Source organism: Ruegeria faecimaris (assembly GCF_900182615.1).
GTDB lineage: Bacteria > Pseudomonadota > Alphaproteobacteria > Rhodobacterales > Rhodobacteraceae > Ruegeria > Ruegeria faecimaris.
Window position 1 is genome coordinate 1 of sequence record NZ_FXTE01000007.1, and the last position, 57,671, is coordinate 57,671.

Here is a 57,671-nt window from a genome sequence, read left to right on the forward strand (position 1 = left end):
CGCATCCGTAAGCCAGAAGAGATCAGACATGTCCACCGCTCGTTTTTGAACCGTGAATCACGCCGCAAAACGGAAATCAATGGGTCCTGACCCTAGAACTCTTGGGATGGACGGCTAATACCTACTGTGATCCTATGCTGTCGCAGTTCATGGGCATTCAATGCGATCAGCTTCGTATATTGTAGGTATTTTGGTAGCCATTGCCGCCAGCATTGGCCTTTATTTGGTTTCTTACCAGTACTTCGTTTCGGAGGAGCTTTCGAAAGCTCAGGGCCGGCTCTCTCTCTACCAAAGCTCGGTAAACAGCGAACTCGAACGATTTTCCCACCTCACCTATGTGCTGTCACAGGATTCCTTTGTAATTGGAACAGCCGAAGGAGACGGCACCGGAGCTTTAAACCGACGCCTTGAGGATTTTGCGGAGCGGGCGGAGCTGGATGCTATCTACCTGATGGACGAAGACGGGATCACGATTTCCGCATCGAACTACCGCGACACAGGGAGCTTTGTTGGCCAGAACTACGCTTTCCGCCCATATTTCCAAAGTGCCATTTCTGGTAAACAGGGCCGCTTCTATGCCATCGGGGCGACGACTGGTCTGCCAGGATACTTCATCGCCAACGCAGTGCTTGACGACCAGGGAGATTCAACTGGTGTCATAGCGATTAAGATCGATTTCTCTAATCTTCAGGATAGTTGGAAAAACTCGGGCGAACAGGTTCTTTTGGCCAATGAAGACGGTGTCATTCTGCTTTCTTCGAACTCGGATTGGCAATATCGCGCGTTGACGCCATTGTCAGAACCACAGCGAGAGCGAATTCGAAACGCCCGGCAGTTTCCGGGGCAAGCCTTAGATGCGTTGGATTGGGTTGAGTTGCCGGGAGATCAGGCCAGAATTGCGGGGACGAAGCGCTTGCATCTTGCAGCAACGGATTTGCCTCATGGCTGGTCGCTTCACTATTTTGCAAGTGACGATCAGGCTGTAGCGCGCAGTTGGCTTGTAACTGCAGTTTTTGTCCTCTTGGCGGGGCTCACATTTATCTACTTCCAGATACAACGTGCGAGACGCGTCAGCGCTGCTTTGGCGCGGTCCGAAGAGGAAGAAGCAATGCTGCGCGAAGCAAATGAAAGGCTTGCCATCGAAATCGACGACCGCAAGACAGCCGAGCGGAGCCTCAGACGCACCCAGGGCGAGTTGGAGCGCGCAAGCCGACTGGCCGCTCTTGGGCAACTATCCGCGTCGGTCACGCATGAGCTGGGCCAGCCCATCGCGGCGATGCGCAATCATCTGGTGGCTGCAGAGATTTCATCTTCCGGGGAAACCAAGCTGCCACAAAAAATCGGCAGCCTGGTTGACAGGATGGAAGGGATCACACGCCAATTACGGTTTTTTGCACGGTCGGAGAGTGAGGCGTTCGACGACGTAGACTTACGCACTTCGGTTAATGCCGCGTTGGCTCTGGTTGCCCCAAACATCGAACAGGGCAAGGTGAAAATCTCAATTGATGCGTCGACTGGTCCGGCGTTTATCCGGGGCAGTGCCCTGCGGATCGAACAGGTCATCACAAATCTTTTGCGCAATGCCATAGATGCTACGGATGAAGCGGATGCGCCTGAAATCCATATCGCTGTCATGGCTTCTGATGATGAGGTCGTGTTGGAAATTCAGGACAACGGTCACGGGTTGGGCGAGGCAACGCTGGCAGAGTTGCAAGAGCCATTTGTAACCACAAGAGAGAGCGGGAGAGGCATGGGCTTGGGACTGGCCATTTCCACCAGCATTGTCAAAGATCACGATGGCACAATGACGGCCCGAAATCGAAATGGCGGCGGAACAATTTTTCGTGTCACCTTCCCGATAGCCTCAAATACTGAAGAAACGGACGAATGAACCTGCAGCAACCTTTCAAAGTTCTGGTCGTTGATGATGACAAATCGATGCGACAATCTCTTGTCGAGTTGCTTGAAGCCGCCGACTGGTCTGTCAACGCCTTGCCACGCGCGACCCAGGTGACGGAGCATCTGGCCAACGCCTCGCCCGATGTCATTTTATCCGATGTGCGTATGCCCGGCATGTCGGGACTTGAATTGCTGGCCAGCCTGGACAGGCATGTGGCGCCTCCGGTGGTATTGATTTCGGCACATGGTGATATCCCGATGGCGGTTCAGGCCATACAGGACGGGGCATATGGGTTCATCGAAAAGCCATATGAACCACGGCGATTGCTTACGGTGCTGAGGCACGCGGCCGAACAATACCGAATGCGAAGAAGTAATGCCCGCCTCAAAGACCGGCTGTTCAAACTGTCAGGTCTTGACCGCATCCTGCTGGGCCAAACGGACGCCATCACAGACTTGCGACAAGAAGTACTTGATCTTGCTGATACGTCGGTTGCGGTTTTGTTGCAGGGAGATACGGGCACCGGGAAAGAGCTGGTTGCTCATGCTTTACATGATTTGGGCCGCTCGCCGGAGGCACCGTTTCTGGCGCTGAATTGCGCCGCATTGTCGGCCGATACATTTGAAGCGGAAATGTTCGGCGTCGCGGGTGAATCCGACGGAAGGCTTGGGGCGGCATCGGGTGGGACCTTGTTTCTGGATGAAATCTGCTCGTGCCCACCAGCGGCGCAGGCCAAGCTGTTAAGGGTCATCGAAGATCAACAAGTGCTGCCGGTGGGGGCGGTGTCGCCGGTGCCGGTAAGCTTCAGGGTCGTGTCAGCAACCAACGAAGACGTTGTACTTGCGGCCGAGGAAGGCCGCCTGCGTCAGGACCTTTTGTTTCGATTGAATACTGTCGTCTTGTCCTTACCCCCGCTTAGACAAAGACGGGATGATCTGGTTCTGTTGGCAACGCATTTCTTAAACGAATACGCGCAGGTTTATGAGATAGACGTACCAGAACTTGATCAGGACGATTTGGCGGCTCTGCTTGCACATGACTGGCCCGGCAATGTGCGTGAATTGCGCCATGTCTGCGAACGGCGCATTTTGGCGGCCCGACGCGGAGGCGGTTCGGTGGCGCAGGCTATCCAAAGCGATCAGCACTTCGACGAAGTGCCGGATACCCTGCGCGATGCCGTTGCCGCATTTGAACGCGAGCTCATAGGCAAAGCCATCAAGGCGCATAAAGGCCGCATGGATGCCGCCGCCGAAGCGCTTGGGATTGGCCGCCGGACGCTCAACGAAAAGATCGTCAAACTTGGTCTCGATAAAGAGGCTCTGTTGTAGGCGAAAACAGCTCTGCGGAAATCCGCAGGGCGCCTGGGAAAACGCGCGCATTTTCCTTCATAGTCAGGACGCCGCGCATTCTGAATACTCCGCCCAAACGAATTGCATGATCTGGGAGGAGCCACTATGCGCAAACACCTTAACCGGGCGGCCATTGCCGCCTTGTCGCTGACCGTTGCATCCGAAGCACTGGCTGTCGAATGGAACGTATCCCTGTGGGGCAAGCGTCGTGCTTTCACAGAGCATGTCGAAAAGCTGGCTGAACTGGTGAACGAAAAGACCAACGGTGAGTTTACCCTGAACATCAGTTATGGTGGCCTGTCGAAGAACAAAGAAAACCTCGATGGGATTTCGATTGGCGCGTTTGAAATGGCCCAGTTCTGCGCTGGCTATCACCGCGACAAGAACCCCTCGATCACTGTCTTGGAACTGCCGTTTCTGGGCGTGACATCGTTGGAACAGGAAATTGACCTGTCGATGGCTGTTTATCAACATCCAGCCGTTGTCGAGGATCTGGCCCGCTGGGACGCGACTCTACTGATGCCGTCTCCGCTACCGCAGTACAACCTTGTCGGGGTAGGTGACGCGCCAAAATCTTTGACTGATTTTGAAGGTCTGAGCGTACGGGCGACTGGCGGCATCGGTAAAGCGATGGAGACGGTCGGCGCGGTTCCGACTTCGATGTCCGCATCCGAAGTACGTCAGGCAATGGACAGCGGCATCGTCAAAGCCGTCAGCTTTGCACCACACGCCCATATGTCCTTTGGCACTATTGAGAACGCTACATGGTGGACGACGAACCTGAACCCCGGAACCGTCAACTGCCCGGTCGTCGTGAATACTCTGGCACTGGAAGATCTGTCCGATGAACATCGTAAAGCTCTGCTGGGGTCGATAGACGAAGCGCTGGATCACTACGTTTCCCAATACCAGACCAAAACGATGGAAGCTTGGGGCCCCGAGCTGGATCAACGCGGCATCGAACGGGTCACGTTCAGCGATGAAGAAATCGCGGCATTCAAAGAGGCCGCCGCCGCACCCGCAGCAGAAGCCTGGATTGCGGAAAACACCGAACGCGGTCTTCCGGCGCAAGAGCTCTATGACCTCGTGACCGGCAAGATCGCCAACGGTAGCTAATCCACTCACCACCCGACGTCGGCCAAGCAGGCGTCGGGTGCCTATTCCCCTGATAGCGGAGCACAACGATGGCCGGGTCATCCCTGGTGCTGTCCGACGACAGCCGTCTCAGCATTCTCGATCAACATCTCTACAAACTGGAGAGCTTTCTGGCTTTGATCAGCGGTCTTGCGGTTTTCTCTCTGATGGTCATGGCCGTTGTCTCCGTCGGTGGTCGGAACATCGCCAATGCGCCGCTTCCCGGGTATGTCGACTGGATTGAACAGGCCATGCCGTTGATTGCCTTCATGGGGATATCTTATGCGCAGCGCGATGGCGGCCACATCCGAATGGACATGTTCGTTGGTGCACTTAAAGGCCGAACGCTCTATATCGTTGAATTCGTGACAACCGCCGTCATTCTGGCGCTGATCGTCTTGCTGATCTGGGGGAGCTGGGCGCACTTCGCGCGCAGTTTCGACTATGGTGCCCCACTGTGGAGCCGCGACAGTTCCATTGACATCAGTATCCCGCTGTGGCCCGCCAAGCTGTTGGCACCCGTCGCCTTCAGCGTGCTTTGCATAAGGCTCTTTCTGCAGCTCTGTGCCTACGGTCGTGCGATTCGCCATCCTGACCAGCCGCCTATCGCCGTCCCGTTGATTCCCGATGCCGCCACCCAGGCTGCAATGGAAGCCGAGCATGTCTCGGGCCACGACAACTGAGGTAAATTCTGATGGAACCCATTGAAATTGGTCTGATCGTCTCGGGCGGAATGCTTGTTCTTGTGGTGCTGGGTATGCGCGTGGCATTTGCTGCCGCAACGGCCGGAATGGTTGGCCTGATCTGGATCTTCTGGGCCAAGTTTGGGTACGACCCGGCGCGGTTCGGCAAGGCTGTGACTGTGGCCGTCAAAACAGCGGGGCAGGTGCCGCATTCCAAGATTTCGAGCCAGGCGCTGAGCCTTATCCCGACCTTCATCCTGATTGGCTACCTCGCCTACTACGCGGGCCTGACCAAAGCACTGTTCGAGGCCGCCAAGCGATGGCTGGCATGGGTTCCTGGCGGGCTGGCGGTGTCGACCGTCTTTGCCACCGCCGGGTTCGCTGCGGTTTCCGGAGCCTCGGTTGCCACATCCGCCGTTTTCGCCCGCATCGCCATCCCCGAGATGCTGAAGATCGGCTACGACAAGCGCTTTGCTGCAGGTGTCGTCGCTGCAGGCGGCACATTGGCGTCGCTCATCCCTCCTTCGGCCATTTTGGTCATATACGCGATTATCGTGGAACAGGACGTGGGCAAACTGCTGTTAGCCGGTTTCATTCCGGGCATGTTCTCAGCTTTGATCTATGGCTTGCTGATCATTGGCATGGCTGTTGTGATCAAAGACTTTGGTCCCGCAGTCTCAGGCTTTACATGGAAAGAGCGTTTCATGTCTCTTCCGCCCGCACTGCCTATCTTGTTTGTCGTCGTTACCATCATCTTCTTTGTCTACAACCCATTCGGAGGCGATGCTTGGGGCACGCCAACCGAGGGTGGCGCAATCGGTGCCTTCGTTGTCTTTCTGATGGCGCTATATCAGGGCATGCGTTGGTCCGAACTTAAAGACGCGTTGCTGGAGACGGCCAAGCTAAGCGTCATGATCTTTACCATCATCTGGGGCGTGCTGGTCTATGTTCGTTTTCTGGGTTTTGCCGAACTACCCAGCGCGTTCTCCGACTGGATCACCTCGCTTGAGATGTCACCAATGCTCATTCTGATCTGTATCCTGCTGGCTTATGCTGTACTGGGCATGTTCATGGATGCGATAGGTATGCTGCTGCTGACGTTGCCCGTAGTTTACCCAGCCGTCATGGCGTTGAACGGTGGTGAAGCGGTAAGTGCGGCCGATAGTACCTTTGGAATGTCCGGCCCGATGTGTGCCATCTGGTTTGGCATTCTGGTAGTCAAAATGGCCGAGTTTTGCCTGATCACCCCACCTATCGGGCTGAATTGCTTTGTAGTGGCTGGCGTGCGTGATGACCTAAGCGTTCAGGATGTTTTTAAAGGTGTAACGCCTTTCTTTCTGGCGGATGCAGCGACGATCGCAATGCTCGTTGCGTTCCCTGCTATCGTTCTGTGGCTTCCTGGACAGGTTTGAATTACATGGGGTGATTTTTGAGCGCGGTTTGCCGGTACGGCTTAGACAAAGATGCAAGATGCGTGCCATTCATGCATAAGCAACGGCGACCAAACGCATAGATAGCTGGCGTCATTATCTGTTAAGTCGTGTAAAGGCGTGTCGACTGATTTGGGCCGTCCGCATGATCAGTTATTGGGTGGGGCAGGGGATCTTTCTGCAACGGCACCGGAGCCTGTTGTGAGCCCAAAGCAGTATCTTGAGAGATAGTGGAAAGAGCACTCCGCCGTCACCACGGCGAAGTGCTGAATAGTGTGTGTCTAGCTGCCCTTCGTCGAGCGTGCGAAATCCTGTAGAACGGTAACTCACGGTCTGCGGGACGGAGCCGACTTTTGCTCACGCCGCTTTTGCTGACGCAGAAACCCCTCGCAGGCGCGACACGCCATTTGTTGCATCGCAGAGGATTCTTCGTTTGCGGTCATTCATCGGCGCAAAATTCAGCCAATTCCAAACCGCCTTTTCGCTGCAGCTGGGTCCGGCAATCGAGGAGCGGACAAATTGGACTTTCCCATTGAAAATTTGAATGTCCGCTCTGCACGGCTGAGATAATCGGGCAGTTCAAAGTTTCATAGACATCTCATGCCAAGTCATTCCTCCATGGTCAGAAGTCGATGGCTGTAAATAGCTGTATCCAAAATTCTCGTAGAGTGGGACGTGATGCTCTTTGCACATGAGATGGATTGTGGATTTACCCATCCTTTTCATGCGCCCCACGAATTCGACCATCAATGCCCGTGATAGACCCTTGCCCTGATGCGCGGGATCAACAACAACAGACATTATTACGACATTTGGGGCGTCGGGGTCATGGCCAACAAGCTCTTTGAACTCTTCATCAGACATTTCGACTTCATGAGCACATCCGCAATTTACAAAGCCAACTATCTCGCCTTCCACCAAAAGAACTAGGAAGCCATTGGGATAGACCTCAATCCTTTTAGAAATCTTTTCGAGCGTTGCTGCCTCGTCGCCTTCGTAGGCATCAATCTCTATTTCAAAGCAGCGAGTTGCGTCGGCAGGTTTGGCGTTTCGAAATTCTCTCATGTGCCTACACTATTCGGGATGGATAGAGTTGCAACGCCGCCGTTCGTACTCATCGCAGCATTGGTTACTGAGGGCTCGCTCCCTGGTTTCGCCGCCTGAAGCGCGAACTATGGCTCCTGATTTCCCAACGTCCGCGCATTGAACAATAAGACACAAGATCAAAGACTTGACCAGATCCTCCTGTGGCCGGTTTCGATCAGCCGATCACAACGGCATTGCCGCGCGAGCATCGGGCCGCGCTGAGCCCAATCTGTCTTATGCTGCAGAACAGTCGAATGTCCGCTATTCTCTCAGGCGATCATCACGGTACGCGCCATCGCAATGACCTTAAGCCAGCGTGGAATAAACCTCGGCAATTCGTTGAAAGGTCCAAAAGCAGGCCATAGCCGCACATCCACCGGCTAAGCCCACTCGTAGGGACATCCACAAACTGGAGCTCACGCGCCGACACATTATCAAGGCAGGCCAGAGCGCAAGAATTATGGCGACCTGGCCAAGCTCGACGCCTAAATTGAAAGCAAGCAGGCTCTACCAGATATTTGGGGATGTAACCTGCAAAATCTTGTGCAACACAAAGCTGAATCCAAGACCATGCAAGAGGTCAATCAGCGTTGTCAAAAGTACCATCGCGAATTCAGAACGCGCGCGGTCCTTGAAGCTCATAAACGCCGCTGCGGCTGCAAAAATGATAGAAAGCGCGATCCCGGTTTCGACGGCAGGAACAAACCACACGCCCGACGGCACAAACCCGAAAAACCCCAGCGACAGCGTTACGCTATGCCCCACGGTAAAACCGGTTGCACGCAGTAATAGCGCCCTGAGTGTTTGCGCCCCAATGACCAAACACACAACAAACAGAACATGATCCAAACCTTCGAGATTATGTCGTGTGCCTTCCCAGACAAAACTCAGGAATCCTCCGTACCCTTCTTGCTGAACCTCCACAGGGTCGGTAATCAGACCCCGAGACCGGAAAATCTGCGGTGTGTCAGACGCGTAATCGAGAATGAGGTTCGCCGTTTGGTCCTGATCCGGCAAACCGGGGTCCAGCACGTTGGCAATGCTGTACGATTGGACCGGGCCGTCAGTGTCATAATGCAGGACGAGATCGACAATCGTGTCACCAACAAAAAGCGGTGGCGTTAAGGCCGTTTCGGTGTCTACTGCCTGTTGAGCCTCGGCTAAAGTTGCAAATCCGGGCTCAATTCCAACGCGATGCAAGCGAACGGCCTCAACTGTTCCTCTTAAGCGGTGGTCGTCGATCAACAGGTGCAACCCACCTTCGGCGATTTGCCCCAGCCCGTTGGGATCGCTCATTACAGCTTGCAAGTCGACAAAATGGACCAACTGACTGTTACTCATGGCATTGGTCGTGAATGGTGCAGCATCTGGCAGAGCGTCATCGTCCTGCTCGCCGACCTTGTCCGCAACCAGATAGGGCATGGGTGTACGCATAAAGACGCGCAGATTATCCACGGAATGCTCAACATGCGTTACGCGGACATTGAGATTCAGCAAAAAATGCGCCGAGGCTGACAGCGTCAGTGACAAAATCAAGCTGACAAAAAAATACCGAAAGCAAAAACCTTTGGTCTTAAACACTTATGCATTTGGATCGCGAGCCTCGATTACAGTTAGCCCATCCAACTCCCATTGCCCGGCTTCTGGTATAACTTCAACCAGCGCCCTGAACGTAACGGCGCGTATGTGGGCGTGCCCCCAATGGCCGCCTTCGACTTTCACGGTCAATCTGACCAGAGTGCTAAATCCACCCGGTTTGAGGGTCGGATCAATGCGTTCTAATTTCAGGTCTCTAACATCGGTAACTGTAGCAAGACTGCCTCCTAGCGTTCGGTCGCGAGGCCACGTTCTGAGCAGCCTCATCTGATCGGTCCAAGTTGATTGTTAGTGCATCATTGGCCTGTGATCCATTGAGATGATGGTTTCGGGAGCTGGCGGGCGGTAGCCCAGTGCACTGTGGGGTCGACCTGCTGACTGAACGCGCCGGACCTCGCACTCAATGGCTGGTTGAGGTTTGGGGGATGATTGGTGTGATCCTGGTCGCTGCGGCTGTTCTCTACAGCCCGGTGATTATGGTGCAGTTCTCATACGATTTCGGGATCTATTCAGACGGGTATCTGAGCGTTCAAATGTGGATTCCGCAAGGCTTCCTACTCATCGGCATGATGATACTAATCCTTGCGGCTCTGGCTCGCATCTTTACGCTTCTGACGGTGCGCCGACCATGAGGACGTTTCATATTTTGGCCGGTCTGATTGTCCTCTTGCTCACGGGTATGCCAATCTTTGCCGGGCTCGGGCTTACATCGCTAATCAAAATGATGCTGACGGAGGGCAACGTGAACAGCGCGGCTGATACGGTGTTTGCCAAACTGAACAACGGACTTCTTACGGCTATACCGATGTTTGCTTTCTTGGCTCACGTGATGATCCGTGCCGGCGTGGTTAAGGACCTTTACGAAGCAGCAAATGCAATGGTCGGCCATTTGCGTGGTGGACTTGGGGTCGCCACGATCCTCTCCTGCACCATATTCGCAGCCATTTCCGGTTCGTCTGTAGCCACAGCACTTAGCTATTGGCTCGACGGCTATCTCGCAGATGAAGCGCTTCAACTACAGCCCCAGCAATTCCTACGGTGTGATTGCAGCGGGCGGTACGCTCGGGATTCTGATTCCTCCCTCTGGGCCTCTTATTCTCTATGCCATTGTAACCGAGGCCTCGATCGGAGCTCTTTTCCTAGCCGGGTTGGTGCCGAGTATCATGATGGCTGTCATATTCGCGGTTTGGGCGATGGTCAGCGCTGGGTTTGGGGGCACGGCTGTCTCTCAACCATTTGCAGGTATGGGCGTTATTTGGTCACGTATGAGGCAGTCGATCTGGGCCTTATTGATGCCACCGGTGGTTTTGGGCGGAATCTACCTCGGAGTATTTACGGCTACTGAAGCAGCTTCTATTGGCTGCCTTTACGCGCTGTTCATCAGTGTAGTTGTTTACCGCAATTTCGGTCTGAACGACCCTTGGGTGACTGCGTTTGAAACAGTGCGCACAACGGCGATGCTGTTCATGATCCTGGCTGCTGCGGCGCTGTTTGGTCACGCCGTAACCATTATTCGCCTGCCCATAAAGATCGTCGAACAAGTGACGGCAATGGGCCTCAGCCCCGCCATGTTTGTCGTAGCTGTTATGCTGCTCATTCTGGTGCTGGGCATGTTTTTGGAGACCATCTCGATCATCCTGGTTACGGCGCCAATCGTTTTTCCTGTCATGCTGGCACTGGGGATCGATCCAATTTGGTACGGCATCCTTCTAATGATCAACCTCGAACTTGCGCTGATCACACCTCTCGTGGGGATGAATCTCTTCGTCATCAAGGGCATTGCTAAAGCCCCTTTGTACGAGGTCATTCGCGGCGCCTTGCCATATGCAGCGCTAATGCTGCTGGGCCTGATCCTCGTCTTTGCATTCCCACCTTTGTCCACGTGGCTTCCCGAGGCGGCGGGGTTCGGCGGCTAAGCAACGCGTTCATGAAACTCCTTGAGTATTACCCTTTTCATCCTTAACGCCATGTCTCAGTAGGATTGGACCCAATGGCTAGGGCTCGTTTGAGACACTAACCGTATACTTTCTGGGTCAGAAATGTCCGACGTTTAGGTTAGAACTGAATGACGTGATCCTCCGACTCATTGAGGTTTTGGCTGTCAATTGAGTCAAAGGTCAGTGACGTTCCACCTTTCTTGGTCTGGTCGTCATTTTGTGGATCAGTGTCGGAAAAAGTGAACTCTCTCCCCGTATTTCCCAAGTAGCATAACATTGACAGCGAACGTTGTCAGTCACAGAAGCTGTCAAAAGGGGCCCGACCCGGAGCTGTTTTTAGACCGGTGTCATTACCGAAGGGAGTTGACCATGGCGAAACTACTTGATCCGTTTCAGCTCAAGCACCTGACGCTGCGCAACCGAATCGTCAGCACCTCTCACGCGCCCAATTACGTCGAAGATGGTCATCCGCGAGACCGTTACAGGCTGTATCACGAAGAAAAGGCCAAGGGTGGCGTCGCCCTGACAATGATCGGAGGATCGACGAATATCGCTGCCGACAGCCCCTCGGTATTCGGCCAGCTTTATGCCGGCGACGACAGTATCGTTCCCTGGTTTCGGAAGCTCACGGATGGCGTGCATCTGCATGGGGCCGCTATCATGTGTCAAATCACTCATATGGGACGCCGCACTGCTTGGGATGATGGGCATTGGTTACCGGTTATTGCCCCGTCCGGCGTTCGCGAACGCGCGCACCGCGCCTTTCCCAAAGCAATGGAACAAGAGGACATTGAACGAGTGATCGGCGATTATACCGCTGCGGCGCGACGTTGTCAGCAGGGCGGGTTCGATGGGATCGAGCTTCTGTCCCACTCGCATTTGCTGGGCCAGTTTCTGTCTCCGCTCACCAACCAACGCGACGATGCCTTTGGTGGAACGTTGAAGAACCGCATGCGCCTGACCCTGCAGGTATTGGATGCGGTGCGCGCAGAGGTCGGTCCGAAGTTCATACTGTCCATGCGCATCACCGGCGATGAGTTGATTGAGGGCGGGCTGAGCGCCGAGGACTGCATTGCCGCCGCCCGGATGCTCGAAGATAGTGGCCATGTCGACCTGCTCAACATCCTGGTCGGGGCGCCCTACGATGACCTTGGCCTTGCTGAATGGGTGCGCCCTATGGGTCTGCCAGCCGCTCCGCATATTACTGTGGCCGGACGCATCCGCGAAGCCGTCAACCTGCCGATCCTACATGCAGGCGGCATCGCAGACATTGCAACGGCTCGCCACGCGGTTACAGGCGGCCATGTCGATCTGGTCGGCATGACGCGCGCCCAAATGGCTGATCCTTATTTGGTGGCAAAACTGGCGCGTGGGGAAGAGAATCGTATCCGTACCTGTGTCGGCCTCGGGTATTGCGTGGACCGGGTCAATCAGGGCAAGCCCGCCGTGTGCGGACACAATGCCGCCACCGGGCGGGAGCAAACTTTACCCCATGTCATTCCTGCCAGCCGCACCCGAAGGAAGGTGGTTGTCGTCGGCGGTGGACCTGGCGGTCTGGAGGCAGCGCGGGTCAGTGCCTTGCGCGGTCACGATGTGGTTTTGTTCGAGGCGTCAGATCGGCTGGGGGGGCAGCTTGTTTTGGCAGCCAAGGGCGGGACACGCAGGCAGATATGGGGTGTCGCCGATTGGTTGATTTCCGAGGTTAACACCCTTGGTGTTGATCTCCGCATGAATACCTTTGTCGAGGCCAGTGACGTGTTTAGAGAAGCCCCGGATTTAGTCATAGTTGCTACCGGAGGATGGCCCGAGCCAGTATCCATTCCAGGCGGCGATCTGGCGCTCTCCAGTTGGGAGGTTCTGTCCGGAGAAGCGCGTGTCTCGGGCGAAGTTCTATTGTTCGACGAGATTGGAGACCATCCCGCGGCAGTCACGGCCGACATGTTGGCAGGCGCTGGCCACAGCGTCGAACTTGTGACCCCCGACCGGGCGATTCTGCATGACCTTGGCCCAACGACCTCTGCCGTTGCTTTGCGCGATCTGGCAGCCAACGGGGTGACCTTTACCTGCCTCCACGAACTTCGTGCTCTAAGCCAAGAGGGAAACCGGGTGTGCGCCAGCCTGCGTCATACCTTGACCGGTGATATCACCAAACGTCTTGTAGACCACGTGGTCGTCGAGCAAGGTCTGATTCCGATAGACGAGCTCTATCATGACCTAAAGCCAGGTTCGCGAAACCTTGGACAGGTCGATCACAAGGCGCTGGTCAATGGTGCGTTCCCGTTCAGGGAAGAAGAGCCGGATGGCCAGTTCTATCTGGCCCGAATTGGTGACGCGATCGCAGGCCGCAATATGCACGCCGCGATTCTCGACGCTATGCGTATTTGCTGTTCAGCCTGAGCTGCGCTCCGAGCATTTTTCATCAGTTGCGGCGAAGGCAAAGCTGTACCTCGGCCCGCATCGAAATACCTTCAGGAAAGCAGAAGTTCGCAGCACTCGCACAGAGACCTAGTTTGCAGGCGAAAAGCAGACCTTAAGTTCGAAATACGATGCTTGCTCTACGCTGGAGGAAGCGGCCGCCCCAGCAAAGGGCTACCTAATCAATGCGGCATCGAAATACGCTCCCGATACTCAAACTTGGTGCTGTAAACAGGCTTGGCGGTTCAAAACCCACCGGTGCAAAAAACCAATGCTCGTTGAATTTTCTTGCAGAACCAACAGTACAGTGTTGAGATTGCTTCTGTCATTGGGAGGCTGGTCGGATTTTGATCTGGCCAACGCAATTAGATCAACTAGCGACTTAGAGCGACCGCCCCTAACGACGAATTGACGAGTATCGCGCTGGGAATTTCGGCACGACACATAGGGGAGGAAAGAAATTGAAAAATCTGACGACAACGCTGGCGGGATCGCTGATAGCATTTGCGGCTTCGCTAACTGCGGCCCAAGCTGAGAAGCTGACGTTTTACTGCTCGGCACAGGAAGATTGGTGTCAACTCATGGCGCGCAGTTTCGAGGATGCCACCGGCATAGACGTCAATATGACCCGCAAGTCCTCGGGCGAGACGTTTGCACAAATTCGCGCGGAAAGTTCTAACCCTAAAGGCGATGTATGGTGGGGCGGTACCGGTGATCCCCATTTGCAAGCCGCCGAAGAAGGCTTGACGATGGAGTACGTGTCGCCGATGCGTGACCAGCTTCACGACTGGGCGATCTCGCAGGCTGAAAGTGCAGGAAACAAGACCATCGGAATTTATTCAGGCGCACTCGGCTACGGCTATAACTCCGACCTCTTGGCCGCGAACAGCTTGCCCGAGCCCGCATGTTGGAAAGACTTGCTGAAGCCCGAGTATAAAGGGCACGTGCAAATGGCGAACCCGAATTCCTCGGGCACCGCTTATACGACGCTTGCCTCGATGGTTCAGATATTTGGCGAAGACGACGGCTTTGAGTTCATGAAGGGCCTACATTCGAATATCAACCAATACACCAAGTCGGGTTCAGCCCCAATCAAGGCCGCCGGCCGGGGTGAGAACACCATCGGTATCGTCTTCATGCATGATGCGGTCAAGCAGGCCGTATCAGGTTTTCCGGTCAAGGTCGTGGCCCCATGCGAGGGCACAGGCTATGAAATCGGCTCGATGTCGATCATTGATGGCGCTCGAAATGAAGAAGAAGCCAAAAAGTTCTATGACTGGGCCCTCAGCCCCGAGGCCCAGAACCTTGCGCTTGAGGTTAACGCCTTCCAGGTTCCGTCCAACAAAAATTCGGAGACCTCTGAAAGCGCACCTGACATGAGCCAGATCAAGCTTATTGACTATGACTTCAAAAAGTACGGCTCGTCTGACGAACGCAAGCGTCTCTTGCAGAAATGGGACGAAGAGGTCTCAGTACTGCCACAGTAAGTGACTGACACCACACCAAAAACGAACCACCCGGTTCTGATCTTCTGGATTGTTGCCGGGTGGGTAGGTTTCTGCCTACTGCCATGGTTCATGGTGGAGGATGGCATTTGGTCATTCGTATGGCTGGTCGATGGATATCCGTTCGATGAAGATTATGCGCCCGCCGTTTTCCTGATCGGACAGGGCGAAAAGCTGTGGCTTACGCCGCTTTTGGTCCCGCTTACCTTGCCTTTGTTGATACTCGGCAAACCGAAGTCCGATCCACAATACGCACGTATCCTGATTTTGGCTGGTGCCTTGGGTTTTGGCTGGCTGATTGCGCAAGGGTTCTCAATTGGCATTCGCGGATTCAATTTCGACTGGATGAAGGCGCTGTTCGGAGAACCGAAGATCCGCCAGTTCGGCATGGGATACGGCGCGATGATCTGCGCCACAGCGTTCCTGTTCCTTTTAACTCAGGGTATTGCGGCCCGCGGCGCAATAAATGGCGACGTTTTCGTCGTCAGCGCTATTGGTGGCGTAATCACCATTGTTACAATTTTCGTTTTCTTTCCAATTGCGAAGATGTTGTTTGCCGCCTTCGTTACCGAAGATGGTGCCTATTCAGTTTCGGTATTTGCCTCGAAATTCTTTGATGACCGACTTTGGGGATTGGGCTGTTTTGCCGGTGCCAAATGCGGGGCCGCGTGGAACTCTCTGTTTCTTGCAGTTCTTGTGGGCTTCATCACAACCGCGCTTGGCCTTTGTTTCGCGCTTGTCGTCACACGGTCAGGTTTTCGTTTTAAACGCGGGATGCGCGCGTTGACAGTTTTGCCGATTATCACACCGCCCTTCGTGATTGGTCTTGCACTGATCCTGCTGTTTGGGCTTTCCGGTTCGGTCACCAAATTTGTTGCCGAGATCTTTGGTGTGCAGCCTACGCGCTGGCTTTATGGCATGCCCGGGGTGCTAATCGCTCAGACTCTGGCATTTACGCCGATCGCCTTTCTGGTTTTGATCGGGGTGGTCGAAGGGGTGTCACCTTCGATGGAAGAGGCTGCCCAAACTCTGCGGGCAAATCGTTGGCAAACCTTCAAAACCGTGTCCCTGCCTCTGATGCGTCCCGGCCTGGCCAATGCCTTCCTGCTTGGGTTCATCGAATCCATGGCCGACTTTGGCAACCCGCTTGTTTTGGGCGGGAATTTCGATGTGCTGTCGACCGAGATTTTCTTTGCCATCGTCGGAGCGCAGTACGATCAGGGCCGTGCTGCTGTTCTGGCCATGGTGCTCTTGTTCTTCACACTTTCCGCCTTCTATGCGCAGCGCGCGTGGCTGGGGAAAAAGAGTTATACCACCGTTTCCGGCAAGGGCGACGCGGGTGTGCACCCCTTGATGCCGCGCGGCCTTGCCATACCGGTTCTGGGCATTGCAATTGCCTGGGCGGTTTTCACTGCCGTGGTTTACGGGATGATCATCTATGGAAGTATCGTCGAACTGTGGGGCGTTGATAACTCGCTGACGTTCAAGCACTACGTCACAGCCTTTTCGGTTCGCTTCGAAGAAGAAGGTATTCGCTGGACCGGAGCCGCCTGGGACAGTTTCTGGACCACAATCACCATTGCTGCTATTGCCGCACCGTTGACGGCCGCCGTGGGGTTGGTCACTGCCTATCTGCTGACACGGCAAAGTTTTGCGGGAAAGAATGCGTTTGAGTTTGGTACGATGCTCTCTTTCGCTATTCCCGGCACGGTTATTGGCGTCAGCTATATCCTGGCATTCAACGTGCCCCCGATCGAGATCACCGGCACGGGCGTTATCCTTGTCGTCAGCTTTATCTTCCGCAATATGCCGGTTGGGGTTCGCGCGGGTATTGCGTCTATGTCACAATTAGACAAGTCGCTTGACGAGTCTTCGCTGACGCTCGGTGCAAATTCCTGGCAGACTTTCAGGCGGGTAATTCTTCCTCTTTTACGGCCCGCTATCCTAGCTGCGCTGGTTTACAGTTTTGTCCGGGCCATGACGGCGATTTCGGCGGTGATATTCCTTGTTTCAGCAGAGTATGACATGGCTACCAGCTACATTATCGGTCGGGTCGAAAACAACGATTACGGTCTTGCAATCGCATATTCCACAACGCTGATCTTCGTGATGTTGGCGGCAGTCGGGATGTTACAAATCCTCGTGGGCCGTGTTCAGATCGGGCGACGTACACAACTCGGGACAGAGAAAACGACATGACCGAAACGACTATAGCAACTAAAGCCGCGCCTGTTCGTTTCGAGGGGGTTTCGAAAGTGTTCGGCAGGGATGTGGTGGCTGTCGACAGCATCGATCTACACGTCCAGGCCGGCAAGTTGGTGACGCTTTTGGGCCCTTCTGGTTGCGGCAAAACGACGACGTTGCGCATGATCGCAGGTCTGGAAATGGCGACCTCGGGCCGAATTCTGATCGGCGACCGAGACGTGACCAAATTACCCGCTACCGACCGTGACGTGTCGATGGTATTCCAATCCTACGCGCTTTTTCCTCATATGAGCGTGCTGGAAAACGTCATGTATGGGTTGACCTTTTCCGGCTTCGACAAGCGCGAGTCCCGATCGCGCGCGCTGCATGGGTTAGACTTGGTTGGCCTGAAGGGCTTCGACAACCGTTTGCCAAGTGAACTCTCCGGCGGGCAGCAACAGCGCGTTGCCGTCGCTCGTGCGTTGGTTTTGGAACCGCAGGTTTTGCTCTTTGACGAACCTCTCTCAAACCTCGATGCAAAACTGCGCCGCCAGGTGCGCGAAGATATCCGCGCCATTCAGCAAGATCTCGGTTTGACCGTCGTCTATGTGACTCACGATCAGGAAGAAGCCCTTGCCGTTTCAGATGAGATTGTCGTCATGCGCAACGCTGCCATCGCACAGATCGGCACGCCGCGTAAACTCTATGATGCGCCGGTTGACCGGTTTGTGGCCGATTTCATTGGTGAGGCTAACCTGATCAGCTGCACTATTTTTTCCGTCAAAGGCGATCTAGCCACGATCGAAATCGAGGGCTATCAACACACACTCCCTTCTCGTGGCCTAACGCCTGGTCCCGCAACACTGGCCGTGCGCCCGTCACGGATATTGATTGGATCTGATATCGGCATCCCGGCCAAAGTTGCCAAGGCGACCTATGTTGGCGTGCGGATGGAGTACACTCTGGCCGGTGCCTTCGGGCAGGTATTTGCTGTGCAGGACGACGTGGACGAGCCACTGGAAATCGGCTCGGAAGTCAAAATGTCTTTTGCCGAACGTGGCCCCGTTCTGTTGCCGGAAGGGTGACGTGGGTAAACTTTTAGTCGTCTCTCACCCGGAGGTCGTCCTTGAGCCAGAGAAACCAGTCACCGAATAGGGTTTGAGTGAAATTGGCCGCGCCCGAGCCGACACATTTTCACAAAGTAAGACCATGTCTAGCGTGACAGATATCTGGTCCAGTACCGAGCGAAAAGCGTCCGATACAGACGCTATCCTTGCAAAGCCTTTGGGGCTGGTCACGAATTCCGAACCTGGGTTGGGAGAGAACGACCGAAGCACTACCGGGTTCCTTCCTCCCTCGATATTCAAGGTCCGCTGCTTACACCTTCTTCAAGGCACCCAAGTCCAGCTTCTGCAGTTGGGAAACAGCCCATGCTGCGCAACTGCGTATCGTTCGAACAGTCCTGTCAATCGTCAAAAACCACGACAGAAGAGACTTGGCCATTTTAAACCACGGCGCGGTCGGAACACTGCTTTGATGCCATCTTGCAGGGAAGAAAATCGATCGGCTGTTTGTGCAACCTGGGCAGGGCCACTTCTGGCGCGCGGATATTAAAACTCTTCAACCTGAATTCGGGTCGAGCCCGATTACCTGAACGACGTCATTCGTTCCAAGCGTCGTCGCAGATCATTTTCAAGGTCCCGAACACGGCCGGTGTGCCAGCGATCACGCGACCACCGTCCCGGATCATCCCGTCGGCGTCTTGATCCTCGATCTCGCCACCTGCTTCGGCGATCATCAACTGACCGGCGAGGCAATCCCAGGCGTTCATGTGCTCTTCAATGTACCCCAATAGACGTCCCGCCGCGACATAGGCCAGCGAAAGCGCACCGCTTGCATTGCGATGATAGAGAGCGCCACGTTCGATAAGGGCCGCAATCACCGGAATGACCTTTGATGATTCGACCCGGTTCGAATAGCCAATTGAGACGGTTCCACTTGCAAGTTCCACGCTTGAGGCAACCTGCATGGCGTGTCCATTCAAAGTGGCACCTTCGCCTCGGACCGCCACGTAAGTTTCACCAACGTTTGGCTCGAAAATCACACCGACCTGCGTCTGACTGTCCGAAACGCCCGCTAAGACAATCGTCCAGGCCGGAATGCCATTGACGAAGTTTGTTGTTCCATCAATCGGATCGATCACCCAGTCAAAACCGCTGGAGCCAGCTTTTTCAGCGTGTTCTTCGCCATAAATCCCATCATCGGGAAAAGAGTTCATAATCTTTTGACGAATGAAGGTTTCGACGTTGCGATCCGCCTCGCTGACCCAGTCTTGCGCGCCTTTTTGATCAATGACCAAGGTGTCTCTGGAAGCAAAATACTCTAGTGCAAGCGCGCCGGCCTCTTCGGCTACCGCAACGGCGAAGTTTTTTCGTGCAATGATGTTATGCATAGGTCGGCTCGCTTCCTGCTAAATGCAACACCATCCCTAGTGGATAGGGTGTCAGAACACAAAACAGTGTTTGCCAGACAGAAATCCACTTTCTTCGAGTCACCCGAGTTTCTGTCGAAAGAATATGCCAATTAAAGCACTCATTCACTTCCGTGCAGTGAAGTCGCATATTGCTCGTGACCATCGCCGGATTTTGAGAACACTGCATCGCAGCACTTGAAGTTGCGATGACGGTCCACATCGGGCTGCCTGCGAGAGGGGCCCAGAGATGTTATGTTTCAATGGCTTCAGAAATAGCCAGGGCATCTTCAAGTTCAACACCAAGATACCTGACCGTGCTGTCCATCTTTGTGTGCCCCAACAGAAGTTGGAAGGTGCGAAGCACAAAGTTCCATATGCTGCGACCTGCATCATAGTCCGCTTTCGTTCAGTCGATCCAATGAGCCAAATCACATAATCACAATTGTTCCCTTCATATGTGGATGAAACGCACAGAAATATTTTGTTTCCATACCTTTAGTAACCTCAACTTTGGCGCTGACACCGTTTGGGATCTCCCCAGTGTCCCATCCGAACTCATCGGCCGTGGCCGTATGAGGCGCCAGATCTTCATTGGTCCATTGAATGGTATCACCAACAGACACGTTCAGAAGCTTTGGAGTGAATGCGAATGCTTTGATCCTAACTTCGTGGACTACGGGTTCTGCCGCCCGGGCTCGCGTTCGGGTTAAAGCGAGAGCGGCCGCCGATGCGACCGCTCCAACCATTACGCGACGGCGTGAATGGGCTTTTCCCATCACTGCAGTGCCTCGACCATCATTTCGGCGTGGCCTTCATGGGCTTTAAAGATCTCAAGTCCCTGCTCGAACAGAGCCTTCACCTCGGCATTGTCGATATTGGGGATCATTGTGTTCTCCACCAGATCATTCACCGCCTGGTGATAGGCCAATTCATTGGCTGCATAAGCGGCATCAAACTCTGCTCCACGCAGCTTGACGAAGCCATCGATGATCTCTTCGGCATTGGCATTCAGCGTTTGGCTGAACGCATTGTCCTGCGCTGACACGCCCAGTTTTTCGAGCAGGCCCAAGGCCGCTTCATTCACGGCAGTATGGTCGCGGATCATCGTGTTTGCGAATTCATGGATGTCGGGGTTCGACGACAAAGCTAGCGCCAGATAGGCATACCGAATGTCGATGTTATCGGCCGTATAGGCAATGTGAGCGTATTCGAGATCGCTCATCTCGGCGACGTCCTGCGCAGAGGCTTGAGCGCCAGTCATGGAAAGTGCCACAGCAAATGCGGAAATCAGTTTCTTCATTTTGGAGACTCCACTGAGTGTTACGATGGCAATAGGAGTAATCCGAACCGGGAAGTGAGATATATGCGGGAACGTTCGATTTTCTGTGCAGATCGTTCAAGCTGCTGTACAAAAACGCCAAATAATGCCATGAAAATGCATGCTTGATTTGCTTAGCGATATCCTTACGAAACTGTCTGTTCAAGGCGCGCTCTATTTTCGAACTTCGTTGACCACCCCTTGGGGGATTGAAGTTCCCAAGTTCAATAACGTCGCCCGATTTCATTTTGCTCATAGGGGCAATTGCCTGATCGAAGTTGAAGGATATGAAAAAGTGGTGGGGCTGGAGCAGGGCGATCTGTTGATTGTTCCGCATGGCGCGTCACACAAGTTGTACTGCGCGGCTGAAACAAGAGATGCAGTTTTGCCGCTGGACACGGTAATCGAGCGGTCGGGATACACTGGAACTGGGGTTCTGGTTTACGGCGGCGACGGCGATGAACGTGACACGCAACTTATCTGCGGCCATTTTTCATTCGACCCTCATGCAAAACACATACTGTTGGAACGCCTTCCACCGATCATTCACCTAAGGAATTACGGGGAATCCGCTGGAAAATGGATGGAGGCGACACTGCGCATGATCGGAGATGAGGCCGGGGGTCTTCGCCTCGGTGGCGATCTCATTGCTTTGAAGATGTCAGAAGCCATTCTTGCGCAGGCCATACGTTCGTTTGTGGAAAGTGACGAATCCTCGAGGTGGGGCTTGAACGGATTCTCTGATCACCATCTGGCTCGGGCTCTTGACGCGTTTCACAAGGATCCAAGCGCATCCTGGACGATAGAAACAATGGCGCGCATTGCAGGCATGTCACGAACAAACTTTGCGGTTCAGTTTCAGAAAAAGATGGCGATGTCGCCAATGCAATACGTAACAGCTTGGCGGCTGGAGATCGCGAAACGCTGTCTTACTGACCCATCAAGTTCTGTTTCGGATGCGGCAGAACGCGCTGGATACGCATCGGATTCTGCTTTTGCACGCGTTTTCAAGAGGGAAATTGGGCTCTCACCTGCCGGCTTCCGTCGGCAGATCACATTATCATCGGCGCAATAAACCGGACGGGATCTGTTGCGAAGTTTTAACTTGCCACAGTGATATCTTTGTACCGGCGGACTAAGCCGCCAGCTCCGTAAATTGCCGAAACGGACAGACACCGGGCGTGATTTGCCCTTTGCGGATTATGTGCACCACTTCTATTCCGTCGAGCGTTTTGCCGTGGTTGTCGACGGCTGGGTAAAGATAGACCCACGCGCCTTTCCCCTTGATGTTGATCACACCATTCACGCTATAATAGGTATTGACAATACCTATTATAGCACACAGATAGTGAGGCGTATCGTTAAGGTAGATCCGATGACTCGTACCATGCCAATTCGGCCACATATGTTTGACATCACAGCGGATGAAATCGCGACTTTGGTCAACCAGTTCTATGCGCGCATCAGAGTGCATCCTGATCTGGGGCCGGTATTTGACAGGGCAATCGAAGATTGGCCGGAACACGAAGAAAAGATCGCAGCCTTTTGGCGCGGCGCCATTCTACGAGAGGCAGGCTATTCGGGTAACCCGATGCAGGTTCACCTGGCGAACTCTGAAATCCTACCAGAACATTTTCGCCTGTGGCTCGACCTGTTCGAAGACACCGCAAAAAAAGCCCTTAAACCTGCAACCGCCGAAGCGTTCTCTCATTTGGCCAGCAGGATCGGTAAGGGCTTGTCATTCGGAATTGAGAACTTTCGTCGTGAGGCTGACACTCCACCGGTGTTGTCATGACGGTCTCTGTCTATACCAAAGCTCAGGTCATCTCTGATCCTCCCGCACGCGTTGTCAAACGTTGGCTGCAGGCGGGCTGGGGCGACGTGAAACGCAACCCGGGATATTCCTTGCTTTACGGTGGTTCACTCGTAGTTCTGGGGTGGATTTGCATTGCGGCCCTGATGCTCAACGATCTTGGTTGGGTTTTGTTGCCTTTGCTAGCTGGCGGCGTTTTGGTCGGACCACTTGCAACGATTGGTCTTTATTCCGTAGCAAGCGGTAAAACAGGGCTCAGAGCGGCCACGGGTCAGATTACGTTGGTGGGCGTCATACTGATGGTTTTTGCTCTCATCTGGATTCGCGCGGCCACAGTTATGTTCGCCATAGTCTACGGGCTGCGCCCATTCTCAAGCTTCGCAGATACGCTGCTTTTGCTGATTACTACGCCATCAGGATGGGCGCTGTTAATCGCAGGATCATTGGTTGGCGGGCTGTTTGCGGCATTAGGGTTTGCGGTGTCAGCGTTTTCATTGCCAATGCTGATCGACCGCAAGATCGATGGCTTCTCGGCTATGGGGCTCAGTTTCAACGCCACCACTCACAACTTCAAGCTTTGCTTGTGCTGGGGAGCCATCATCACTCTTTTGACTTTGGTTGGAATACTGTCCGGGCTACTGGGTTTGGTCGTGGTGTTCCCATTGCTCGGGTACGCGACCTGGCATGCTTATGCCGAGCTTTTTCATGGAGATGCATAAATGACCGAAGCGCTTCCAAAAGGCGTGGTGCACTATGCGACCTCGCGGTTCACGCATGAGACATTGCCAGAAAAGCTGCGCAAAGATCACAGCACCAAAGCGGGTGTTTGGGGTCAATTGGCTGTGCAACATGGGCAACTTCTACTGAGCCGGGATGACAAGGGTGATCTGGTTCTGGGCGTTGGGGCCACTGCTGTGTTCGCGCCACAGGAAACTCATTCGGTGAACCCGATTGGCGAAGTTGAGTTTGAAGTACGCTTCCACCGGCAGGAGGCGCCCGATGCAGCGTGAGAGTTTTCTTGAGGATGCTGCCGTCCTGTGTGCCCTTGCTTTGATCTTTGTCGGTGGCGTAGCCATACTTGGCTGGGGGGTTCCTACCGCCTACGTGCTGCACGGTTGGTTGATCGCAATAGCCGCTGGTTGGGGGTTGATGTGGATGATCAACCGTTTGAGCGAGGCCCCAAAGGACATCCCTTTAGAATACAATGACAAGGTCATTCGGTTTGGTGTCATCGCCGCGCTGATTTGGGCAATCATAGGGTTCACGGTTGGCGATATCCTCGCCTGGCAGTTGGCGTTTCCAGCACTGAACGGCGATATGTTCTGGTCGAACTTCGGCCGTTTGCGCCCGGTTCATACATCTGCCGTGATTTTTGGTTTTGGCGGCAACGCGTTAATCGCGACGTCGTTTTATGTGGTCCAACGTACCTCGCGCGCCAGATTGGCCAGTGAATCTCTGCCCTGGATGGTGTTCTGGGGGTACAATCTGTTCATGGTCCTTGCGGCGACCGGCTACCCCTTGGGGATCACCCAATCCAAGGAATATGCCGAACCGGAATGGTATATGGATCTGGTTTTGCTGATCGTCTGGGTTGGTTATCTAGGTCTGTACCTAAAGACGCTCTCTCGCCGGGCCGAACCGCATATCTATGTGGCTAACTGGTACTACCTGGCCTTCATCGTCGTCATCGCGATGCTGCATACGGTGAACAACCTCTCGGTTCCGGTCTCCATTGCCTATCCCAAAAGCTACTCGCTGTTTTCCGGCACACAGGATGCAATGACGCAATGGTGGTATGGGCACAATGCTGTTGGCTTCCTGCTGACCGCCGGGTTCCTAGGGATGCTGTATTACTTCTTGCCCAAAGCTGTGAACCGGCCAATCTACTCTTACCGAATGTCAATTGTTGGCTTCTGGGGGATCACCTTCCTGTATCTCTGGGCTGGCTCACATCACCTTCACTACACGGCGCTACCGGACTGGGTTCAGTACCTTGGCATGACCATGTCGATCATCCTGCTGGTCCCCAGCTGGGCCTCTGTGTTCAACGGAATCCTTACGATCAACGGGGCTTGGGATAAGGTCCGGACGGATCCGGCGGTCCGGTTTATGATGGTCGCGATTCTGTTCTACGGACTGTCGACATTCGAAGGGTCGTTCATGGCGATCCGTCCGGTCAATTCGCTGAGCCACTACACGGATTGGACCGTTGGCCACGTACATGCCGGCGCGTTGGGCTGGGTCGCCTTCATCACCTTTGGTGCCATGTATAAAATGGTGCCCTGGATTTGGAAACGAGATGGTGTGTATTCATTGCGGCTGGAGGCATGGCACTTCTGGCTCGCCCTGAGCGGGACGCTGATTTACGTCGGCGCAATGTGGAACAGTGGCATCACACAATCGCTGATGTGGCAGACCTATGATGCGGATGGTGCGTTTCTTTATTCCTTCCTCGACAGTGTGATCGCAATGCATCCTTACTATGTCGCCCGTGCGATCGGGGGGCTGCTGTATCTGATCGGAGCGTGCATCGGTGCATACAACATCTACATGACGGTCAGTGGGCCGCGGCAAACCGAGACCAGGCAATCCGGACCTTTGGTCCAGCCGGCGGAGTAGCAGCCCATGAGTACACAACACCAAAAGCTCGAACGCCACTCACTTGGCTTTGCCATGGCCATCCTGCTGGTTGCATCAATCGGTGGCATTGTTGAAATCGCCCCTTTGTTCACCATCGAAAACACGGTGGAAGAAGTCGACGGTATGCGGCCCTACACTCCGCTGGAACTGGCCGGGCGCGATATTTATGTGCGCGAGGGCTGCTATGCCTGCCACAGTCAAATGATCCGCACCCTACGGTCGGATATCGAACGCTATGGGCACTACAGCCTGGCCGCCGAAAGCATGTATGACCATCCGTTCCAATGGGGCTCGAAACGTACAGGGCCGGACTTGGCGCGAATTGGCGGTAAATACTCTGACGCTTGGCATGTGGCGCATCTGGAAGCGCCGCGAGAGCTGGTGGAAGGCTCGATCATGCCTGGTTATGCGTTTTTGTCTGACGCGCGGCTGGAAACAGGCCACCTGCCTGCCTCTTTAAGAGCCCTTAGCCGCGCCGGGGTGCCTTACACAGATGCTCAGATCGAAAATGCGGAAAAGGATGCTGCATGGCAAGCAGATGCCGAGCAATATTATGAAGGTGAACTGCAAGAAAGTTACGGTGAAAACGTTCAGGTCAGGGATTACGACGGGCACCCGAGTGAGTTGACGGAAATGGATGCCCTTGTGGCCTATCTGCAGGTTCTTGGCACATTAGCCGATCTGGATTCGGTAGATTACGAGGAGATTAATCGATGACACATGATACCGTTCTTGTCTTCTCCAAGACCTGGGGTGCAATCTACCTGCTGGTCGTCTTCCTTGCCGCAGTTGTCAGGACCTACTGGCCCTCACGGCGAAAAGTCTACGATGACGCTGCGCAATCTCCGCTGGACCATCAGGAGGATCAGCCGTGGCGCTAAAGGGAAAGGATCCGGTTTCCGGTACTGATCTGACCGGCCACGAGTGGGACGGTATCAAAGAGTTGGACACACCTGTTCCCTGGGCGGCCCGATGGGCTTTGTGGATCAGTATCATCATCGCAGCACTGTTTTGGGTGTTCTACCCATCCTTCCCAGGTGCGCGCGACTATGCAAAAGGGCTGTTGGGGTATTCATCCCGATCAGAGGTTGTTGCAGAACTTCAGCAAGCGAATGCTGATCGTGAAATGACATTTGCGCCTTTTGCGTCACAGGATCTCGAAGAACTGGCCGCAGACCCAACACTGGAGGCAAGGTATAGCGCGTCGATTTCCAAGCTTTACGCTGACAATTGTGCCGCTTGTCACCGGAATGATCTGAAAGGGCAGCCTGGTTTTCCCAATCTGGTAGACGGACATTGGCTGTGGTCAGGCGCACCGGAAGAGGTTGAGGCGACCATACGCTATGGGATCAATGCGCAGCATGACGATACACGGATTGCACAGATGCTGGCGTTTGGCGCAGACGGCATGATCGAAAAGCAGCAGGTTGAAGAGGTTACAGAATTTGTCTTGGCCCTCTCTGGAAAGCAGCATGATGCGACGGCGGCTGGCGCCGGTAGATTGATCTTCGAAGAAAACTGTGCGGCCTGTCATGGCGATGACGGGCGCGGGGGCTATGAAATCGGCGCGCCCGATCTGGGTGATGAACGCTGGATCTATGGAGGCGACCGGGATGAGATTTACCATAGCATTTATCACGGTCGGCAAGGTGTGATGCCTGCGTGGGAAGGACGTCTGAGCGACGCCCAGATTCGAATGCTCACGTTGTATCTACTGTGGAATGCAGAAGATGCACCAAGTTGAAGAAAATCCACGATTCCGAAGGGCAATGTATCTGATGATACTGGTCCTTCTGGTCGGCTACATCGGGTTCAAGGCATGGCACCTTTCCATGGCTTTCGAGGCATGGGAAGGACAGGCGATTGCAAAGGCTGTGCCTGGCGCGGCCAAGTAACAATCAAATTATTATAGGACTACAGTTTGCGTATTAATCGCTTGATGCCAGCGCATGACTGACTTCCAACGCTCGGATCAGGTTTTTCATGCCACGGTTTCCTTCCAATACGTCCTGTAAAGTCTTGGTATCCAAGGCAGCAAAAAACGCCTCCTGAGCTTCGTTCAGAATTGGCAACAATCCACAAGCGGGCGTCATTACACAACAGCCGCCGTCTTCCTTCATGCATTCCACCAAAGGTGTGCCGCGTTCGGATTTTCGTAGTAGGCCGCCAATCGATATCGCATTGGGAGGTAGGGCCATACGCATGCCACCGTTGCGCCCACGCGTGGATTCTACATAGCCCTCGTGTGTAAGCCACTGCGAGATCTTGGCCAGGTGATTAAAGGGCAAGTTTTGCATAGCCGCGATCTCACGCGTCGACATCAACCCTTCTTCATGGGTGGCAAGATGGATCAGGATGCGCAGGGCATAGTCGGAGAACTTGGTAATTTGCATAGTTATTCTTCCCATAAAAAATAGGCTTTGAAAATGCCTATTTTATTGACATCTTTTTTTACCCTTATAATAGGCATTTAGAATACCTAATAGAGGGGATGGCTCATGCAGCCCGTTGTGTTATTGATCTCGCTGATCCTGATGCAGTGCTGTCACTTGTCTTCTGGTTGGCCGTGCGGGCTTCTGATGGGCCGGAACCCGGACCCAAGGCCAACTCGAAACGTTCGGGCTTGATCTGGGCAATGACGATTGTCGGCGTAATTGTTGCGGTTGGCACATTGCGACCGTGGCCACATGCCGTAGCCAGCACAGACGACGCCTTGACCGTCTCTATCACCAGCGGGCAGTGGTGGTGGGATATCGACACCGTCGAGATTCCCGTTGGAATACCCATAAATTTTAGCGCCACGACCGAAGACGTTACCCACGGATTGGGCATTTACACCTCAGACCTTCGCCTTCTGACGCAGGTCCAGGTGATCCCGGGCTACACAACCGAAGTCACGTATACGTTCGATGATCCGGGCTCCTACCAAATCCTGTGCATGGAGTTCTGCGGAGTGGCGCATCCCCGCGTAAAGACAACTGGCAAGCCCCCGATCTTCGGGGGCTTGCCTGATACTGCGGGGTATTCGACGGCGGGCACCGTTTGGTGTGATCGGGTATTCCGTCGCTGCGTGTGGCTAAACAGCCTTTTGGCGACGACCTTGGGGAAAGACGGTTTCCATACGCGGGCGCATTGGCCGGCTCACACATTGCAGCTACCTGATGCGCCTTCGTTTTGATTGACGGTGGCGGGATTGCTTGTGACCGATGCGGCCCGTCGTGTCAGAAGACTGCCAATCTCAGACCCCAACTGCAGTTCTGAGACCTGTCCAAGGTGATGCACAACGATCCGTCCCGACTGATCCAACAAGACAAGGCTTGGTGTACCGCGCATGCGAAAGCGGGACATCGTGTTTGGCAATTGCCCCACCCCCTGCCTGTCCACGCCGACAGGGAAGGTGATGCGATATTCATGCAGGAAGGCTTTCAGAGACACCGGTGTCATGGCGTCGTGATGCTCGAACACAGTATGCAAGCCAATCACGGCTACCTTTTCTTCAGGAAACGTTTTTTGAATTGATTGCACCAAGGGAATACCATGCAGGACGCATCCCGGGCACAACATTTGAAATGCCTCAATAACAACAACCCGTCCCCTTAGACCACCTAAGGTTAGGGGTGTGTCTGTGTTAAACCATTCCGAAACGTCTAGTTCTGGTGTTTGCATTTTCATTGCCCTCAATAACACGCAGCCGTCTTGGGTTCGGCGGCTGCGTAGTCGAATGTCAGTGAAGCTTCCCCGGCAGGCTCAGGTCGCCGGATGCGACGTCGAAAACATCTGTGACGCACAGCAAGGGCGCATGGATGTTAGCGTTCACTCGCAATGCAGAAGTGACACCATCGTAAGCGACACCATCCAGTTCTACTTTGCTGGCAAAGCCGGCATTCACCGAGATTTCGGGCCTGTCGAACAAAGGCGTAAACCCAGAGCTGTCCAGAAAGATCGGGAACCCAGGCCATGTCGCAGGTAGCTTGGGCGAGGAACCCTCGGGGATGTCACGTACGGCAAGCGCGTCGGGTCCGCACGCTTCGGTCGGGGTCAACACAACCCAGTGGCTGTGCCATTCGATGCCGTCATTCGCCGGATCTCCGTCGCCGTTCTCGTCAAAAAGCGGTGTGTCATCAAAATCTGGATGACTGGTTGCGGCCATTGCAAGGATGCCTGTGCCGCCTTCGAACCCAACGACCGAAGGGTCCAAAGAAGTAGGCCAGACATATGACCAGACATCTGATCCACCAACCTCTCCGGTTGCCACCGGAACCGAGGCGCCAGCCGCTCCATTCGTTGTCATGTGAAAAGTGACCGTGTTTCCATTGCGATGCGCATGCGCTGCCAGAATGTCAAAGTCCACGACTTTACTGGCGTCCGGCGAAGATATGATGGCGCCATCTTGATGGATGGCATGGTTCCCATCTGCAAGAGCCGTGCCTCCGATGACCAGCGCCAAAGTGGAAGTGAGCATTGAGAGTTTCATGAGTGTCTCCAATCAAATAATATCGAGTCGCTACTATAGTGAGAAATGCATTGCAACTATAATTTCGAGTCGCTACTAAAAGTGTTATGAACACAGATCATCGCATACGCACGCTAATCAACCGTTTGGCCCGTATTGATGCTTCCGAAGGATGGGCGGGAGATTTGAACCCGACTCAGAGGATGGCGCTGGAATACCTCGCACAGGCGAACATGTTTTCGCGCTCGCCGTCGCAAGTTGCAGAGTATATCGGAACAACCCGTGGAACGATGTCACAAACGCTCAAGGCTTTGGCGCGCAAGGGCTATGTAGAAGAGCAACGCAAAGAGCTTGATCAACGGTCGATCTCTTATGACCTGACCAAGGAGGGGGTCAAAATTGTACGTCAGCCGAACCCTGTTGCACAGGCAATTGGAGATATGCCCGTAGAAAACCAAGCCGTGCTTGAGCAGGGGTTGATGCAAAGCCTCAGTCTGGCTTTGGCCGCAAATGGAGGTCGGTCATTCGGCCAATGCAAATCCTGCACATACCATGATGCCACGACGGAAAACGGTTTCTGCAAACTGTTGGGTGTATCATTGGACGTCGGTGAAAAAGACAAGATCTGTATCGAGCATGAGGAAGCCAGATGAACCATTTTGATTTATCGGCGAACATCGACGGCATATTTGTCGGAGCGGTCAAAGATTGTTGGGAAGGCAAACCGCCATCGGCCATTCAAAAAGACAGGGTGGACGGGCGGCAGTTGATTACTTCGCTCGGATTTTCCGAGGATGCACAGGCAGATTTGACCGTGCATGGAGGCGAAGACAAAGCCATCCATCATTATGCTTTTGATCACTACTCGGCTTGGCAAGCAGAGGGCCTAATAGCACCCGGCACACTGCCAGTGGCGTTCGGTGAGAACATTTCAACAACGGGGCTGACCGAGGAAAACCTCTGCATTGGCGACATCCTGTCACTGGGTACGGCGGTTGTTCAAATCAGTCAGGGGCGGCAACCGTGCTGGAAACTCGGGCTACATACGGGGCACAAGGAAATGCCTTACCAGTTTCAGAAGACGGGCCGAACCGGATGGTACTATCGTGTGCTCGAACCTGGCGAAGTTGGTTCCGGTGATCGGATTACCTTGGTTGAAAGGTTAAATCCCAATTGGTCTGTATTGGCCGTCACACGTGCAAGGTTGACTCGTCGCATTCTGCCAGAAGATGCCGAGGTGTTGTCTCAGATGAAAGAACTGGCTCAAGGTTGGCGACAAGCGTTCTGCCGAATGGCGGAAGGCAACGCCATAGAGGATACATCGGCGAGACTAGGTGCCTGAGGCATTCTATGAAGCATTTAAGCCGTGATTAGCGATAACGCACCTTCCTCGAACCGAAAACAATCGAGAATACGAAAGCAGCCAGCCGCCAAATATCAATCCTTTGGCAAACCGAACTCAATTGAGACATAAGCCTTAGCTTCGATGAAAGTTAGTAGCCTTGGTGCAGAACTACTTGACGTTAGGGTCAGAATTGAATGACGCAAACTGCTCATTGCTTGAGGACACCCTCTGATGGGCATGTTTCTCATATCACGTCGCGGCGAGGTCACCCGCCGCTTGAGCAAGAATCCAGTCAATCCCACGCAGAAAATCGTTTATTGTCAGTTGGTTGTCTTCTCCGCTCGAGGCTGAGAGCACAAACCCATGTGCATAGTCGATCAGCACGTGAACAAGAACATCACCGCCATCGCTGTTTTCGAGTTGGTCCGTGCTGACCTTTAATTCCTCGGCCACGTTCATTAGGTCCGCGCTCATGAGCGTTACATCGTCTAGGATTGCACGGAGTAGATTGGCGTTCTTCAAAGCACAACCATAGTAAGTCGCCATAATGCAGCGGGCGCGTTTGACCGGGTTGCCACCATTCACTCCATCCAAGACGCCTGCAAAGGCAAGTTCTACCAGATCGGACAATAGTTGCTTCTTGCTACCTGCGTGATAGGTCACGGCCATCGGAGTGACGTCAAGCTGATCGGCAAGTATGCGAAACGATAGCGCATCAACACCTTTGCTTTGGGCGATCGGCAATGCGGCCTGCAGGATCACTTGCTTCGAAAGGCGCTGTGCAGCCTTTGACGGTCGCCCTGGTGGAGAAGCTTTCGTCATCTGGTTTTCAGTCTGTAATCGAGATCTACCAGACCGGAGGAAAAGCTGCTAACCGAAACCAACTCCAGATCAACGTCACCTTCTGTTTCACCAAAGATCCGAATGCCTTCACCAATCAGAATGGGAACCAAGGTAATCCGCATGTCCTCAATCAGCCCGGCTTTGAGGAAGGATTGGATGATTGCACCGCCATCCACATAAACTCGATTGTAACCACGTGCGCCAAAATCCTCCATCAAATCAGTGGGTGTTTTGTCTGAAACTTCAACTCTTTCGCGCAGCTCATCTGGAATGCCTGAGGGCTTCATTGAGCGACTGAGAACCACCACTGGTTTCTTGTAAGGCCACTCCCCAAATCCCAGAACTGTCCGGTACGATCCGGACCCCATCACGATCACGTCGACGCTACTCTGAAACGCAGCGAACCCGTGATCTTCGTCTGCAGTGGGTTGCTTTTCCAACCAGTCCAGCCTGTGATCTGGCCTTGCGACAAAACCGTCTAGGCTCATTGCCATCATGATATGTCCTGTGGGCATCCTCTGGCTCCCTGTGATTTATTTATATGCTGTATAATAACGGTTCTGAGGATACTCAAGGGGAATGCTGTTACGATTGACCCAGAATCCAATCCGAGAAGGACTGTACTGCGCCGGTTGGAGCGGAGCTATGCGGTTGAACCAAAAAATACCCATAGTCGGGCAGATCGGTTTCCGACAACCGAAACAGTCTTTCAGCATTTAGATCGTCTCGAACCAGATCATCCATCAAAGCTATTCCCTGTCCGTCGATGACTGCTTGCGCCCGGACATTTGGGTCAGGAACGATTAGCGCATCTCTCCTTGATTGTCGGGGAAGCTTTGCGACGTTCAGCCAATCAGACCAGACGTTGCTGTCATCACGATCTCTCAGAAGCGTAAGATGCGATATTGCCTCTTTCATTCCTAACTCTATCACTAGGTCAGCTGCCGCCCGGTCACCCACAGGATAGGGCGGCATGGGCATGAACGGAGTAACGGTGCCGCCGATCCAATTCCCGTTACCCCACCTGATTGCAAGATCCACATCCTGCATTTCCGCTTGTGAAAACTCGATCATCGGTTGAATGCGAATCTGTACGTCCGGGTGGATTTGCATGAATGACATCAGGCGTGGCGACAGCCAGCGCGCAGCGAAATAGGTTGAGACGCCAACGGTTAGAGAACGCGTTGAAATCCCCTTTAATGCATGAATTTCAGCTTCGATTTCTTCGTATCGGGTCTGGCAGATCGCGAGCAGTTTTAATCCTTCACCAGTGAGTGTGACACCACGCGATGTGCGCTGGAACAGGATCATCCCAAGATCGGCTTCAAGCGTTTTGATCTGATAGCTGATGGCGCCCTTTGTCATGTTGAGCGCCGATGCTGCCGTCGAGAAGCTGGAATAACGAGCAATCTCGGCAAATAGCCTGAGTAAGTCATGGTGATGAAATCGGGTACTCATATTCTTAGTGTACAAATTTTCTAAACGCTAAGAGTAGTTTTTTTCGATTTTCAAACATGTTTTTAAGGTCGACAAGTGCATTCAAGCTCGTGGAGCGATGAAATGAAGTTGGAATCGTTGAACGCAAAAGCAGAAACACCGACACCGGCGGGGCACCGCGGCCGCGCGCGCAGACGCCGCTTGGCCCGTAGTATTGCCCCTTCTGAGAGCACACCGTTCACGGGTCGCAGGATACCTGCATACAATCTACTAAGTGAAACGGTATTGGCCCGGATCGAAGATCAAGCCGACTGGATTCTAAGAAATATTGGCGTCGAGTTTCGGGGGGATCGAACGGCACTGGATCACTTCGCCCAAACGGGTGCCCGCATCGATGGCGAACGCGTGCGGTTTGAACCGGGTCATGTCCGTGCGCTTTGCGCTACGGCCCCAAGTGAATTTCAGTTGCATGGCCGAGACCCGGTCAGAACGGTGACACTTGGCGGTGACAACGTTGTGCTGATGCCGGGATACGGCTCTCCCTTTGTCAGCGATCTGGTGAAGGGCCGACGATATTCGACGCTGAAGGATTTCCGCAATTTCGTCAAACTGGCCTACAGTGCGGCTGCCTTGCATCATTCCGGCGGCACGGTTGTCGAACCGACAGATGTGTCGGTGAATAAACGGCATTTGGACATGATGCTGGCGCATCTGACACTCTCAACCAAGCCCTTTATGGGCTCTGTTACGGCACCCGAGCGCGTGCGTGACAGTATCGAGATGGCACGCCTCGTCTTTGGACGCGACTTCATGGAGCACCACGCGGTGATGCAGGCCAATATCAACGTCAATTCGCCATTGATTTATGATGATACCATGTCAACGGCTCTGCGTATCTATGCGGAGGCAGGCCAATGTGTCTGCGTCTCCCCTGCGATTTTCGCGGGTGCCATGGGGCCGCTTTCGCCGGCGGCTGTGGCGGCGCAAACTCTGGCAGAAGCGATGGTTGGCATTGCGCTTGCGCAACTGGTGCGCCCCGGTTGTCCGGTGGTGTTCGGCTCGTTCCACTCCACAATGAACTTGCGCACGGGCGCTCTGACCTTTGGATCGCCCGAGGCGAACATGACCACGATGGCGCTGACACAATTGGGACGAAGGCTTGGCGTACCTGTGCGCTCTGGCGGTGGGCAGATCACCGCCTCCAATGCGCCAGATGGGCAAGCGATGCAGGACAGCACCGGTGCCATGTGGTCCACGCTTTTGTCCGGAGCCCATCAGGTCTGGCATGCGGCAGGCTGGCTCGAAGGTGGGCTTGTGATGTCCTACGAGAAATTCATCATGGATCTCGACCACTGTGGCGCGATGCTGAAACTGCTGCAGGGCTTCGAAACGAATGAGGAGGCATTTGGCCGTGATGCCTATTTTGAAACGGGCCCGGGCGAAAATTTCCTGTCGACCAAACACACGCTGCGCCACTATGCGGCAGCAAATTATGAGCCACAAATTTCTGACGCAGGGCCATTCGAGACCTGGTCTGAAAATGGTGCTCTCACGTCAGACCAACGCGCCACCGCGCGGTGGCATCAGATGTTGAACGATTACCAGCGTCCTGAAATTAAACCCGGCATACAAGCCGCGCTCGAAGACTTCGTGTCAGAACGCAAAGCGCGAATGCCGGATGAATGGTACTAGAACGGAATACCCAATACCTAAGAACTCTGCCGGGATTGCCAACTTGCTTGAGCAAGATTGAAGAACGTCGGCGCCTATGTCGTCAGGAGGACATTTCGCGGGCATAGCTGATCCAAAACTGGAAGGCATCTGATCGGGCATGGTGGTATAAAGCTGAAGCAAGTTGATAGCGGGGAGACGGGAGCTGATGGTGATCTGGTCATGGGCAACCAGAAATCTCTGAGCCTGCCAGAGTGACTTGTTCGGACCGATGATCTTTTCGCGTTTTCGGGTTGATTGGTGGGATCCTTCAATCCGGTTACTTCGACCCTTGTGCATTGCGCAGTGCTGGGCTCAGGTTTTTGAAGACACTGAACAATTTCAAAATTTGATTTCGAGAACGAACTCACTTCGGTGTTGTCAGTCACCTTTGTTCTCGCTCTTTTCTTGTCTTCGCATTGAGACCGGCTCAGGCCTATTCAGCAATTTCGTTGATCAATCGTGTCTCGAGAAGTTGACCGTTCTGGTAAAGGACCGGGTAAGCAATCGATGCAATATGACTGTTGAACTCCCGGAAAGCCCGCAATGTCTCTAGATGAATATCACTGGTTTCGAAGCTTTCCGTTGTTCCATGCTGCAACCGGCGCAGGTGACGCTTGCGGCTTTCACGTTCCACGCGTTTGATTTCGGTTTTTTCAAGGCTGAGAAGCCGGGCGCTTTCCAGATCGTCTGAAACAAGTACATTTGATGCCAGTTTCATGTTTGCAAGAATACCTTCATGCATCTGAACAAGTTCGGACCAGCCATCTTGCGAAAAGCTTGAGCCTTTGGCCCGCATTTCACCGGCCAATACAGTCAGGCGTTTGGCGACAACGTCACCCGCCGTTTCAAGCCTGATCGCAAACTCCATAAGGTCGCGCGCGGTTTTAGCGTCGTGTTTTTCATATAGCTCAGGGGGTATCGCGGCGACAAAGGCTCGAATACCCGAGAGGCACCGGTTTACGTCCTCGTCAATGGCCTGAACTGACCGGATCTGTTCTTTGTCTCCGCTGCGGTAAAGTTCAAGAGCAGGACGGAACATGGTTTCGAGAAGATCGCTCATCCGCAGCAGCTCACGCTTGAGGCTCGGCAAGGCCTGATTGGGATTTGCCACGTCTTCCATGTCCAATGCGCTGACCGGTTGTGCGGGTTGCGACTTCTGTACTTTCTGCTGGTCTGGCAAGAGCCTTTCGAGCAAGTTCTGCCAGTGTCCACAAAACGGAAGGGCTAAAACCAAAAGCGACAGGTTGAAAGCAAGATGCACGTTGACTAGCATTTGCCCCCCTTGCGGGTCGCCCAAAAGCCCGGTTCGTAGGGCAAAATTTGCTGCAAACAAACTAGCCAACGCCCAACTGCCTCGCAGCGCCAAATTTGCATAGGGTATTCGTCGGGCAGTCACTGGCATTCCTCGGGTTAGCCATACCGGAATGAAGGCCGAGCCAAAGTTCGCGCCAAAAACCAAAGACATTCCGGCGGCAAATGGGATCGCTCCAATTTGCACAAGTGTCACACACATAAGGATGGCCGCTACCGAGGAATGCATGACGAAGGCTAAGGCACTCCCGACAAGAAATGCAGTGATATAGTCGCGCGACAAGTAATCCGCGACTGTGGGTAAAAATGCACTGTCCCGAATTGGGTCCATCGCCTCACGAAGGAACCGAAGTGAGATCAGGATAAAGGCAACGCCCATCAGAATGCGCCCTAGTTGTCGGGCTTTTTTGGCTTCGGTCTTGACGAATAGATAGCCTCCAATCGCCAGCAGCATTGGAATAAGCCAGTCCAACCGGAACGTAAGAATCTGGATGATCAGTGCTGAACCTAGATCGCCTCCGAGCACAATCGCCAGACCGGCAGGAAAACTCAACATTCCACTGGCAGCAAACCCAGAGGTCAACAGCGCCACTGCCGCCGAACTTTGCAGTACAACCGCCATCATCAGACCCACAAGTGAGGCCTGCAGGTAACTGTGCTGTCGCGTCAAAACGCGCTGGAACGACGCTCCATAGCTGCGCTCAATTCCAGTGCGTACCATTCGAACTGCAAAAAGTAGCAACATCGTCGCGCCAGCAAGGCTGATTAAAAAGCTGACTATCGCCATGCTCTACCTCACTCCCAGGGTTTGCTTGGAATAACAGGGTGCGCTGCAATCCTGCCAACCAACGACCGGAGACCGACCCGGTGATTTTGCGGACGAGTAATTTCGATAAAACGCTCAGCGCCCGAGTTTGCTGAAATAAATCGGACGCGCCTGTTCCACCGGGAAAACGCATTCACTTTCTTGGTGGTAGGCAGTGGCCCTTGGCGCCATAATTGAGAATTGATCTCCACGTCCATTGACCACTGTTTTCCTGGAAGCAGACAGAGCAACGGCGTGTTTTGCTCTAAAGGTATGGCCACAAAGATCAACATTCGTCCTTAATCGCGTTGACAACAATGTCGATTGCACAGTCGAGATCCTTGCGCGTGATCGTTAGCGGCGGTGACAATGTAAGCACACATCCCTGACTGATTTTGTAGCTTAGGCCAGCTTCCAAACAAGCATAATAGATCCGCTCGGCTCGTGCATTTCCAGGTGTCTTGTCGGCACGGTCATCGACAATTTCGACACCAAACATCAGACCACGGCCGCGAATGTCACCGACGATCGGGATATTCTGAAGCTCACCCATCAGACGATCCATAGCGTGCTCGCCCAACTCAGCCGCCCGGTCAACCAACCCCTCATCTTCGATGATTTGTATTGTGGTAAGCGCGGCGCGTGCAGTCACCGGGTTTTTTTCGTGTGTATAATGTCCAATGGCAAAGTCTCCGCAGACGTCCAGTTTGGTTCGCGCGATACAAGCTGCAATCGGCAGGATGCCTCCGCCAAGTGCCTTACCCAAGGTGACGATGTCAGGGATAATCTCGTCATGCTCAAAGGCAAACATCTTGCCGGTCTTTCCAAGCCCCGTGGGAATCTCGTCCATGATCAAGAGAGCCCCGTGACGATTACACGCCTCCCGCACAGCTTTCCAGAAGCCCGATGGCGGCACATAAGGCACCGCGCGCATAGGCTCAGCGATGACCGCAGCTACGTCTCCCTCGCGTTCTAGAACGAACTCGACCATTTTTGCACAAGCCAACCCACAGGTATCTGGGCCGGCGTGATTGTACGGGCATCGGTAACAGGCAAAAGGTGCCACGTGCTCTGCACCCGGGAGAAGCGGGCCGGCTATATGGCTGCGAAATGTCGCCTCGCCGCCGACGCTTGCGGCGCCAAAACCGGCACCGTGGAAGGCATCCCAGAAGCTAATTGTTTTGAACCGACCGGTGGCAGCGCGCGCTATCTTGAGAGCGACCTCGTTTGCATCAGAGCCGCCGGTCGTAAACAGCATTTTCCCAAGGTCGTCTGGCGCGATTTCGGCGAGCTTTTCGGCCAATTCAACCGCGGGATCATTAGTGAAGCGACGGGGTGCGAAAGACAGGTCATCCAGTTGCGCCTTGATCGCGGTGATCAAACGGGGATGTCCGTAACCGATATGATGCACTGAATTGCCATGGAAATCCATGTAACGGCGGCCGTCCAGGTCTTCGACCCAAATCCCCTCAGCTTTGGCAATGGTGCTAACGCATGGCGAGGACAGTGACTGGTGGAGAAACGCGTTAGCGTCGCGTTTCAGCAAGGGTGAAGATTTAGGCCCTATAGATTCCTTCATCCATGCTTTTCGCGCGCTGGAAGTATTGGATTCGCCTTCCGTGTGGACGATTTGTGACATGCTTTTTCCTCAACGCCGCTTGTGAAAAAATGCGGACCTCGCAAAGTCCGCCAGTACCAGGGAGGAACTTGTGGTGCCCCGACCCGGGTCGGGACGGGGCACAAAAACTAGCGTGGCCAGGGCAGCGAGTAAGTTTTTACGTTAGTAAAAAACTTCATTGCCTCGATGACACCTTCTTTAACCCCATTACCGCTGTCCTTGATGCCTCCGAAGGGGGACATTTCGATACGGTATCCGGGTTGTTCCCAAATGTTGCAGGTGCCCACGTTCAGACCGTTGATAAAGGCAATCGCACGGTTCAAGTCGTTCGTACAGACGCCTGAGCTGAGGCCGAATTCGGTACCGTTCGAAATACGCATCACCTCGTCGTCATTGTCCGGAACCCGAACGATGGGCACAATGGGGCCAAAGGTTTCTTCCATCACCAGCTCGCTGTCATGGGGGACCTTATCGACCACGATGGGCGGCATTAGTGCACCCTGACGGCCCGGATGATAGAGGATTTCTGCGCCGTCGGCCTCGGCCATGTAAACGCGTTTTTCGAACAGTTCAGCTGCCTTGTCATGGATGACACAGCCCAGTTCGGTCTCGGGGTCTTGTGGGTCGCCGAACTTGATCTTCTTCGCCTTTTCCAGAACCAATGGCACAAACTTGTCGGCCACGCTTTCTTGCACCAGAATACGTTTGATCGCAGTGCAGCGCTGACCCGAATTGCCGGTGGCGCCTGCCACAGCAATGGTCGCGGCCTTCTCAAGGTCCGCGTCAGAAAGATCGTTCAAAACGATCAGAGGGTCATTGCCCCCCAGTTCCAGAGCTTGCCGCTTGTAAACGCCTTTTTCGGCGATCATCTTACCCACCGGCACGCCGCCGGTGAATGTGATGATGTCGATGTTTTCATTGGTGATCATCTCGTCGCCAATGTCACCTGGCCAGCCGGTAACCACTTGGAACATCTCGGGTGGTAGACCCGCGTCGTAGAGGATGTCAGCTAATGTCAGCGCCGTCAGTGGCGTCAGTTCCGTCGGCTTACACACCATGCAGTTGTTGGTCGCGATTGATGGCGCGATCTTGTGGCTGACCATGTTAAGTGGATGATTGAATGGTGTGATTGCCGAAATCGCATTCACCGGCTCGCGCATGGTGAATATTTTTCGATCTTTGCCATTATGGGTCAGGTCGCATGAAAAGATCTCGCCATCATCCTTCATCGCCTCAGCGGCGGCGAACTGATAGACATCTTGCGCACGCTTGGTCTCATAAATCGCATGCTGGTGACAGATACCCAGTTCCAACGTCAGCCATTTGGCAAGGTATTCACGACGTTCACCAATCAACTCGCCCGCACGCTGCAGGATCTGGCTGCGCTCATACCGTGTGAGCTTTGGAGTGTAATTCGCCGCGACTTCGAACGCTTTGCGCGCATGTTCTGCCTTGCCGGCGGGTACATGCCCGACAATCTCGTTTGTGTATGGGTACAGAACCGGCACCGTTTCGTCGGTAAAGACGATCTCGCCCCCGATGCGCATTCCTTCATTGCGGATTTCGATTTTAGACATGGTTTGATCTTTCATGGATTACTGCGCCGCCGCTGTAGTTGCATAGAAAAACGCATCAAAATTGCGCAACTCGGGCGCAGTCCCCAAGTCGATAACCCGGTTTACGATGAAAGGAACTTCCTGCTCGGTCAGTCCACCGTGGCTGCGCAGCGGCTCGTTGAGAGCGGCCAGATCGTGGCGGTCTTCAGAGGTACCGATACAGATGTTCTCACCCGAGACCATCACGATATCACCAATGCGGTCACCGGGCAGTTCAAAACGCTTGATCGCTTCTTCCTTGGTCAACACGTGGGTGATGCCGGCTGTGGCTTTCAGTTTGCCGATGATGTCGCTGCGATCCGCGTCTTCGGGCAGATAGCAGGTGGCAAACGACCCGAGTGCGCCGTGGTGCACCACATAGGGGTCCGTGATCGGCAAGATGACACGGGCCGCGTCCTTGCCCAGCCATTCATCCACCAGATCCTGCACATATACCACGCTGGGCGAGCCATCGGCGTGGTGCTTGGGCTTCATGCCGTGGTCGGCGGTGACCACGATGGCAGCGCCCATGGCGTCCAGTTCGGTCAGATATTTGTCAAACATCTCATAGAATGCCTTGGCCTCGGCCTGATCGGGTGCGTATTTGTGCTGCACGTAGTCGGTGGTGGTCAGATACATCACATCTGGTTTCCACTCTTTCAGCAATTTGACACCCGCAGCAAAGACAAACTCGGACAACTCTGCCGAATAGACCTCGGGTTGGGCCATGCCCAACCATGCGCTTGCTTTCTCCTGACCATGCTCAGCCTGGGTCGACGTGTCGGACTTTTCCGCAGAGAAGCATTTGGCCCGGTCGTCGTCGAACTTTAGACCCGCCCCCAACAACGCGCGCAGCTTGTCCTTCGCGGTGACTATGGCTACCTTGGCGCCAGCGTCATAGAACTGCTTGAACACGGTCGGTGCACGCAAAAAGCGCACATCGTTCATCATCACTTCTTCACCACTGTCCGGATCAATCAGATAGTTTCCACAGATGCCGTGCACGATAGGCGGACGGCCAGTCGCAATGCTGAGGTTGTTAGGGTTAGTAAACGACGGGATCACCGAATGGGCCAGCCGGTCAGTGCCGGTTTCGCGCATCCGCTTGAGCGTTGGCATCAGACCGTCAGCAATAGCTTTGTCCAGGTATTCTGGCTCACAGCCGTCAAGGCAGATGGCAATGGCGGGAACTTTGGGCATCGGGTAGACACGCTCGTTGGCTTCAACAGGGGTGTGGATGGTCATTTGGTTTGTTCCTTGATCCTTAAGCGGCCAGTTTGGCGCGTTCTTCTAAAGCTTGGAGAGGAGGTGTGGCACTCGACACACCCATTTTTTCCAGAGTTTCCTTGGCGGCAATTACAACTTTCCGCATAACCTTGTCGTCCATCTGACCGATGCACCCAACGCGGAAGCTGTCGACGACGGTCAACTTGCCCGGGTAAATGATGAACCCTTTTTCTTTCATCAGATTGTAGAACTGATCAAAGACAAAGTTATCATCGGCCGGGCAGAAGAATGTTACGATGATTGGGCTCAGCCAGCGATTGTCGAGCAGAGTTTCGAAACCCAGCTCACGCATGCCGGCGACCACAACATCCCTGTTGCTGGTGTATCGGGCTCCACGACCGGAAACGCCGCCCTCAGCCGCATGTGCCCTGAGGGCTTCGATGAAAGCGGCAACCACATGGGTGGGCGGCGTAAATCGCCATTGACCGGTTTTGTTCATATGCGCCCACTGCGCGTGAACGTCCAGAGACAGCGAATGACTGTTACCCTTGGCATCCTCAAGCTCGTTCTTGCGCGCGATTATGAACCCAAACCCCGGAACACCCTCAATACACTTGTTGGCGGACGAAACCATTGCCTCATAGCGGACTTCCGTAGGCTTCAACTCGATCGCACCAAAGGCTGACATTGAGTCGACAAGAAGTTTGCGACCAGCGGCGTAAACCGCCTCCGATATTTCCTCTACCGGATTCAGAATGCCCGAGCTTGTTTCGCAGTGGATAGCAACGACATGGGTGATCGCGGAATCATTCGCCAGAATCTCGGCAACTTCTGAACCACGCGGCGGCAGATAGTCGCCCTTGTCCAAGACAACATGATCGCGTTCCAGATACTCGAGCGTTTGCGCCGAGCGTTGACCGTAAGCGCCATTGGCCAGCACCAATGCCTTGCCATCGCGCGGAATGAACGAAGCCAGCATCGCCTCTACTGAAAACGATCCGCTCCCCTGCATCGGTACGCAGTCAAACTCATCGGCGCCCTCGCCAAGCAATGCCAAAAGACTGGAGCGCAACTCCTGGGTCATACCCCGAAAGTCATCATCCCAGCTTCCCCAATCCCTCAACATGGCTTCTTTCACGGCGTATGACGTGGTCAAGGGGCCAGGAGTTAGTAGATAGGGCTCGCCGAGACGCGGTTGTTCAATTTGAGGAAAAGAAGACGTCATAACCAAGCTCCAGATCAACGTTTCAAAGACACAGTTGCAGCAACCGCAGCTATATGTGAAATTGCAAATATCAATCTAATTATAAGCTCAGCCTATGCTCGAACCTTCAGGAGTTTGAAATGCGACATAGCCAGCTCAAAGCCTTTCATTTCGTAGCCAAATATGGTGGGTTTTCGCGTGCTGCAGAGGCGCTTTTTTTGACGCAGCCAGCAATTTCAGAGCAGGTTCGCAAACTTGAGCAGGATCATGATTTGTTGTTGTTCAAGCGTGAGCGAAAAAGAGTGAACCTAACCCCGGAGGGGACGCAGCTTTACCGGTACACCAAGCAGTATTTTGAGATCGAGGATCAGATCGAGGACTATCTGTCTGAAACGAGGGCTGCGATCGACGGCGAGCTGCGGATCCTTGCCGATTCCGCGCACCACTTGACCGACTTTCTGGGGCCGTTCCGAGAAAAATATTCAAACATTACGATTACCGTCCGCGCTGGCAACACCGAGGACATTTTGGAGGAGCTCAGATCTTACAACGCAGAAATTGGTGTTGTTGGCAGCGTGTCTCCCGGCAAGGACATGAGTGTTCTTAGCCTCGGTTCAACCGAGATCGTGGCATTCACGGCCCGCAGTTTGCTTCTCGCCTCAAAACCTACATTGTCCCTCGCAGAGCTGGCGGAGTTGCCTCTCATCTTCAGGGAACAGGGATCAAAAACACGCCAAAAGCTCGAAGATGAAGCCAGTAAACGGGGGGTGCCGCTGAAACCGGCAATTGTGGCCGAAGGAAGAGAGGCCGTCAGAGAGTTGGTGGCATCAGGTGCAGGTATCGGGTTCGTGTCCCAGGCAGAATACGGTCACGACGACCGTCTCAGACAAATCAAGCTGCAAGACGTCGACCTGCAAATGGGAGAAAGTATGATCTATCTCTCCCAACGGCGTGAGGTGAAGACCATTCGCGCCTTCATGAAATTCGCCAATTCTGTTCTAGAAGAAAAACAAAACCCCACCAATCAGTGATCGGTGGGGAGATGCCTAAATGGGTTTTCTTGTCAGCGGGTTCGCCAGGCTTGCGTGCGACCGAGGACGCCTTTGGAAGCAATCAGGTGGATGATCCGCGCCGCGGCGTTTGTGTAGAAGATCATCATCCCCATTGCGGCAGCCGGCGCAATATCGCCCGCATCGTCCATGTTTAGCACTGCAATAGATGCCAACGTGGTTTTGGGCGAGTATAGGAACACAACCGCAGATACCGTCGTCATTGCGTTTACGAACAGATAGATTGATATGTCCAGCACGGCTGGCAGGCAAACAGGGACCGTGACACGGGCAAACAACTTCATCGTCGGTTGCTTGAGCGAGGCTGATACCGACTCGAATTCTCTGTCCATCTGCTTGAGCGCTGTCACTGCCGTCAGGTGCGACACAGTATAGAAGTGTGTCACCGTACAGATCACCAAAATTGCCATTGTTCCGTAGATACCGTTCAGCGGATTAGACGGGCTATTGAAGAAGAAGATGTATGACAGGCCCAGTACCATGCCCGGGATCGCCATTGGCAGCATCGCGAACATCTGAAAGATCGATCGACCTGTTCTAAACCCGTTCGACTTTTCAACCAGATATGCACCAAAGAAGACGACTGAAGTACCGATCACCGCCGTCAAAAGCGCCAGCTTGATCGAGTTAATGTAGGAGCCCCAACCGCCACCATCCATCTTGTTGAAATCGTAGTTCTTCAGGCTCAGGCTCAGGTCGTAGGGCCAAAACTTGATTAGCGCCGCGAATTGGCACACAGCCAGCAGCCCAACGATGAACAAACCGATCAGACAGCAATAGACTAGAAAGAACCGATCTGCCTTTCGATTTGGGGTTGGCTGGTACGGGACCGACCGGGCCGACAATAAGGCAACCTGCTTTGATTGCACCATGCGGTCGATCGCGAACGCCAGGATTGCCGGGATCACCAGAACGACCGAGACTACGGCACCCATTTCAAAGTTCTGCTGGCCGATCACCTGCTTGTAGATATCAACCGCCAGAACGTTGAACTGACCTCCAATCACTTTTGGCAGACCAAAATCAGTTATGACCAGATTAAATACAACGAAAGCGGCCGAGATCAGACCATATCGCGCGCCGGGAACGGTGACCGTCCAAAAAGTACGCCACGGCGTTGAACGCAGGCTGACTGCAGCTTCGTATAGTCGTGCATCAGAGATCGCCAGCGCCGTTGAAATGATCAGGAAGGCGTGCGGGAAGGTGAAGAACACCGAGCCTATCACGATGCCAATCGGACCATAGATACTGGCGCCGAACAGCAACTCTTTTATCATGCCCTGATTGCCGAACAGATAGACCAGCGCGATCCCGGGCAAGAGCGAAGGCACCAGGATCGGAGCCATCGCAATCAGACGAAACACACCCTTGAACCGCATGCAACTCCGGTTGAGCGCATAAGCGAACCAGAACGCCAAAGTTACTGTGACAATGGTGCTAATTACAGAAATCCAAAGGGAGTTCTTGATAGAATTGAACAGTGCCGGGGTTGAGAAGTAGTTGACGAAATTTTCCAAGCCTCGCGATTGAACTGGCCTCAGCTGAACCCGCCGGAACTGATTGGAATCGAGCGTGACCCAATCCGTATTGTCTTGCAGCGTAGAACCGACAAGAAACCGCCCGGTGTCGCTTGTGTTACGGATTTGGTACATGACCGGACTGCGAAAGCTGAAATCGGGAAAAAGCTCGGTTACTGATAGCCGCCCGTCTGAGCCGGTAGACAGTTCGGTGCCTGAAAAAGCCCCGATTTGTTCGTTCAGTGTGTCGGCTGACAGGATGGTTCCGTCAAATTGCCCCGCTTCATCACTGACCTGAAACTCGTATTGTGACAACTCCATCCGATAGGTCGAGAATGACTTGGAAAGCATCGTGTAAAGCGGCAGGACCAACGTCGCGACCAGATAGAGTGCGATCACGATCATGCTGCCGCGCATCAGGATGTCATCCCTGCTGAGCTTGGGTTTGATGTCAGGTCCGGCTGGAAGAGTCCCCGGGTTGGTTGAAATCTCGCTCATGCTGCCGTCTCCGGAACATCGAAGGCCATTAGCCGGTTTTCGGGCAGCTCAATCACCATGGTCCTACCCTCTTCCAGTTCTAGGCGGCGCACGGCATTGATCGAAAAATCTGCGATCAGTTCCGAAGATCCAAATCGCTCGTTGCTCAAGCGGCATCGCCAGAATGAACCGAGGAATTCCATTTCATCGAGAGTGACGTCGATGCAATTCCTGTTGCCGCCGGTATCGAGATAACCAGCCTCATGCGGGATGATATCCTCGGGTCGGATCGCCGCAATCGCTGGCATTCCGTCGTTGAACGTGTGGCTGAGGCACGCAAAGGTCTTTTCGCCGACGCTCAGTCGACCACCCTTGGTGACCTGAGACTGGATCTGGTTCATTTCTCCGATGAAGTCGGCGACGAACAAGTTTGCGGGTTCTCGGTAAATTTCTGTAGGTGACCCCACCTGCTCGATAACCCCATGATTCATGACCACGATCCGGTCCGCCATCGCCAGCGCTTCTTCCTGATCATGCGTAACCATCACAGTAGTCACACCCAGTTTGCGCTGCAGCTCTTTGATTTCGTGACGTAGATGGACGCGCACCTTTGCGTCCAATGCCGAAAGCGGCTCATCCAGCAACAAGAGACCGGGGTTGGTCGCAATGGCGCGGGCCAACGCAATCCGCTGCTGCTGGCCACCGGACAATTGCGCAGGATACTTTTTGCCTTGTTCAGGCAACCCAACCAAATGAAGCAGTTCGCTGACACGCCCGGCAATATCCGATTTGCTGCGACCAGTGTTTTCCAAGCCGAAAGCAATGTTCTTTTCGATCGTCAGGTTCGGGAACAAGGCGTAAGACTGAAACACAATCCCGAAATCACGCTCTGACGGCGGCAGATTTGACACATCCTTGCCGTCTTGCATGACAGTGCCCTTGGTTTGCAGATCGAGACCCGCAATCGCCCGGAGCAAGGTTGTTTTGCCGCAACCCGAAGGCCCCAGAAAACAGACAAATTCGCCTTCGTTGATTTCCAGGGATATGTCCTTGAGTGCAAGAAAGCTGCCGAACGCCTTCCACAAATTCTGGATGCTTAGATACAGTTCACCGGGTGGGGTTTTCTGAAGCACGGGAGCGGTCCTCATATCTGCACCTCGGGAACGGCCGATCTGGGCCGGTTGAAGCCGGGCGCGCTGGTCACGTTGTTTGGAAAAATAGAGTGGTGTGCAGAAGAGGTGCTTACACCTCTTCTGCAGGTTGGTTTACTTCGCTTCAGACTTCCCGTCATAGCGAGACTGCCATTCTTTCAGTATCGCCGCGCGGTTGTTGGCGGCAAATTCAAAGTCGTTGTCGATCATCGCATCCAGAAGACCTTCAGGGAAGTGCTCGACCGGTTTTGCGACGCCAGGATAGGCGACAACGGCGTACCCTGTGTTGTACATCTCGTTGGCTTCCTTGGTGACGGTGAAATCAACCAGTTTCTGCGCGGCTTCGAGATTTGCAGTACCGGCAACAATAGCGGTCGCTTCCATGTCCCAGCCGACACCTTCTGACGGGACAATAATCTCAAGCGGCGCACCATCAGCTTTCGACTTAGCACCACGGAAAGCAAAAGAAATGCCAATCGGGATCTCACCTGCAGCAGCCAGTTTGCACGGCTTTGAACCAGAGTGGGTATATCGCGCGATGTTCTCGTGCAATCCGTCCATGTACTCCCAGCCGCCTTCTTCGCCGAACATCTGCAGCCAACTTGAAACATCAAGGAAACCAGTGCCCGACGAGTTCGGATTTGGCATGATCACCTGATCCTTATACATGGGGTCTGTAAGATCCTTCCACGAAGTTGGTGGCTTCAGTCCCGCCTTCTCGGCCTCGACGGTATTGTAGCAAACTGCCGCAACCCAAGCGTCCATGCCAACCCACGCCGGAGGATTGTCGTCATCGACAAATTTCGCGTCTAGGTCGCCAACACCCGCAGGCGCGTAAGGCTCCAGCATACCTTCGGACTTGAGCAACAAAAGCGAAGTGGCTGCGAGACCCCACACGACGTCTGCCTGAGGGTTGTCCCTCTCGGCCAACAGTTTGGCGGTGATGATCCCGGTCGAATCCCGCACCCAGTTGATTTTGATGTCCGGATTGCTCGCATTGAACGTCTCAGCGTAGCGCGCCAGGTCTTCAGCTTCGACGGCTGTGTAAACTGTCAATTCGGTTTCAGATAACGCAACTGTAGCAGTCAAGGAGCTTACGGCCAGGGCTGCAAGAAATTTGGTCTTATGTTTCATCGTGATCCTCTGTCGGTTGATTATTCTCGGGAACGCCATTCTTGAGCAGCGCTTATTTGCAGTTCCATGCTCCGGCAGTGTGACAGATAAATAGATCAAGAAAAATCGATTATACCTTCCACATCATAAGCAAAACCTATGTAAGGCAATCCGCCCTAGCGCTCGGAATTGAGTGTCATACCCCATTGATATGAGATTGGAACTCTCCCTGCACCAGTCACCCAAGAGTTCCGTTCAAATCAGTGCGCTTCGGCATTGGCCCGTCGAACGGGCGGTGGGCTACGAAATCCGAGGCTACATACTGCTACCTGTCGACTGGACAGCCGCCAATCGAACATGACGGTCATAGTGCTCGCAAATACCTTCGCAAATGTCTGACGTCAGCACTTGCGGGACAGTTCAGGTCGATTTGATAAGAGAGATTTTCTGGCACATCGTACCCGCCAAGGAGTGGAGGTGAGATAGAAACCCAGAACACGTAAGAGCCACGGCTAAAAGATCGTCAAGGATATCCGTCGTGCTACCCGCAAGCACTATTCAGCGGAAGAGAAGATCTGGATCGTTCTGGACAAGCGCAAGGGCGAAGGCAGCATTGTGGAGCTGTGCTGCCGGGCAGGCATTGCTCAGAGTCTGTACTATAGCTGGTCCAAAGAACTCCCTGAAGCTGGCAAGAAGCGCCTCGCGGGCTATAAGATACGTGCGGCGACCTTATCCGAAGTTAAAGACCTGCGCCTTGGACTCGTTATCCCGCAACTTCCTTCTCCTTAGTCCAACTTGTACGTCATCTTGTTAGGGCCAGAACCACAATTCCAACTGCCACGATTATCGCCGCCAGGAGCCTGTTGGATTTTGGACCCTCTCCAAACCACATCACACCAATTATTGAAGCGAAGATGACCGAACTTTCTCGGAGCGCCGATACGACACCCAACGGTGCGAAACTCTTAACATAGAGCACCAGACCATAGGCTAAGCCGGAAATGATTCCTCCTGCTAAGCCTGACCAGACATATCTCTTTGGAAGTGCGATGAGGCGCTCCCATCGGGTCGAGAAGATGAACCCCGCCACGAAGATCTCAGCCACGAACAATACCGTGATATATCCAAGCGTATTCCCTGACAGTCTCACGCCAATACCGTCGACTAAAGAGTAGGAAGCAATCATCAAACCTGTTCCGAATGCCGCCGCGATACCTACCCAGTTCGTGCCCTTTCCAAGTCCGCCAAAAGACAGGCAACCGATGCCGGCCGAAATGCAGACAATACCGATCCACGCGCCCGGAGGAAGGAATTCACCGGCAAGAAAGACCGCTCCCAACGCCACTAATATGGGCGTTATCCCGCGCGATATGGGGTACACCACCGATAAATCGCCGTAACGGTAGGCCGTGTTGAGAAACCAGTAGTATCCCCAATGAATCAAGGTGGAACCAATAATGTATGGAATTGCAGCCATTACTGGAAAGCCCGTAAAAGGAAGCACGGCAAGCGCAGGTATGGCATGCCCGATCGAGATTAATCCCAACATAATGGCCTTGTCAGGCGCGCCCTTTACGACCGCATTCCACAGCGCATGAAGGAAAGCCGCAAACAGTACGATGAGGATCGCATGTACTGTCATTGCTCGTCGCAATCAGCGAAAACGCCTTGTAGACACATATGATTTTGCACCTCTATGCGCTCTGCTTCATGCGCTGATCGACTGGCGTTCTACTAAATCTTTGCTTGTATCGCTGCGAAAGCGTCGTACAGGAAACAAATCCACAGGCCAATGCAATTTCTGTCATATACAGGTCAGTGAATTCGGCGATGGCATGAGCCTTCTCCAACCGCTCTGCCATATAGTTTGGCTTTGAGTTCGTCATGGTTCGTAACGTGGTTAGGCATTGACTGGCGGTCAAAACTGTCAGGCTTCCGTGTCTTGAGAGAATTCAATCAGAATTGAAGAAAACGTATTATATTCGAAATGAACGCCGCACGGCCTTGTACCCGCCTCAAGGCCAAATCCGTTAACCATATTCAACACGCCAGCAGGCAGGATATCCGCGATCAGTTCACTGAAAACCATTATTGTCGCTGGCGTTGCTTGGCCGGATTCAGGGCCACGCAATAGCCGGCAGCTCCAGATTGTCTGCCAGCTTTTGCACTATCCGCGTCAGAACATTCGCACGCTCGGCCACGCTGGTCGAACCTCAGGCATCGGCAGCCGAATGCGCTGCGTCCAGAGCGGCCTCAACGTCTGAAGCATCAGACCGTGCGATCTGGTCAATGGGCTGGCCGGTGATCGGACTTAGATTCTCAAAATACCTGCCTGCCTTTGGCTTGCAAAAGTCGCCTCCGATCAAATTGCCATAGCGGGATGCAAAGGGCGAGATACTCGTTACCGCATGCAGATTGGTCATCTCATTCATTGAATTTCTCCATAAGTTCACGGTCGGGGGTTTTGACATCCCGCGCATCGGCTGATGCAGCGGTGTGGAACCCGGCCCACCGTTCTTGTTGTACGGCGACTTGGCTAACATGATGAATTTTCAGAATGTATCCGACCATAATAGTATTACTTTGGTCGCTGCTTGGGGTCTTCCTGTCCGCAATCGCCGAGAGCGCCAAAAAATGTGCCTCGAATGTAAGCGCTTGCACGAATCAAATGTAAGCGCTTACAGTGTCGCTCAGAACTGCAACCTTTTCGGATCCTGTTTTATGTTCCTTACCGCCTCGCTGATCGTCTTTGTCATCTACTTCGCCAACGTCGCTCTGGGGGCCTTTGCAGCAAGCGCATTCCTTGGGGACGTGGGCGAAATGCTGGTTCTGTTTGCCGCGTCGATATTGTTTGTCGTCGCCATTCTTCAAAAAGAGGCTGACCGAAACAAAAAGAACGGCAGCTAAGGATTTCTGGGAGGAAACATAATGGACAAAGATCGCAAGGACCTTGCGTCGGCAGCACGCCGAAATTTTCTGAAATTGACGGCAACAGGCGGCTTCACGGCGGCCATGGTAGCTGGTGCTGCGGGGACGTTGTGGTCAACTGAAGCTGCAGCGCAAAGTGCCAGCGAAGAGCGCGACCGCGAGGCTGCAGCGGACCATATCATGGTTCTGGCAACTGCCTATCCGGTCGGTGCGTCGCGTGGTTATCCAATCATGCAGCTGGACCTGAAGGAAAACATCCAGAACGCGACCAACGGCAAGGTCTATGTCAAACTCGCGCCTGGCGGGCAGCTGGGTGCAGGCGGCGCGCTGGTGCAGGCGGTGCAGGGTGGCACAATTCAGGCAGCACAGCATTCGCTTTCGAACTTCGCGCCATTTGCCTCGACCGTTGACCTGATCAACATGCCGTATCTGTGCGGGTCAAACCAGCGTTTCACAAACCTCGTCAACTCGCAGTTCTGGAAGGACACGGTCGAGCCGAAGGTTGAGGAGAACGGCTTCAAGGCGCTGTTTTATATCAACATCGACCCCCGTGTCGTTGCCATCCGCAAGGGTGGCCCCGGACCGGTCTTGACACCTGGCGACCTGTCCGGCGTCAAGTTCCGCGTTCCCGGCTCGAAGATGCTGCAGCAATACTACCGCATGGTTGGTGCAAATCCGACGCCTGTGGCCTGGGGAGAAACCCCGTCTGCGATCAAACAGGGCGTCGCTGACGCGCTTGACCCGTCCGTGGGTGCGCTCGAAGTCTTTGGTTTCAAAGATATCCTGAGCCATGTGACTTTCACCCAGGCCGTGCCAGACAGCCAAGTTTATTCGTGCAACCTGGAATGGTTTAACTCAATGCCCGCCGACGTGCAGGAAGGGATCATGTGGGGGTCCGAGATGACCTCGCACCAGAACCTTGCCAAAGTGCCATCGGCCCGCGCCTACGCTATGGCCGAACTGATCAAAGCAGGTGTCGAATTCCACTCGCTCAGCGAAGAGCAACTGGCTGAATGGAAAGCCGCTGGTGGCTACCAACGGTCCGAATGGGACGAGTTCAAGATCGATCTGGCCGGGTCCATGGACAACTTCGCCAAGATGGAAGAAGCCGCAGGTACCCAAGGCAAGTACTACGTGCATGACGCTTAACAGTCGGGTCGGGCGTGCCTCCACGCGCGCCCGATCACCAATATTCTCCCGCCTCAGTAAAATCCAAACGCGTCAGCGCGGTTCGTTTTGCTAGGCAAATCAGCAGGTTCTCACATGAGCTTTTTGCGCCGAATTGATAGAGACGCCGAGCGCTGGTTGCTTCTGGTCTTCTACGTGATGCTTGTCATCACCATGGCGATCGAGGTGCTGCGCCGGGAAATATTCTCTTTTTCCTCGATCTGGGGCGAAGAAATTGTGCGGTACTCCTTCATCTATCTCGCATGGATCGGTGCCGCCGCCGCAGTGAAAGAGCGCGCGCATATCCGTATCGACGTGCTGATGCACTACCTCGGGCCACGGGCAAAGGCGCTGCTGTATATCTTCGGTGACCTGGTGATGTTCGGTGTTGCTGTGATTGCCCTCTATTGGTCCTACGAAGCCGTGCATGTGTCAGCCAAATTCGGGTCGGTCACGGACGGGCTACGCATTTCCAAAGTATGGTTCCTGATGGCGGTTCCATTGGGGTTCGGCCTGATCATATTGCGGCTGATTCAATCACTACTGCGCGACATCCATTCCCTCAGAACGGGCAAACCCGTTTTTGAGGGCGACACACTCTTTGATTGAGGGATGATTTGAATGCTTTGGCAAACCTTTGATCAAACCGTCGAGCTGGGTTGGGATTTCTATCTCCCCGTTATCATATTCGTCTCGCTGATTGCACTGGCGGTTCCGGTTTGGGCCGCCATCGGGACCTCGGCGATCCTGATGTTGGTCATGTCCGGCGACCTTCCCTTGAGCCTTGTTGGCGAAAAGCTGTTCACCGGCATTGATGCCTTTGCGCTGACCGCGGTGCCGCTGTTTATCCTGACAGGGGACGTGCTGGTCCGAACCGGGCTCAGTCGAAAATTCCTTGATGTTGCCGAGGCATTGACGTGTTTCACCAAGGGTGGTTTCGGGTCTGCCACGGTTCTTGTCTGTGGCATGTTTGCGGCCATTTCGGGATCGGACGCAGCTGGTGCTGCCGCGGTCGGACGTATGACTATCGCACGCTTGGTCGAAAGCGGCTATCCGCGCCCCTATGCCTGCGCTCTGGTGGCGGCGGGCGCCTGTACCGGCATTCTGATCCCACCGTCGATCGCCTATATCATCATCGGCCTTGTGCTCGGGATATCCGCATCGACCTTGTTCCTTGCGGCCTTGATCCCGGGGATCGCGATCCTGTTGTCGATCCTGATTACGAACCTGATCGTGAACCGCATCTACGCCTATGAAGGTGGCGGACAGATGACGATGGCCGAATGGTTGGGTAATCTGGGCCGTGCTCTAAAATCCGGTTGGTATGCGTTTATCGTGCCGGGTATCATCTTTTACGGCATATTCTCGGGCCGCCTGACACCAACAGAAGCGGGTGCAACGGCGGTCGTTGTGACAATCATCATGGGCTTTATTCTGCGGACGCTGTCCCTTGCGGATTTTCCCGCCATGCTGGTCAGTTCGGCAAAGGTGAACGGCGTCATTCTTCCCATAATCGCTTTCTCGGCTCCCCTGGCCGAAGCGCTGGCCATCATGGGCGTTCCGCAAGGTTTTGTGACATCGGTGACCGGGCTGACGGATGAACCATGGTTACTGATCCTGCTGATGATCGGAATCCTGATCGCCGCCGGTTGCGTTATGGAAACCACGCCGAATATCGTGATCCTTGCGCCTATCCTGAAACCACTCGCGGACAACATCGGCATGAACGAGATACAGTTCTGCATCATGATGATCACAGCTCTTGGCGTAGGCTTCATCACGCCGCCATTGGGGCTCAACCTGTTCGTGGTGTCTGGCATAACCGGGGAATCCATCCTCAAGATTGCCGCCCGTGCCGTTCCCTTTGTTCTTTGCATGTTCTTGGTTGTGTTGCTGATTGCTTATATGCCAGCGATTTCGACTACGTTCTTGCCCGAAATCTACAAGTAGGACCTCGCTAAGATGAAACGTGAATACCTGAAAAAAGCGACCCTAACCGCTAAATCGGATGCTTCCGAAGTCCACGAGACGGTCAGGACAATTCTGGCTGATATTGAGGCAGGCGGAGATGCAAAGGCTATGGAATACGCCGCCAAGTTCGATCAGTACGAGGGCAATGTCCTTTTGACTGCCGAAGAAATCGAGGCGGCAGGAGCGCTTGTGCCGGAGAGGCTGAAAGCGGACATCCGGTTTGCGCATGACAACGTCAAACGGTTTGCCGAGGCGCAAAAGGCCACAGTATCCGATGTCGAGGTTGAAATCGTACCGGGCATGATTGCGGGGCAAAAGGCTATCCCTGTTGATGCGGCGGGCTGTTATGTGCCCGGCGGTCGCTATAGCCACATTGCTTCGGCCATCATGACTGTGACAACGGCCAAAGTTGCAGGTTGTCGCCACATTACCGCCTGTTCGCCACCCCGTCCCGGTGTAGGAGTTGCCCCGGCCATCATTTATGCCGCGAACCTGTGTGGCGCGGACAAGATTATGGCACTTGGTGGCGTTCAGGGTGTGGCTGCAATGACGTTCGGACTGTTTGGCCTGCCCAAGGCCAACATCCTCGTGGGCCCCGGCAATCAGTTTGTTGCAGAAGCCAAGCGCATTCTTTTTGGCCGTGTCGGGATCGACATGATCGCGGGCCCAACGGACAGTTTGATCCTTGCAGATGCAACAGCTGATCCGCATATCGTGGCAACGGATTTGGTAAGTCAGGCCGAACATGGCTACAACTCGCCTGTTTGGCTGGTCACAGATGACCGGGTGTTGGCCGAAAAGGTGATGGAGCTTGTGCCTGCCCTGATTGATGATCTGCCCGAGGTGAACCGCGACAACGCCTTTGCCGCTTGGCGTGACTATGCCGAAGTGATCGTATGCTCAGATCGCGAAGAAATGGCTGTTTGCTCCGATGATTACGCGCCCGAACACCTGACAGTGCAGGCCGAAGATCTGGATTGGTGGCTTGAGCGGCTCACATGTTACGGCTCGCTGTTCCTTGGGGAAGAGACGACCGTTTCCTATGGTGACAAAGCGACGGGTACCAATCATGTGCTGCCAACGTCAGGGGCCGCCAACTATACTGGCGGTTTGTCAGTCCACAAATACATGAAGATTGTCACATGGCAGCGTGCAACACGCGAGGGTGCCAAGCAGGTTGCCGAAGCTACCGCGCGCATTTCCCGCCTTGAAGGGATGGAGGGGCACGCCCGTGCTGCGGATGTTCGTCTGGCCAAGTATTTCCCGGATGAAGCGTTCGACCTGACCGCAAATGGCTGATCCAAGATCTCTGTTTGACCTGACTGGCCGCGTGGCCTGTGTAACCGGCGCCAGCTCCGGCCTCGGGCGGCGTGCGGTCATCGCACTGGCAAGCGCCGGGGCCCGCGTGGTGGGCGTAGCCCGGCGCGAGGACGCACTGCAGCGCTTGCAAAACGAGGTCGGCAAAGATGTGGACTACGTTGTAGCGGATGTCGCCGACCGTGATGCACTCTCACACTTGGTAGAAGCGGTCAGCGCACCGTTCGGAGCGCCAGACATCATTGTGCACGCCGCGGGCATCAACACCCGTCAGACGGCGGATGACGTGACACCAGAAGGTTGGGACCAGACCGTGGCGCTGAACATCTCGGCCCCGTTTTTCCTGAGCCAGGCGCTGGTGCCCGCGATGAAGGCAAAGGGGTGGGGGCGGATCGTGAATTTTGCCTCGCTCCAAACCACGCGCGCTTTTCCCGGTGGCATCGCCTATGGGACGACCAAGGCGGGCATTGCCCAACTGACCCGCGCTATGGCCGAGGCGTGGTCGACCTATGGCATCACAGCCAATGCGATTGGGCCTGGGTTTTTTCCGACAGAACTGACCGAGGCCGTCTTTGCCGATCCGAACCGAGCCACGCGCAATGCCGTCCAGACCTGCATCGGACGCAATGGCCGTTTGGAAGACATGGACGGCCCCATGCTGTTTCTCTGCTCGGACGCGTCCGGTTACGTGACCGGACAAACCTTGATGGTCGACGGAGGGTTCACAGCAAAATGAAAGCGTTGGTCTACGAAGGTGTCGAAACGCTTGGTGTGCGCGAAGTCCCCAACCCGACGGTCGGCCAGGGCCAGTCGCTGGTTCGTATCGAGGCCTCGGGCATCTGCGGGTCGGACATGCACGCCTACCTCGGCCATGACGACAGGCGTCCTGCGCCCTTGATTCTGGGCCATGAGGCTGCTGGTGTGATTGAGGGCGGCGCGCGTGACGGCGAACGGGTCACGATCAATCCGCTGGTCAGCTGTGGCACTTGTCCCGCGTGTCAGACGGGCCGAGATAACCTGTGCCCGGACCGTATGATCATCTCCATGCCGCCGCGCGAAGGGGCCTTTGCTCAATATGTGGCAATGCAAGGCAGCAATCTTATCGTGGTGCCGGATCATGTTCCGTTGCAAAAGGCTGCACTGGCCGAACCTCTGGCCGTCAGTTGGCATTCCATACGGTTGGGGCTGACGGGGCTTGATCCGGGTGCCAGCCGCACCGCGCTTGTACTGGGGGGCGGGGCTATTGGTCTTGCCGCGGCCCTTGCCCTCAAGGCGCAGGGGGTCGATGACGTAACTGTTGCTGAACCAAGCGACAAGCGACGCACATTCCTGGAAGATCAATGCCTTGTGAAATCTGTACCCACAGGGGCAGGACAGTATGGCATCGTGGTCGACGCCGTCGGATACGCGGCAACACGCGCCGCAGCTTCTGCCATGGCTGAACCGGGGGGCGTCATCGTCCATATCGGCCTGGGCGAAGACACGGGCGGCCTCGATATCCGGCGGATGACCTTGCAAGAGGTGACGTTCATCGGAACCTATACCTACACACCGGAGGACTTCCGGGATACCTGCAGCGCGCTTTTCGATGGCGCGCTTGGCCCGCTAGACTGGGCAGAACATCGCAGCCTGAATGATGGACCGCAGGCATTTGCCGATCTACGATCGGGAGCGGTTGCAGCCCCCAAGATCATCCTCGATCCGTGGGCCTGACACTTATGATCACCAACCAAATGGAGACACTTCATGTACTATAAAATCCTCGTCCCGATGGCGCTGGACCATGGCGTGTCGACTCATACACTTGAGATAGCCAACGCGCTGAGTGCAAAGGATGCCCAGATCTTAGCCCTTCACGTTCATGAGGCGCCCCAAGGCTCTGTCAGTGCGTATCTGGACGAAGAGATGGTTGCCGCCGGGTTTGAAAAAGCGCGTGCTGATCTTGA

53 protein-coding genes and 4 pseudogenes (1 of these 57 running past the window's edge) are annotated in these 57,671 nt (G+C 54.3%); 35 read left to right on the forward strand and 22 right to left on the reverse strand.

Annotated features, from left to right (window positions below):
- Positions 1-160 precede the first annotated feature (160 nt).
- The 5 genes from FN806_RS12480 (at position 161) to FN806_RS12500 (ending at position 6,478) form a co-directional block, all read left to right on the forward strand.
- Positions 161-1,891 (forward strand): sensor histidine kinase, encoded by a 1,731-nt coding sequence (locus FN806_RS12480; protein ID WP_142637614.1) that lies wholly within the window; start codon positions 161-163, stop codon positions 1,889-1,891.
- Positions 1,888-3,228, forward strand: coding sequence for a sigma-54-dependent transcriptional regulator (locus FN806_RS12485; protein WP_142637615.1), 1,341 nt, complete (start codon positions 1,888-1,890; stop codon positions 3,226-3,228). The genes FN806_RS12480 and FN806_RS12485 overlap by 4 nt, the downstream gene beginning before the upstream one ends.
- 126 nt (positions 3,229-3,354) lie before the next feature.
- On the forward strand, positions 3,355-4,365 hold the full coding sequence (gene dctP, locus FN806_RS12490; RefSeq protein WP_142637617.1) for a TRAP transporter substrate-binding protein DctP: 1,011 nt from the start codon (positions 3,355-3,357) through the stop codon (positions 4,363-4,365).
- A gap of 68 nt (positions 4,366-4,433) precedes the next feature.
- A complete protein-coding gene (locus FN806_RS12495; protein WP_142637619.1) occupies positions 4,434-5,066 on the forward strand; it encodes a TRAP transporter small permease subunit in 633 nt (210 codons plus the stop codon).
- An 11-nt stretch (positions 5,067-5,077) separates the two neighbouring features.
- Positions 5,078-6,478: a TRAP transporter large permease gene (locus FN806_RS12500; protein ID WP_142637621.1), complete on the forward strand. Its 1,401-nt coding sequence runs from the start codon at positions 5,078-5,080 to the stop codon at positions 6,476-6,478.
- A gap of 597 nt (positions 6,479-7,075) precedes the next feature.
- Here FN806_RS12500 and FN806_RS12505 read toward each other — a convergent pair.
- Positions 7,076-7,561 (reverse strand): GNAT family N-acetyltransferase, encoded by a 486-nt coding sequence (locus tag FN806_RS12505; RefSeq protein ID WP_142637623.1) that lies wholly within the window; start codon positions 7,559-7,561, stop codon positions 7,076-7,078.
- A gap of 327 nt (positions 7,562-7,888) precedes the next feature.
- Positions 7,889-9,016: pseudogene (locus FN806_RS12515) on the reverse strand (HupE/UreJ family protein).
- Between the two features lie 515 nt (positions 9,017-9,531).
- Between FN806_RS12515 and FN806_RS12520 the strand changes: the two are divergent.
- The 7 genes and pseudogenes from FN806_RS12520 (at position 9,532) to FN806_RS12545 (ending at position 18,304) form a co-directional block, all read left to right on the forward strand.
- Positions 9,532-9,810 (forward strand): TRAP transporter small permease subunit, encoded by a 279-nt coding sequence (locus tag FN806_RS12520; RefSeq protein ID WP_185956700.1) that lies wholly within the window; start codon positions 9,532-9,534, stop codon positions 9,808-9,810.
- Positions 9,811-9,857: 47 nt separating this feature from the next.
- Positions 9,858-10,088, forward strand: a pseudogene (locus FN806_RS20860) (TRAP transporter large permease subunit); the annotation flags it as partial.
- Between the two features lie 91 nt (positions 10,089-10,179).
- A complete protein-coding gene (locus FN806_RS12525) occupies positions 10,180-11,094 on the forward strand; it encodes a TRAP transporter large permease (RefSeq protein WP_281286275.1) in 915 nt (304 codons plus the stop codon).
- Positions 11,095-11,484: 390 nt separating this feature from the next.
- Entirely contained in the window at positions 11,485-13,512 is a 2,028-nt protein-coding gene (locus FN806_RS12530) for an NADH:flavin oxidoreductase (RefSeq protein ID WP_142637629.1), read from the forward strand.
- Between the two features lie 479 nt (positions 13,513-13,991).
- Entirely contained in the window at positions 13,992-15,017 is a 1,026-nt protein-coding gene (locus FN806_RS12535) for an ABC transporter substrate-binding protein (RefSeq protein WP_142637631.1), read from the forward strand.
- Positions 15,018-17,234 (forward strand): ABC transporter permease, encoded by a 2,217-nt coding sequence (locus tag FN806_RS12540; protein ID WP_142637633.1) that lies wholly within the window; start codon positions 15,018-15,020, stop codon positions 17,232-17,234. It begins immediately after the preceding gene.
- Positions 17,231-18,304, forward strand: coding sequence for an ABC transporter ATP-binding protein (locus FN806_RS12545; RefSeq protein ID WP_142637635.1), 1,074 nt, complete (start codon positions 17,231-17,233; stop codon positions 18,302-18,304). The genes FN806_RS12540 and FN806_RS12545 overlap by 4 nt, the downstream gene beginning before the upstream one ends.
- A gap of 575 nt (positions 18,305-18,879) precedes the next feature.
- Here the strand turns inward: FN806_RS12545 and FN806_RS12555 are convergent.
- The 4 genes and pseudogenes from FN806_RS12555 to FN806_RS12570 all read right to left on the reverse strand — a co-directional run bounded on the left by FN806_RS12555 (position 18,880) and on the right by FN806_RS12570 (position 20,992).
- On the reverse strand, positions 18,880-19,671 hold the full coding sequence (locus FN806_RS12555) for an inositol monophosphatase family protein (protein ID WP_142637637.1): 792 nt from the start codon (positions 19,669-19,671) through the stop codon (positions 18,880-18,882).
- Between the two features lie 271 nt (positions 19,672-19,942).
- A pseudogene (locus tag FN806_RS20670) lies at positions 19,943-20,053 on the reverse strand (integrase); the annotation flags it as partial.
- Positions 20,054-20,120: 67 nt separating this feature from the next.
- Positions 20,121-20,468, reverse strand: coding sequence for a cupredoxin domain-containing protein (locus FN806_RS20865; protein WP_142637639.1), 348 nt, complete (start codon positions 20,466-20,468; stop codon positions 20,121-20,123).
- On the reverse strand, positions 20,468-20,992 hold the full coding sequence (locus FN806_RS12570; RefSeq protein ID WP_142637641.1) for a DUF4142 domain-containing protein: 525 nt from the start codon (positions 20,990-20,992) through the stop codon (positions 20,468-20,470). The genes FN806_RS20865 and FN806_RS12570 overlap by 1 nt, the downstream gene beginning before the upstream one ends.
- A gap of 139 nt (positions 20,993-21,131) precedes the next feature.
- Here FN806_RS12570 and FN806_RS12575 point away from each other — a divergent pair, with 139 nt between their 5' ends.
- From FN806_RS12575 to FN806_RS20735, 9 genes are all read left to right on the forward strand, one after another.
- Positions 21,132-22,085, forward strand: coding sequence for an AraC family transcriptional regulator (locus tag FN806_RS12575; RefSeq protein WP_142637643.1), 954 nt, complete (start codon positions 21,132-21,134; stop codon positions 22,083-22,085).
- Positions 22,086-22,166: 81 nt separating this feature from the next.
- Positions 22,167-22,805 carry a group III truncated hemoglobin gene (locus tag FN806_RS12585; protein ID WP_342782012.1) on the forward strand — a complete coding sequence of 213 codons (639 nt, stop codon included), beginning with the start codon at positions 22,167-22,169 and terminating at the stop codon, positions 22,803-22,805.
- On the forward strand, positions 22,802-23,542 hold the full coding sequence (locus tag FN806_RS12590; RefSeq protein ID WP_142637647.1) for a DUF2189 domain-containing protein: 741 nt from the start codon (positions 22,802-22,804) through the stop codon (positions 23,540-23,542). The genes FN806_RS12585 and FN806_RS12590 overlap by 4 nt, the downstream gene beginning before the upstream one ends.
- Entirely contained in the window at positions 23,543-23,833 is a 291-nt protein-coding gene (locus tag FN806_RS12595) for a TehB-like domain-containing protein (protein ID WP_142637649.1), read from the forward strand.
- Positions 23,823-25,442: a cytochrome-c oxidase, cbb3-type subunit I gene (gene ccoN / locus FN806_RS12600; RefSeq protein WP_142637651.1), complete on the forward strand. Its 1,620-nt coding sequence runs from the start codon at positions 23,823-23,825 to the stop codon at positions 25,440-25,442. Before FN806_RS12595 ends, ccoN begins: the two co-directional genes overlap by 11 nt.
- A 6-nt stretch (positions 25,443-25,448) precedes the next feature.
- On the forward strand, positions 25,449-26,180 hold the full coding sequence (ccoO, locus tag FN806_RS12605; protein WP_142637653.1) for a cytochrome-c oxidase, cbb3-type subunit II: 732 nt from the start codon (positions 25,449-25,451) through the stop codon (positions 26,178-26,180).
- Positions 26,177-26,344 carry a cbb3-type cytochrome c oxidase subunit 3 gene (locus FN806_RS12610; RefSeq protein WP_142637655.1) on the forward strand — a complete coding sequence of 56 codons (168 nt, stop codon included), beginning with the start codon at positions 26,177-26,179 and terminating at the stop codon, positions 26,342-26,344. Before ccoO ends, FN806_RS12610 begins: the two co-directional genes overlap by 4 nt.
- The gene (ccoP, locus tag FN806_RS12615) at positions 26,335-27,207 is read left to right on the forward strand and encodes a cytochrome-c oxidase, cbb3-type subunit III (RefSeq protein WP_142637657.1); all 873 of its coding nucleotides are present in this window, start codon (positions 26,335-26,337) and stop codon (positions 27,205-27,207) included. The genes FN806_RS12610 and ccoP overlap by 10 nt, the downstream gene beginning before the upstream one ends.
- 25 nt (positions 27,208-27,232) lie before the next feature.
- On the forward strand, positions 27,233-27,358 hold the full coding sequence (locus FN806_RS20735) for a hypothetical protein (RefSeq protein WP_281286276.1): 126 nt from the start codon (positions 27,233-27,235) through the stop codon (positions 27,356-27,358).
- Positions 27,359-27,391: 33 nt separating this feature from the next.
- On the opposite strand, the gene FN806_RS12620 is transcribed toward FN806_RS20735, so the two are convergent.
- On the reverse strand, positions 27,392-27,856 hold the full coding sequence (locus tag FN806_RS12620) for an RrF2 family transcriptional regulator (RefSeq protein WP_142637659.1): 465 nt from the start codon (positions 27,854-27,856) through the stop codon (positions 27,392-27,394).
- A 98-nt stretch (positions 27,857-27,954) separates the two neighbouring features.
- Between FN806_RS12620 and FN806_RS12625 the strand changes: the two genes are divergently transcribed.
- Complete coding sequence (locus tag FN806_RS12625) at positions 27,955-28,641, forward strand: cupredoxin domain-containing protein (RefSeq protein ID WP_142637661.1); 687 nt, start codon at positions 27,955-27,957, stop codon at positions 28,639-28,641.
- Here the strand turns inward: FN806_RS12625 and FN806_RS20790 are convergent.
- Positions 28,605-28,907: a TlpA family protein disulfide reductase gene (locus FN806_RS20790; protein ID WP_342782013.1), complete on the reverse strand. Its 303-nt coding sequence runs from the start codon at positions 28,905-28,907 to the stop codon at positions 28,605-28,607. The two genes, FN806_RS12625 and FN806_RS20790, sit on opposite strands and share 37 nt — an antisense overlap.
- A 280-nt stretch (positions 28,908-29,187) precedes the next feature.
- A complete protein-coding gene (locus FN806_RS12635; RefSeq protein WP_142637665.1) occupies positions 29,188-29,937 on the reverse strand; it encodes a hypothetical protein in 750 nt (249 codons plus the stop codon).
- Between the two features lie 86 nt (positions 29,938-30,023).
- Here FN806_RS12635 and FN806_RS12640 point away from each other — a divergent pair, with 86 nt between their 5' ends.
- Together FN806_RS12640 and FN806_RS12645 are read left to right on the forward strand one after the other, a co-directional pair.
- Complete coding sequence (locus tag FN806_RS12640; RefSeq protein WP_142637667.1) at positions 30,024-30,569, forward strand: MarR family winged helix-turn-helix transcriptional regulator; 546 nt, start codon at positions 30,024-30,026, stop codon at positions 30,567-30,569.
- Positions 30,566-31,258 (forward strand): MOSC domain-containing protein, encoded by a 693-nt coding sequence (locus FN806_RS12645; protein WP_142637669.1) that lies wholly within the window; start codon positions 30,566-30,568, stop codon positions 31,256-31,258. Before FN806_RS12640 ends, FN806_RS12645 begins: the two co-directional genes overlap by 4 nt.
- Before the next feature lie 252 nt (positions 31,259-31,510).
- Here the strand turns inward: FN806_RS12645 and FN806_RS12650 are convergent, their stop codons facing one another.
- The 3 genes from FN806_RS12650 to FN806_RS12660 all read right to left on the reverse strand — a co-directional run bounded on the left by FN806_RS12650 (position 31,511) and on the right by FN806_RS12660 (position 33,562).
- Entirely contained in the window at positions 31,511-32,083 is a 573-nt protein-coding gene (locus tag FN806_RS12650) for a TetR/AcrR family transcriptional regulator (protein ID WP_142637671.1), read from the reverse strand.
- Positions 32,080-32,619, reverse strand: coding sequence for a dihydrofolate reductase family protein (locus FN806_RS12655; RefSeq protein WP_142637673.1), 540 nt, complete (start codon positions 32,617-32,619; stop codon positions 32,080-32,082). Before FN806_RS12655 ends, FN806_RS12650 begins: the two co-directional genes overlap by 4 nt.
- A 70-nt stretch (positions 32,620-32,689) precedes the next feature.
- Complete coding sequence (locus FN806_RS12660) at positions 32,690-33,562, reverse strand: LysR substrate-binding domain-containing protein (protein ID WP_142637675.1); 873 nt, start codon at positions 33,560-33,562, stop codon at positions 32,690-32,692.
- A 102-nt stretch (positions 33,563-33,664) separates the two neighbouring features.
- Here FN806_RS12660 and FN806_RS12665 point away from each other — a divergent pair, with 102 nt between their 5' ends.
- Positions 33,665-35,233: a trimethylamine methyltransferase family protein gene (locus tag FN806_RS12665; protein WP_142637677.1), complete on the forward strand. Its 1,569-nt coding sequence runs from the start codon at positions 33,665-33,667 to the stop codon at positions 35,231-35,233.
- A 454-nt stretch (positions 35,234-35,687) separates the two neighbouring features.
- On the opposite strand, the gene FN806_RS12675 is transcribed toward FN806_RS12665, so the two are convergent.
- The 5 genes from FN806_RS12675 to FN806_RS12695 form a co-directional block, all read right to left on the reverse strand.
- Positions 35,688-37,352 (reverse strand): Na/Pi cotransporter family protein, encoded by a 1,665-nt coding sequence (locus FN806_RS12675; RefSeq protein WP_142637679.1) that lies wholly within the window; start codon positions 37,350-37,352, stop codon positions 35,688-35,690.
- A 304-nt stretch (positions 37,353-37,656) separates the two neighbouring features.
- Positions 37,657-39,009, reverse strand: a complete 1,353-nt coding sequence (gene pbfA, locus FN806_RS12680) for a (R)-1-hydroxy-2-aminoethylphosphonate ammonia-lyase (RefSeq protein ID WP_142637682.1) — start codon at positions 39,007-39,009, stop codon at positions 37,657-37,659.
- A gap of 107 nt (positions 39,010-39,116) precedes the next feature.
- Positions 39,117-40,580 (reverse strand): phosphonoacetaldehyde dehydrogenase, encoded by a 1,464-nt coding sequence (phnY, locus tag FN806_RS12685; RefSeq protein ID WP_246097239.1) that lies wholly within the window; start codon positions 40,578-40,580, stop codon positions 39,117-39,119.
- A 3-nt stretch (positions 40,581-40,583) separates the two neighbouring features.
- A complete protein-coding gene (phnA, locus tag FN806_RS12690) occupies positions 40,584-41,828 on the reverse strand; it encodes a phosphonoacetate hydrolase (protein WP_142637684.1) in 1,245 nt (414 codons plus the stop codon).
- A gap of 19 nt (positions 41,829-41,847) precedes the next feature.
- Positions 41,848-43,035 (reverse strand): 2-aminoethylphosphonate--pyruvate transaminase, encoded by a 1,188-nt coding sequence (locus FN806_RS12695; RefSeq protein WP_142637685.1) that lies wholly within the window; start codon positions 43,033-43,035, stop codon positions 41,848-41,850.
- A 119-nt stretch (positions 43,036-43,154) separates the two neighbouring features.
- Between FN806_RS12695 and FN806_RS12700 the strand changes: the two genes are divergently transcribed.
- On the forward strand, positions 43,155-44,045 hold the full coding sequence (locus FN806_RS12700; RefSeq protein WP_142637687.1) for a LysR substrate-binding domain-containing protein: 891 nt from the start codon (positions 43,155-43,157) through the stop codon (positions 44,043-44,045).
- 32 nt (positions 44,046-44,077) lie between these two features.
- On the opposite strand, the gene FN806_RS12705 is transcribed toward FN806_RS12700, so the two are convergent.
- The 3 genes from FN806_RS12705 to FN806_RS12715 form a co-directional block, all read right to left on the reverse strand.
- A complete protein-coding gene (locus FN806_RS12705; protein WP_142637689.1) occupies positions 44,078-46,099 on the reverse strand; it encodes a putative 2-aminoethylphosphonate ABC transporter permease subunit in 2,022 nt (673 codons plus the stop codon).
- Positions 46,096-47,211, reverse strand: coding sequence for a putative 2-aminoethylphosphonate ABC transporter ATP-binding protein (locus tag FN806_RS12710; RefSeq protein WP_246097240.1), 1,116 nt, complete (start codon positions 47,209-47,211; stop codon positions 46,096-46,098). The genes FN806_RS12705 and FN806_RS12710 overlap by 4 nt, the downstream gene beginning before the upstream one ends.
- Before the next feature lie 132 nt (positions 47,212-47,343).
- Positions 47,344-48,462, reverse strand: a complete 1,119-nt coding sequence (locus tag FN806_RS12715) for a putative 2-aminoethylphosphonate ABC transporter substrate-binding protein (protein ID WP_246097241.1) — start codon at positions 48,460-48,462, stop codon at positions 47,344-47,346.
- Positions 48,463-48,861: 399 nt separating this feature from the next.
- Here FN806_RS12715 and FN806_RS12720 point away from each other — a divergent pair.
- Positions 48,862-49,095: pseudogene (locus FN806_RS12720) on the forward strand (transposase); the annotation flags it as partial.
- A gap of 49 nt (positions 49,096-49,144) precedes the next feature.
- Here the strand turns inward: FN806_RS12720 and FN806_RS12725 are convergent.
- Positions 49,145-49,984 (reverse strand): DMT family transporter, encoded by an 840-nt coding sequence (locus FN806_RS12725; RefSeq protein WP_142637693.1) that lies wholly within the window; start codon positions 49,982-49,984, stop codon positions 49,145-49,147.
- A 571-nt stretch (positions 49,985-50,555) separates the two neighbouring features.
- On the reverse strand, positions 50,556-50,774 hold the full coding sequence (locus tag FN806_RS12730) for a hypothetical protein (protein ID WP_142637695.1): 219 nt from the start codon (positions 50,772-50,774) through the stop codon (positions 50,556-50,558).
- A 289-nt stretch (positions 50,775-51,063) separates the two neighbouring features.
- Here FN806_RS12730 and FN806_RS12735 point away from each other — a divergent pair, with 289 nt between their 5' ends.
- The 8 genes from FN806_RS12735 to FN806_RS12770 all read left to right on the forward strand — a co-directional run.
- Complete coding sequence (locus FN806_RS12735) at positions 51,064-51,249, forward strand: hypothetical protein (protein WP_142637697.1); 186 nt, start codon at positions 51,064-51,066, stop codon at positions 51,247-51,249.
- Positions 51,250-51,270: 21 nt separating this feature from the next.
- The gene (locus FN806_RS12740) at positions 51,271-52,419 is read left to right on the forward strand and encodes a TRAP transporter substrate-binding protein (RefSeq protein WP_142637699.1); all 1,149 of its coding nucleotides are present in this window, start codon (positions 51,271-51,273) and stop codon (positions 52,417-52,419) included.
- A 114-nt stretch (positions 52,420-52,533) separates the two neighbouring features.
- Positions 52,534-53,046 carry a TRAP transporter small permease gene (locus FN806_RS12745; RefSeq protein ID WP_142637701.1) on the forward strand — a complete coding sequence of 171 codons (513 nt, stop codon included), beginning with the start codon at positions 52,534-52,536 and terminating at the stop codon, positions 53,044-53,046.
- Between the two features lie 12 nt (positions 53,047-53,058).
- Positions 53,059-54,387 carry a TRAP transporter large permease gene (locus FN806_RS12750; RefSeq protein ID WP_142637703.1) on the forward strand — a complete coding sequence of 443 codons (1,329 nt, stop codon included), beginning with the start codon at positions 53,059-53,061 and terminating at the stop codon, positions 54,385-54,387.
- A 12-nt stretch (positions 54,388-54,399) separates the two neighbouring features.
- Complete coding sequence (hisD, locus tag FN806_RS12755; protein WP_142637705.1) at positions 54,400-55,707, forward strand: histidinol dehydrogenase; 1,308 nt, start codon at positions 54,400-54,402, stop codon at positions 55,705-55,707.
- A complete protein-coding gene (locus tag FN806_RS12760; protein ID WP_142637707.1) occupies positions 55,700-56,461 on the forward strand; it encodes an SDR family NAD(P)-dependent oxidoreductase in 762 nt (253 codons plus the stop codon). Before hisD ends, FN806_RS12760 begins: the two co-directional genes overlap by 8 nt.
- Positions 56,458-57,438: an alcohol dehydrogenase catalytic domain-containing protein gene (locus tag FN806_RS12765; RefSeq protein ID WP_142637710.1), complete on the forward strand. Its 981-nt coding sequence runs from the start codon at positions 56,458-56,460 to the stop codon at positions 57,436-57,438. The genes FN806_RS12760 and FN806_RS12765 overlap by 4 nt, the downstream gene beginning before the upstream one ends.
- A gap of 33 nt (positions 57,439-57,471) precedes the next feature.
- Positions 57,472-57,671 carry the 5' end (the start) of a universal stress protein gene (locus tag FN806_RS12770; protein ID WP_142637712.1) on the forward strand. 214 nt of this gene lie beyond the right edge of the window, so the window shows 200 of its 414 coding nt (coding positions 1-200); its start codon is at positions 57,472-57,474; the stop codon falls past the right edge of the window.

Excerpts from the sequence above, each read along its gene's own strand:
- FN806_RS12480 (WP_142637614.1), top strand. The coding sequence starts at position 161 with ATGCGATCAGCTTCGTATATTGTAGGTATTTTGGTAGCCATTGCCGCC.
- FN806_RS12485 (WP_142637615.1), top strand. The coding sequence starts at position 1,888 with ATGAACCTGCAGCAACCTTTCAAAGTTCTGGTCGTTGATGATGACAAA.
- dctP (WP_142637617.1), top strand. The coding sequence starts at position 3,355 with ATGCGCAAACACCTTAACCGGGCGGCCATTGCCGCCTTGTCGCTGACC.
- FN806_RS12495 (WP_142637619.1), top strand. The coding sequence starts at position 4,434 with ATGGCCGGGTCATCCCTGGTGCTGTCCGACGACAGCCGTCTCAGCATT.
- FN806_RS12500 (WP_142637621.1), top strand. The coding sequence starts at position 5,078 with ATGGAACCCATTGAAATTGGTCTGATCGTCTCGGGCGGAATGCTTGTT.
- FN806_RS12505 (WP_142637623.1), bottom strand. The coding sequence starts at position 7,561 with ATGAGAGAATTTCGAAACGCCAAACCTGCCGACGCAACTCGCTGCTTT.
- FN806_RS12525 (WP_281286275.1), top strand. The coding sequence starts at position 10,180 with ATGAAGCGCTTCAACTACAGCCCCAGCAATTCCTACGGTGTGATTGCA.
- FN806_RS12530 (WP_142637629.1), top strand. The coding sequence starts at position 11,485 with ATGGCGAAACTACTTGATCCGTTTCAGCTCAAGCACCTGACGCTGCGC.
- FN806_RS12545 (WP_142637635.1), top strand. The coding sequence starts at position 17,231 with ATGACCGAAACGACTATAGCAACTAAAGCCGCGCCTGTTCGTTTCGAG.
- FN806_RS12555 (WP_142637637.1), bottom strand. The coding sequence starts at position 19,671 with ATGCATAACATCATTGCACGAAAAAACTTCGCCGTTGCGGTAGCCGAA.
- FN806_RS20865 (WP_142637639.1), bottom strand. The coding sequence starts at position 20,468 with ATGGGAAAAGCCCATTCACGCCGTCGCGTAATGGTTGGAGCGGTCGCA.
- FN806_RS12570 (WP_142637641.1), bottom strand. The coding sequence starts at position 20,992 with ATGAAGAAACTGATTTCCGCATTTGCTGTGGCACTTTCCATGACTGGC.
- FN806_RS12575 (WP_142637643.1), top strand. The coding sequence starts at position 21,132 with ATGCTTGATTTGCTTAGCGATATCCTTACGAAACTGTCTGTTCAAGGC.
- FN806_RS12590 (WP_142637647.1), top strand. The coding sequence starts at position 22,802 with ATGACGGTCTCTGTCTATACCAAAGCTCAGGTCATCTCTGATCCTCCC.
- FN806_RS12595 (WP_142637649.1), top strand. The coding sequence starts at position 23,543 with ATGACCGAAGCGCTTCCAAAAGGCGTGGTGCACTATGCGACCTCGCGG.
- ccoN (WP_142637651.1), top strand. The coding sequence starts at position 23,823 with ATGCAGCGTGAGAGTTTTCTTGAGGATGCTGCCGTCCTGTGTGCCCTT.
- ccoO (WP_142637653.1), top strand. The coding sequence starts at position 25,449 with ATGAGTACACAACACCAAAAGCTCGAACGCCACTCACTTGGCTTTGCC.
- FN806_RS12610 (WP_142637655.1), top strand. The coding sequence starts at position 26,177 with ATGACACATGATACCGTTCTTGTCTTCTCCAAGACCTGGGGTGCAATC.
- FN806_RS20735 (WP_281286276.1), top strand. The coding sequence starts at position 27,233 with ATGTATCTGATGATACTGGTCCTTCTGGTCGGCTACATCGGGTTCAAG.
- FN806_RS12620 (WP_142637659.1), bottom strand. The coding sequence starts at position 27,856 with ATGCAAATTACCAAGTTCTCCGACTATGCCCTGCGCATCCTGATCCAT.
- FN806_RS12625 (WP_142637661.1), top strand. The coding sequence starts at position 27,955 with ATGGCTCATGCAGCCCGTTGTGTTATTGATCTCGCTGATCCTGATGCA.
- FN806_RS20790 (WP_342782013.1), bottom strand. The coding sequence starts at position 28,907 with ATGACACCGGTGTCTCTGAAAGCCTTCCTGCATGAATATCGCATCACC.
- FN806_RS12635 (WP_142637665.1), bottom strand. The coding sequence starts at position 29,937 with ATGAAACTCTCAATGCTCACTTCCACTTTGGCGCTGGTCATCGGAGGC.
- FN806_RS12640 (WP_142637667.1), top strand. The coding sequence starts at position 30,024 with ATGAACACAGATCATCGCATACGCACGCTAATCAACCGTTTGGCCCGT.
- FN806_RS12645 (WP_142637669.1), top strand. The coding sequence starts at position 30,566 with ATGAACCATTTTGATTTATCGGCGAACATCGACGGCATATTTGTCGGA.
- FN806_RS12650 (WP_142637671.1), bottom strand. The coding sequence starts at position 32,083 with ATGACGAAAGCTTCTCCACCAGGGCGACCGTCAAAGGCTGCACAGCGC.
- FN806_RS12655 (WP_142637673.1), bottom strand. The coding sequence starts at position 32,619 with ATGCCCACAGGACATATCATGATGGCAATGAGCCTAGACGGTTTTGTC.
- FN806_RS12660 (WP_142637675.1), bottom strand. The coding sequence starts at position 33,562 with ATGAGTACCCGATTTCATCACCATGACTTACTCAGGCTATTTGCCGAG.
- FN806_RS12665 (WP_142637677.1), top strand. The coding sequence starts at position 33,665 with ATGAAGTTGGAATCGTTGAACGCAAAAGCAGAAACACCGACACCGGCG.
- FN806_RS12675 (WP_142637679.1), bottom strand. The coding sequence starts at position 37,352 with ATGGCGATAGTCAGCTTTTTAATCAGCCTTGCTGGCGCGACGATGTTG.
- pbfA (WP_142637682.1), bottom strand. The coding sequence starts at position 39,009 with ATGTCACAAATCGTCCACACGGAAGGCGAATCCAATACTTCCAGCGCG.
- phnY (WP_246097239.1), bottom strand. The coding sequence starts at position 40,580 with ATGAAAGATCAAACCATGTCTAAAATCGAAATCCGCAATGAAGGAATG.
- phnA (WP_142637684.1), bottom strand. The coding sequence starts at position 41,828 with ATGACCATCCACACCCCTGTTGAAGCCAACGAGCGTGTCTACCCGATG.
- FN806_RS12695 (WP_142637685.1), bottom strand. The coding sequence starts at position 43,035 with ATGACGTCTTCTTTTCCTCAAATTGAACAACCGCGTCTCGGCGAGCCC.
- FN806_RS12700 (WP_142637687.1), top strand. The coding sequence starts at position 43,155 with ATGCGACATAGCCAGCTCAAAGCCTTTCATTTCGTAGCCAAATATGGT.
- FN806_RS12705 (WP_142637689.1), bottom strand. The coding sequence starts at position 46,099 with ATGAGCGAGATTTCAACCAACCCGGGGACTCTTCCAGCCGGACCTGAC.
- FN806_RS12725 (WP_142637693.1), bottom strand. The coding sequence starts at position 49,984 with ATGACAGTACATGCGATCCTCATCGTACTGTTTGCGGCTTTCCTTCAT.
- FN806_RS12730 (WP_142637695.1), bottom strand. The coding sequence starts at position 50,774 with ATGAATGAGATGACCAATCTGCATGCGGTAACGAGTATCTCGCCCTTT.
- FN806_RS12735 (WP_142637697.1), top strand. The coding sequence starts at position 51,064 with ATGTTCCTTACCGCCTCGCTGATCGTCTTTGTCATCTACTTCGCCAAC.
- FN806_RS12740 (WP_142637699.1), top strand. The coding sequence starts at position 51,271 with ATGGACAAAGATCGCAAGGACCTTGCGTCGGCAGCACGCCGAAATTTT.
- FN806_RS12745 (WP_142637701.1), top strand. The coding sequence starts at position 52,534 with ATGAGCTTTTTGCGCCGAATTGATAGAGACGCCGAGCGCTGGTTGCTT.
- FN806_RS12750 (WP_142637703.1), top strand. The coding sequence starts at position 53,059 with ATGCTTTGGCAAACCTTTGATCAAACCGTCGAGCTGGGTTGGGATTTC.
- hisD (WP_142637705.1), top strand. The coding sequence starts at position 54,400 with ATGAAACGTGAATACCTGAAAAAAGCGACCCTAACCGCTAAATCGGAT.
- FN806_RS12760 (WP_142637707.1), top strand. The coding sequence starts at position 55,700 with ATGGCTGATCCAAGATCTCTGTTTGACCTGACTGGCCGCGTGGCCTGT.
- FN806_RS12765 (WP_142637710.1), top strand. The coding sequence starts at position 56,458 with ATGAAAGCGTTGGTCTACGAAGGTGTCGAAACGCTTGGTGTGCGCGAA.